We start from the raw sequence: 57,671 nt of genomic DNA on the forward strand, positions 1-57,671 counted from the left end.
CTAGCCCGGATTATTCACCAGGGCCTGGCGAGAAGCCGCGAAGGGGCCGTGCGCAGACCCAGGGGGCACGATCTGGCTCGTTGCCCCTATCTGTCAGGTGAGCGGAAGTCAGGTTGGCAAAGGGGCGCCAAATCCGTGGGGTTGGATTTCAGCGACTGGCGCGCAGCACCGGGCGCACCTCGGCCGTGTCGGCCAGGTGGCCGTGCGCAGGAGCAGCGGGGTGTGCACCGCGCGTCAGCTCACGAGGGCGCCCAGCTCAGCGAGCCGGCCAGGGCCATGAAGACGGCAGCCAGCGGGAAGGACGTCGGCAGGCGCACCCACAGCCGACGCGCCGAGCGCGTCACGTGGGCTGCCACCTTCAACAGACTCAGCCGCAGCGTGTCCATCTGCACCGTGGCCAGGGCGGGAGCGTGTCGGCCCGCCTCGGTGCGCAGCGCATGCATCAGCACGTAGGCCGCCGCGTGCAGTAGCAGTCGCAGGAAGTTGGCCCAGAAGCTGGAGCAACTCAGCCGGTCGGCCAGCAGCGCGTTCTTCAGGTCCTTTATGTAGTTCTCGCACTGCCCGCGCTCGCAGTAGGCGTCGTAGAGCAGCTCGGGCGGGAAGCCGTGCAGCGAGGTGACGACGAAGCGCGGGTTTTCTCCCTTGGCGCTCACCTCGGCCTTCATCACCACGTGGCGCTCATGGGGCCAGGACTCGGCCGCGTAAGAGAAGGAGCCGAAGTGGCGTACGTAGGGCCGGCCCGCCGCGTACTGCTCGTTGGCGGCGGCCATGACAGCCTCACCCCGGCGCTGGAGGACGGGATTGCGCGCCAGCCCCAGCAGGTAGTCGATGTCGCCCCACTGCGCGTTGAGCTCTTCGAGCACTCGCAGCACCCGCGGCATGGCGAAGCCCGAGTCGCCGCGTACGACGACGCGCACCTCGGGGAAGCGCTGCTTGAGAGCGACGATGAGCCGGCGCAGCACTCCGGCGGCTCCTCGTGCGGCGTGGGCGGTGCCCGGCCGCAGAATGGCGGTGACGAGCTGGCCCGTGGTGCCGTCGAATACCAGCAGCGGGTGGTACATGTGCTGGTCGTAAAAGCCGTGGAAGAGCGAGAGTTGCTGCTGGCCGTGCGTGGGGTCGTCCGTGCTGTCGATGTCGAGCACCACCACCTCGGGGGGCGAGGTGAAGGAATCGAGGTAGTGCTGCTCCAGCACGGCAAGCACCTTGCGCACGCTGCGCCCGTCCACTGCATTCTCCAGGCGGCAGAGCGTGGGCTGCGAGGACAGGGGCGAGCCGCTGTGCGGCACCAGGTCGCACGCCATCTGGAGAACCGGGTCATGGCGCAGCGCGTGGGCGTCGTTGCAGTCCTCGTAGCCCAGGGCCATCTGGTAGACACGCTGCCGCACCTGCTCCAGCCGCGTATGCACCACGCGCGAGGGGTCGCGTGCATCGGGGATGCAGCCGGCCAGCTTGCTGGTGAGGCCCAGGCGCTCATCCATCTGCCGCAGCAGCAGCGCTCCCCCATCGCTGGACGTGTCCGGCGCGTCGCTCGTGAGGTGGACCGGAAAAGTGGGATGAAAGTGGAGAACGGCTGGAGTACGGTGTGTCATGCGGGCGGGCGTTTCTGATGCGGCCTGAGTCTTGAGCAAACCCAAGCTAAATCAGGGCGTTACGCCCGCAACCGCTCTCCTTCTCCTCTGTCCCGGTGAATAATCCGGGCTAGCCGGGAAGACCCTCACCCCGGCCCTGCTGGCGATCCTCGCGGGCGGTCATGAGCTGCCGGTAGGGGATGACACGCACCAGCTCCGCGAGCGTGGTCTGTCCGGAGGCGATCTTCTCCATCGCGTCCTCCACGAGCGTGCGGAAGCCGTGCGCCCGCGCGTGGCGGCGGAGCTGCGCGCTGTGCGCCCCCTGGGCGATCAGATCCTGCAGCCCCGAGTCCACCACCAGCAGCTCGTAGATGCCGGTGCGCCCACGGTAGCCGGTGTGACGGCACTCCTCGCACCCGACGCCCGTCTGGGGCTGGATGCCCTCCAGCAGCGGACCGAGCAGCTCCTTCTGCTTCTTCGTGGGCTCGGCGGGCGCCACGCACTTCGGACAGTTGCGGCGCACGAGCCGCTGGGCCAGCACCGCGAGCAGTGAGTCCGCGATGTCGGTGTCATCCAGCTCCAGCCCCCGGAGCCGGCCCACGGCACCCACCGCATCCGCGGTGTGGAGCGTGCCGAGCACCACGTGCCCGGTGGCCGCCGCGTTGAGCGCCATGCTGCCCGTCTCCAGGTCGCGGATCTCCCCCACCAGCATCACGTTGGGATCCTGCCGCAGCAGCGCCCGCAGCAGCAGCGCGTGCGACATCTGCGAGGTGACCTCCTTCTGGTTCACCTTGGGGACGTAGTACTCGATGGGGTCCTCGGCGGTGATGATCTTCTTGCGCCCATCGTTGAGCTGCGCGAGCGCCCCGTAGAGGGTGGTCGTCTTCCCGCTGCCGGTGGGGCCGGTGACGAGGATGAGGCCCTCGGGGTTGGAGAGCAGGTTGAGGAACACCCGCTCCGTGTCCGCGCTCATCCCCAGCTTGCTCACGGGGACGAGCCCCGCGCTCGAGTCGAGCACGCGGATGACCACGTCCTCGCCCCCCGGGCTCGGCACCACGCTCACCCGGAAGTCGATGACCTGGTGCTCCTCGCCCTGGACGAGCACGGCGCGGATGCGGCCATCCTGGGGCCGGCGCCGCTCGGTGATGTCCATCCCGGCGAGGATCTTGATGCGGCTGACCACCTCCTGCACGGACTCCGGATCCATGTGCGTGAAGGCCTGATGCAGGATGCCGTCGATGCGGTAGCGCAGGTCCACGTCGTCGCGGTAGCTCTCGATGTGGATGTCCGAGGCCTTGCGCTCGAGGGCCCCGGCGAGGATGTCATCCACCAGCTCCACGGGCGTGGGCGGAATCTTCGAGGGCAGGCGCTTGCGGATGACCAGGTCCGATTTCGTCTGGGGCCCCGCGCCGAAGCCCGTCTTCAGGGCCGTCTCGAGCTCGTAGCGGTTGAGCTTCACCGGCTGGATGGCCCGCTGCAGGAAGTCGGAGATGCGGAAGCGCAGGGCCTGGTTGTCCGGCTCCGTCATGCCGATGGTGACGGGCGCATCGGCCGCCTGCGCGTCGATCTTCCCCAGCACCACCACGGAGTGGCGGCGGCAGAACGGCTCCGGCAGCAGCCGCATGGAGTGCCGATCGAGGGTGTACTGCGAGAGCTCGGAGAAGGTATCGGACCCCTGGGCCATGGGGCCGGGCATAGCACGCCCGGGGGCCTGCTCAGGACTCCAGCCGCACGATGCGTGGGATGTCTCCTCGCACCCGGACCGAGGGAGGGTGCGGCGTGTCCCGCCCTCCCACGCGCATGGGCAGGCCATGGCGGGGGCCCAGGGTGATGCCCCGCACCTGGCACGACACGCGGGCCTCCGGGGCGAGCGACAGCCGGAAGCGCTGCAGCAGTGTCGCCAGCACGAGGCGCACCTCCTGCGCGGCGAACGTGGCGCCCAGGCACATGCGCGGCCCGGCACCGAACGGCAGGTACTCGTAGAGCGAGGGCTGGAGGTGCTGCCAGCGCTCGGGGAGGAAGCGGTCCGGCTCGGGGTAGAGGTCCGGAGTCCGGTGGGTGATGAACGGGCTGAGCATGACGCCCGTTCCCTTCGGCAGCGCGAGGGGGCCGAGCTGGAAGCCATCCGTGGCGAAGCGGACGAAGAGGAGGGGAGTGGCCGGCAGCAGGCGCATGCTCTCCTTCACCACGGCGTCGAGCAGCGGCAGCCGGGAGAGCTGCTCCACGGAGGGCGCGGCGCCGCGGAGCGTGCCGGACAGCTCGTCCTCCAGGTCCGCGAGCACGCGCGGGTGTTGCGAGAGGAGGAAGAGCGTCCAGCTCAGCGTGTGCGAGGTGGTCTCGTGGCCGGCGACGTAGATGACGGAGGCCTGTCCGAGCAGCTCCTCGTCCGTGAGGGCCGCGCCATCCTCGTCATGGGCCCGCAGGAGCATGGAGAGCACGTCGCGGCCCTCGGGCAGCGTGCGCTTGTGGCGGATGAGCTCGAGCAGGCGCGCGTGCAGCGCATTCGCGGTACGCACGAAGCGGGCGTACGGCGTGCCCGGCAGCGCCCGGGGCAGCATCATCACCGCGGGCGAGGTGAGCCCCTCCAGGAAGTCCATGCCCAGGTGCCCCAGGTCGTGCGCCTGCCGCTCGTCCTCGATGCCGAACAGACAGCGCAGGGCGATCTGCAGGGTGAGCTCGGTCATCTCCCCGGACACGTCGATCGTGCGGCCCGGCGTCCAGCGCGAGAGGGCCCGCTCGGTGAGGGCCACCATGTCGTCGCGGTAGCCCTCGACGCGGCCCTTCTGGAAGGGCGGCATCATCAACTTGCGCTGCCGGCGGTGGAGCTCGCCGTTCATCGACGTCAGGCCCGAGAGCAGCTGGCGCGCCGTCTCCGGCACGGGGAAGAAGGCCTTGTCGTTGTGGTGGAAGAGGTTGCGGTCGGAGAGGACCTGCTGGTTGTACGCGGGCCCGAAGAGGCAGAGCACCGAGAGGTCTCCGTCCGTGAGGGAGCAGACCTCGCCGTAGTCGCGGTGCAGCCGCAGCGACTGGCCGATGGGATCGGAGAAGAAGCGCAGGAAGTTGCCCTTCGCTCCCAGGAGCGGCAGGGGGCGGGGACCCCGGAGGGCCACCCCGGTGAGCGCGGCAGGCTGCGTCATGTCTCGTTTCCAGAGGATGAGAGGAGAGGAGGATAGGGCGAAAGGGACCGGGATGGGCGGGTCCGCTATCGTTTCCCCGAGGGGCGCCGGGCCGGAGGGCTCCGCATACCGAGGGGGTTTCACACATGAAGATGTGTCGCGTACTGCTCTCCACCGCGCTGGCGGTGGTGCTGGGGGGCTGCCCTACACCTCCGCCGAAGCCGAACCCACCCGAGGAACAGGGGCCCTTCCTGTCCGACACACCGCTCTGGATGCTGGAGGCGCCCGCGTCGCTCCGGCAGTCGTGCTTCGGCAGCTCCATCGCGCTCGGGGACGTGAACGGGGATGGGAAGAAGGACCTGGTGGTCGCGGCGCCTCCGTGCTCGTCGATGACGGGCAAGGGCTCGCTGGTCCTCTACGCCGGCAATGGCTCCTCGTTCTCCTCCGAGCCCATCATCGCCGAGCTGGACTGGGAGAACCCCAACCCGTCCGCCAGTGGGCGCGCCAGTGTGGTGTCCATCGGCGACGTGAACGGGGACGGCTTCGCCGACATCCTCGTCCGCGCGCAGGCCGCGGGGACGCTCGTCTTCGCGGGCAAGGCGGAGCTCGGGGCGGTGTTCCAGGCGCCCCTGTTCCGTGTGCCGTTCCTCGGCGTCCACTACGCGGCGTTCCTCAGTGACTTGAATGGGGATGGGCTCGATGACCTCGTCAGCACCCAGGCCTCCACGCGGCAGACCCGCCTCTACCGCGCCACGCCCGCGGCGGACGCTCCGTTCACCCTGGTGAGGACGTTCACGGAGCGGGCAGGGCGGACCCTCCGCACGGGGGACCTCGATGGCGATGGGACGGGGGAATTGCTGCTCGTGACGGCGGCGGGCTCCCAGCTCTACCCCGGCTGCAAGGTGGAGGAGCCCGGGGTCTGCGAGGGCGGGCTGCGTGTCTCGCCCACCTGGACGGCTCCCGAGTCCCTGCTGGGGTTGTTCCCGGACCAGAACGGGGATGGCCACCCCGAGGCCGTGCTGGGCTACCAGGGCAAGGTGGCGGTGCATCTCTTCCAGCCGGAAGGCGGCATCTCCCCAGCGCCCATCTGGAGCATCTTCGCGGACCCGGCGTATCCCGGCCTCAATCTGACGTCGGGCTTCATGCAGGTGGGGGACCTGGACAAGAACGGCCAGGAGACGGAGTTCGTGCTGAGCGCGTTCGGGCGGCTGTATGCGTTCTTCCCCCAGCAGGCGCTCTCCGCCGAGCTGCGTCCGGACTGGGCCTGGCCGAGGAGCAACTCGGTGGGCCCGCTGTTCCCGGGGCACGTGAGCTTCGCGACCGCCGCGGCGGGAGACCTCGACGGGGATGGTTACGCCGACCTCCTCGCGGGCCTGGCCCCGCCGGTGGACCAGTTGACGCCGACGATGCCGCTGCGGCCCGGACGGGTGGTGGCCTACGCGGGAGGCAAGATTCCCTCCCAGCAGGAGCCCACGCCCTTCCTGCGGCTGCCCGCCGCGTGCGGACTGTCGAGCAATGGGGGCAAGCCGGACGTGACGGTGGACGCGGATGTCCTCTCCCGCTCGGTGTACATCGAGCAGCGCAACTTCCCGGAGACGGCCTGCGAGGTGGTGGAGCGCTGCGTGGGTGCGCCCGGAGACCGCCGCCTGCTGCGCTTCAGCGTGGCCATTCCCAACCTGGGCTCGGGCTCCGTGGTCATCCCGCCCCCCAATGTGCGGCCGGACCTCTACGAGTTCGACGCGTGCCACCAGCATGACCACCTCGTCGGGTTCGCCAGCTATGAGCTGGTGGACTCGGGCAACGCGGTGGTGACCGTGGGCCGCAAGCAGGGCTTCTTCCTGGTGGACCTGGTGCCCTACTGCGGAGACGCGCCGGCCCCGTTCATCGACCCCGATGGCGCCCAGGGCATCTCGCCGGGCTGGGCCGACGTGTACGCGGGGGACTACCCGTGCCAGTGGCTGGACATCACGGATGTGCCCGATGGCACGTACGCGCTGCGCATCGGCGTGGACAAGAACAACCTCGTCGACGAGGAGGACGTGCATCCCAACTCCGTCGACGTGAGGGTGAAGCTCTCTGGCACCACCGTGGAGATCGTCCCGTAGGAACGGCCGGTGCTCCGGGGCATGCACCCCCCGGAGCACCCGGGACCGCTGCGAGCGCTACCGGCTACGGCGCCGTCGTGCAGCCGCAGCCGCAGTCATCGAAGAAGGCGGACTGGCCCTCGGGGCAGGTGAAACGGATGACCGCGCACTGAGCGGGGTCGCGGGAGACGTAGGTGTAGCCGGGCTCCTTGCCGGTGCAGCTCTTCTTCTCCTCCGAGGCCTGGCAGATGCCACCGCAGTCGGCGCCACCCTGGTTGGGGTCACAACTGTCGTTGGGATCGTCGACGCAGGTGAGGCCCTCGGCGCAGGGGATGGCGGCGATGCCCCCGCAGAATTCACCTGCCTGCGCTTCCGTCAGGGCGGCCGTTTGTGAGGCGGCATCGGCCGTGGGACTGCAGCCCGAACCCAGAAGGGCGATACCCACGACCAGGACACAGCAGGGAATAATACGAAGGGACATGTGAACTCTCCTTTGCGAGACAGAAATCGGCACGGAGAGTGCGATTTGGGGGAGGCGGGCGAGCATGCCCTTCGTGGGCAGGTGGGAGGGGGTTGTCTGTCGAGTCGGTGAATTTTCCTCGGGCGGCGCTTCGAGGTAGATGGGGCGCGGATATGGCCAGCCGGACGATGAAGCTGAAGCAGAGCACGGGCACCACGGGGAAGGTGAAGCAGGCGACCACGGGCAAGTCGCGCCAGGTGGCGGCGAAGGCGCCCGCGAGTGGCGGCTGGCTGCGCCGGGTGCTGATGGCGGCGTTCCTGGGGCTGGTGGTGTTCGCGTCCTACGAGTACGCGCGCCTGCCCTCGGCGGAGCCGTTGCTGAAGCAGAACCCGAAGCTGACGGCGCTGATGGAGCAGCGCGCGGAGGAGGCGCGGGATGCGGGCCAGAAGCCGAGGCGCCGCCAGCACTGGGTGGGACTGTCGAGCGTGTCCCGGCATGCGATCGACGCGGTGCTGCTGTCGGAGGACGCGAGCTTCTACCTGCACGAGGGCGTGGACACGAAGGAGCTGGAGAACGCACTGGAGGACGCGGTGCGCAAGGGCAAGCTGGGGCGGGGCGCGTCGACGATCACCCAGCAGCTGGCGAAGAACCTCTGGCTGTCCACGGACCGGAGCCTGCTGCGCAAGGGCAAGGAGCTGATCCTGGCGCACCGGCTGGAGGAGGCGCTGCCGAAGAACCGCATCCTCACGCTGTACATGAACGTGGTGGAGTGGGGGAACGGGGTGTACGGAATCGAGGCGGCGGCGCGGGAGCACTTCGGGGTGGCGGCCGCGGAGCTGACGCCAGCGCAGGGCGCCATCCTGGCGTCGATGCTGCCGGCGCCGCGCAAGCGGTCCCCGTCCTCGGGCTCGAGGGCGCTGAAGAAGCGGGCGCACTGGACCATCGATCAGATGGAAGTGGTGAAGCGGCTCAACGCGGAGCAGGCGAGGGCGGCGCACGCGGAGATCGATCAAATCCTCGGCGGAAAGAAGCCGGAGGAGTCCGAGGACGAAGCGGAAGGCTGACCCGTGCCCGATGCGGCTACACTGTGGATCATGCGCACCCGCCGCGTCGTGAGTCTCGGACTCCTGTTCATCACCCTGGTGCTGGTGGGGTCCTTCCTGGCGCCCGCGGCGGCGGAGCCTTCGCCGGAGCGGGTGGTCGCGATCGTGCCACTGGGCAAGGTGCGGCAGGAGTTCCTGGACAAGGTTCAGCAGGAGTTCCAGTCGCGCATGAAGGTGCGGATCCGCATCGATCCAGCGAGAGAGCTCCCTCAGGAGGCCTGGTACGCCCCGAGGAGCCGGTGGCGGGCGGATCGCATCCTGGAGTGGCTGGACGAGAACCCACCCGAGGGGGCGTGGAGGGTGGTGGCGGTGACGGAGGCGGAGATCTCCGCCACGAAGGGGAACATCCTCGACTGGGGGATCGCCGGGCTGGGGAGCATCGGCGGGCCGAGCTGCCTGGTGTCCGCGCACATCTACAAGAAGCACAGCAAGACGAAGGAGGCGCTGCTGCGCCGGTTGGGAGACCTGGCGGTGCACGAGTTCGGGCACACGCTGGGGTTCCCGCACTGCGAGGAGACGGGCTGCGTGATGGCGGACGCGAAGGGCAAGGCCATCTCGTCCGCGGACTCGAGCTCGGGGCACTACTGCGCGAAGTGCCTCGGGACGCTGTCCGCCGAGGACCGCGCGCTGGTGAAGTAGCGGCTCCCGCGCGGCCCGGTGTCAGGGCTCCGCCAGCCCCTGGGCCATCAGCGCCAGCCGGGTGACGATCTGCTCCTCCGAGGGCGGGATGACGGCGCTGACCGAGTGCAGCAGGTTGATGCGCAGGCCGTTGCTCCTGAGCCAGGCGATCAGCTCCTCGGCGTTGATGGGATCGGGCCGGACGAGGAACTTCCGGGCGATGGGCACCCGGGACAGGTACAGCGCCTCGAGCGAGGACAGCTCGCCCTCGGGGCCGTCGTAGACAGGCTCCGTGTGTTTGAACCAGGGCTTGATGTCCTCGAGGAGCCATTGGACCCGGGTGGTCTTGAAGCGCTCGAGCTTCAGGAACTCCTCCAGGTGGTTGCGCTCCAAGAGGATGCAGTCATCGCCCGCGCACCACGCCTCGATGCTGAGGTGGTGGGCCAGGAGGCGGTGCTGGCGCCGGCAATACTCGCGATGGGGATCCATGGACATGTCCGTGCTCTCCTCGTCCTGAGCGGCGTACCACTCCGGCCGGCTCCCGGCAGCCGGAATCCGGCCGGGTCTCACGCCCTGGGAGGTGGGGAACGTGGCGCAGTGGACGCATCGGGCCGGTCCGCCCCGTCCTCCTGCAGCCGGGCCTGGGTCTGGGGCCGGTTGTCCTGCTCGAAGAGCGAGCGCAGCTCCTCCCGGAACTGCTGCGACGTCTGGATGAGCTTCTCCTCGTCCTGGTACACCGCGTACTGCTTCTGGAGCATCTGCTCGTCGTAGGTGCGGAAGCGCTCGATGAGCTGCTGGGCCCGCTCCTCCTCGAAGCCGAGCCCCTGGAGCACGAGGCCGGCCATCTCCAGGCTCGACAGCAGCGTCTCCCGGTTGAGGATCTTCACGCCCTCGTCCAGCAGCCGGTAGGCATGCGCGCGGTTGCGGGCCCGGGCATAGACGGGCAACCCCGGGAAGTGGGCGCGCAGGAGCTGGGCCGTGCGCACCGAGGCGTCCATGTCGTCGATGGCCAGCACGAAGAGCTTCGCCTTGCCCGCGCCCGCGGCGCGCAGCAGATCCAGCCGCGAGGCGTCCCCGTAGTAGATCTTGTTGCCGTAGCGGCGCAGGAAGTCGACCTGCTCGGGGCTCACCTCCAGCGCGGTGAAGCCGATGTCCAGCATGTTGAGCACGCGTCCGATGATCTGCCCGTACCGGCCGAAGCCGGCGATGATCACCGGCTGCTGTTCCGCGTCCTCCATGGGGTCATACTCCGCGGGCACGGTGCGCCGCAGCAGGCGCTCGACCACGCGGTCATGCAGCACCAGCAGGATCGGCGTGGCGGCCATGGACAGGGACACCACCACCACGAGCTGCTCGGTGAGCGCGCGGTCCATCACCCCGGCGGAGGCGGCGGCCCCGAAGAGCACGAAGCCGAACTCGCCGCCCTGGGCGAGCGCCAGCGCCATGATGCGCCGCCCCTGCAGCATCAGCCCCATGGGCCGCCCGAGCCAGAAGAGCACGGCGCCCTTGAGCACCATCACCCCCACCACACACGCGGTGATGAACAGCGGCCGCTGGGTGACGAGCCCCAGGTTCATGGACATGCCCACCGCGATGAAGAAGAGCCCGAGCAGCAGGCCCTTGAAGGGCTCGATGTCCGCCTCCAGCTCGTGACGGTACTCGGAGTCCGCGAGCAGCACGCCCGCGAGGAACGTGCCCAGCGCCATGGAGATGCCGGCGAAGTTCATCAACAGCGCCACGCCCACCACCACCAGGAGCGTGGCGGCGGTGAAGAGCTCCTGCAACTGGGTGGAGGCGATGAGCCGGAAGGCGGGACGCACCAGGAAGCGTCCGCTCAGCACCACCACGGCCAGCACGGCCGCCACCTTGAGCACGGACAGCAGGACACCCGGGCCACCGCCGCCTCCCGAGTCCCCGGCTCCCCCGGCGAGCAGGGGGATGAGCGCGAGCAGGGGGATGACGGCGAGATCCTGGAACAGGAGGATGGCGAAGCTCTCGCGGCCGTGGCGGGCGGTGAGCTGCTGGCGCTCGCCGAGCAGCTGGAGGGCGATGGCCGTCGACGACAGGGACAGGCCGAGCCCGGCGATGAGGGCGGCCTTCAGGGACAGGCCGATCCACACGCCCGCGCCCGTGAGCACCCCGGCGCTGAGCACCACCTGCGCCAGGCCGAGCCCGAAGACGGAGCGCCGCAGCGCCCACAGGCGGGTGGGTTGGAGCTCGAGGCCGACGATGAACAGGAACAGCACGACGCCGAACTCGGCGAAGTGCAGGACGTCCTCGGGTTTCCCGATGAACCCCAGGCCCGAGGGGCCGATGAGGGCACCCGCGGCCAGATACCCGAGGATGGAGCCGAGCCCCAACCGCTTGAAGAGGGGCACCGCGATGACCGCGGCGATGAGGAAGACGGCGACTTCGTTGAGGATGCTCATCCGTGGTGCTCCAGGGCCGCGACCTCCCAACTCTAGTGGAGCGTCTTGTTCCCTGGGGAGCGTTCCCACGCGGACGGTTCATCCGGTTTCACTTTCGAGGCCACGAAGGGCCTCCGTGGCCGACTTCCCAGCCATGAGCGGGTTGCCCGTGGTGCTGATGGCTTGGGGATCCTGTCCGGCGTAGAGCGCCTCGAGGCGCGCGACGTGCACCTCCCACCGGAAGCGTTGCTCGACGAGCGCCCGGCCGTTCGCGCCCAACCATCGCCGCAGGCCCTCATCCAACAGCAGCCGCTCCACGGCGAAGGCGAACTCCTCCGGCGTATCGCCGATGAGGAGCTCCCGTTCCGGGCGGGCCTGGACACCCTGGTTGGCCACCGCCGTCGAGACCACCGGCGTCCCCGTGGCCATGGCCTCCAGGACCTTGTTCTGGATTCCGGAGCCGGACTGCATGGGGCAGATCGCCACCGTGGCCCTCCCGAGCCGCTCCTCCATCTTCGGGACCCGTCCGAGCACATGCACGTTGCTGCCGGGCCCGGCGAGCGTGCGGATGTTCGCCGGGGGATCCGCCCCGACGACCTCGAGCTGGAGCCGTGGCCACCGGGGCCGGAGCAACGGCCAGACCTCGCGCACGAACCAGCACACCGCCTCCTGGTTGGGCGGATAGGCCATGTTCCCCGTGAAGATGAGCGTTTCCGGAGCCCGGTCCTCGAGACCGCGGAACTGGTACTTCTCGACGTCCACCCCGTTGGGGTTCACCAGGATGTGCGGGCCTCCGAGCAGCTGCCGATCGATGGGCGAGGAGATGACCAACGAAGGGAACCGCTGGACGACGGCCCTCTCATAGTCGCGCACCCGCCGGTACTCCAGGTCGTACGCGAGGCGCATCAGGCCTCGCGCCTCGTTCCTCCGGGACAGCAGGTTCAGGCTCATGGAGTCGATCAGATCCACCACGATCGTCTTCTTCCCCACGAGATCCCAGACATAGGGGAGCATGCGGATGAGCGAGACGTGGAGGGCATCGAACCGCCCTCCGGCCAGCACCGTGGACAACGTCCTCTCGAAGCGGGAGGAGCGGTGGTACTCCACCTGCAGCGGCCGAGGCGTGAACAGGCCCGTGGCGAGGTTCACCGCGGCCTTCCACCGCGGCAGCGGGACGACGTGGACCTGCTCACACAACCTGGAGAGCGGCTCGAGTTGCTCGGGATTCACGGGCGAATCGTTCAGGCTGACGAGCGTGATCTCGTGCCGGCGGCTCAGTCCCTCGAGTTGGTGGAAGACACGCAGGGCGTCGCCCTTGATGAGCGGATACGGAAAGCGCGGCGTGATGAGGCAGATTCGCACGGCAATCCTCCTTCAATGAAACAGCACCCACATGCCAATCCGGATCGGCACCTCGGCTTCGACGCTTCCCAGGACGGCCCGGCAGTCGCGCACCTCGCCGTAGCCGGGCGAGTACCTGGCCGGCGCGATGCTGGGCTCGAGTGCGTGGGAGAAGAGGACGACGGCGCGGAGCGCGTCTGGTGGCCCGAGCTCGGCGGCCACCGGGCCGATGGAGTCCGGCGGTACTCCGACGAGGGCCACGCGCTGCCGTTCCTCGGGAGTGAGGGGCCGGAGCCGGACCTGCTCGTCTGGCAGGTGCAGCCGGAGCACCAGGTGGTGGCGCCCCCTGCCCTCGATGGCATCCATCACGGACAGCACGCGCTCGTCCTTGTGAAGGACGAAGGTCCTCTCCACCTGGACCGGGGCGGGAAGCGCCGCGTAGCTGGAGTGCCTCGCCACCAGGCGCTCCGTCCGCGGGCCCGGCTCGAAGCAGCGGACCTCGCAGCCGCCGCGATCCGGCAGGCTGAACAGCCGGCTGGCCTGGAAGGGTGATTGCTCCAGCCCATCGACCTCGAGCGTGTTGTGCGCCGCCGTCGAACGGAAGGCGTTTCGCAGCGAGGGCTCGCGCGTGTAGGTCGCGGTCCCCGCATCCACGATGACCGGATGGCCCGCCAGATGGAGCTCGAAGGACAGCCGGTCGTTGTGATTGTGGCCGCCCAGCCCGCGCTGCCCGACCGGCCCCGCGCTCACCGTGACCACGGCTCCCGCCCCCCGGAGCACGTGCAACCCGCTCCCCGGGGAGCTGAAGCTTTGGGGCTCCGCCCGTGCCCGCAGCCGGGAGAAGCATTGGTGGCCGTGCTCGCCGAGCAGCCAGACCGCCTCATCCGGAAGCTCGGCGCCCTGCGCCTTGAGCTCGGAGTCCCCGAAGAGCACCGCACCCAGAAGGGGCAGGTACCCGTGCTCCAGGCTGGGCCGATCACACAGGGGGAAGACGCGCCCCGAATCGTTGTCCCCGATCTGCGGCGCCAGCCCCCGCTCCGAGCAGTAGTCGCGGCTCACCTCGAACATCCGCCGCAGGCGGTGCGCGAAACGTGTGCCGAGCGCCAGGCCACATCCATGCGCCACCACATATGCCAGCGTGAACAGCTCGACGGACAGCCGATGGTAGGGCACCGAGCCCTCGAACGACACCCCGTCCGGGTGCACCTGGAGCTCCATCTGCCGCTGGAGCCCGTGCAGCGCACGCGCCACCTGCTCCTGGGCTCCGGGCAAGGCCGGGTAGAGCGCGCCGACCACCAGGAGCCCGACGTAGTCGGAGATCAGGTGGTTGTTGGGGACGAGCCAGTGGTCTTCCAGATGGTGCTCCACGAAGCGGGCATGCTGCTCGAGGGCCCCCAGGGCTCGTCTGAGGAAGGCCGGCTCGCGGACCGCCGGGGCATCCGCGAACATCCGCAGGGCCTGGGCGAGGTTGGCCGCTCGCAGGGCCACCTCCATCGCGCAGGCCCACTGGATGCCGTGGCCGGCCGGGTTCGCGTCGAGGAAGTCGGTCACCTGGCCGGTGAATTGCGCGGCGTAGCGCTCCCGCTGGGCCGCGTCCTCCGCCACCCAGTATCCCTGGCCGAGCGCGAGGAGCTGGTCCAGCCGTCCCAGGGCCCAGGGGTACTTCGGATCCATGCCCTCGCGGATGACCTGGAGCTGGGAGACGGGTTGCCGAGGGTAGCGCTCCCCGCTCAGTGGATCCCACGACCAGTCGATGGCGCCCGGCTCTCCGAACCGCACCTCCGTCCCGAACACGTTGAAGGTGCGCCGCGCGGCGGCCTCGGCGCGCTCGAGCGCTCTGTGAATGGCTCCGGGAGTGGCCCGGAGGGCCGTGAGCGTGTCCTCGCGCTGACGGGTGTCGCACCAGCAGGACGACACGGCGGATACAGCCGCGCGCACCTGCTCATCGCTCCAGGCCGCGATGGAGGGGTGGAGGCGTGGCTCCACGCCCGCGTGCTCCGGCCCCAGCACGTTTCGAATGGCCCGGAAGACCCTCCGGCTGGCGATGCGCGTCAGCTCGCTCCCCGGCGAGCGTCTCGCGACTTCCATGTAGTGGTTGAACATGAGCCCCCCCTTCGTCCGTCCCCCACGTCACTGGGGGCGCTGACCCAACCGCAGCATCGTCTCTCCCACGTGCCGGCGGATCTCCTCGACGCGTGCGTGCCAGCTCTCGTGGAAGATCCGCTGCGCGCGCTCACGGCTCGGCCCGGCCCCCTCCCTCAGGCACGCGGTGACCTGGCGGACATACTCCTCGGGTTCCCTGGCCAGCTTGCACAGGCCCACCTTCTCCACCTCCGGCAGCGGGGTGGACACGCACGGCAGGCCCGCGGCGAGGTATTCACGCACCTTGAGCGGGTTGGAGTTGAGCGTCAGCACGTTCCATTTGAAAGGCATCAGCGCCACGTCGAATGCCTTGCAGTAGCCAGGCAGCTCGGCGTACGGCTTGCGGCCCAGGAAGTGGATGTTCGGGATTGCCCGGAGCCGTGAGACGTCCACGTCCGGAGCAACCTTGCCGATGATGACGACGGAGCCCTCGGGGTACGCCCGGGCACATGCCTCGAAGACGTCGAGGTCCACCCAGTCCGCCACCAGCCCGAAGAAGCCGAGGATGGGCCCGGGCAGCTTCGCGATGTCCGGGGGGACGGCCGTGTCTGGCTCGCACGCCTTCACGAAGTGCTCGAAGTCGACTCCATGCCGCACGAGCACGGTGTTCGGGTTCACCTTCGCCTTGCTGTCGCGCAGGAGCTCGGCGGAGGTGATGCACAGGTGCGCCTTGTGCAGCAGCCGCTCCTCGAGCTCGGCGATGTGACGGCCATTCGTATCCGAGAAGGCCGAGAACTCATCCACGCAGTGGTAGACCACCAGCTCCTCGCCCAGCGTCCCCGAGACCGGAGCCGAGGCGGGCAGATAGGACCAGGAGATGACCCGCTGGAACCCGAGCGTGGCCATGGCCCGTTTGATCTGGAGCGTGAGCAGGGCGCGGTTGGTGGCGCGCACCAGCTCCGAGCCGTACAGCGGAATGGCGAGCGGGGAGAGGACATGGAAGTTGGGTTCGATGCGCTGGAGGCCCTGGGCGAACCTCGAGAGCTTCTTCCAGATGCGCCGGGCATCGTGCGCATTGGCCCGGGGCGCGCGGTTGCCGATGCTGTTGACCCAGAGGATCCGGTTCTCCCGGGCGAGAAGCCGCATGATGTGCATCTTCGACAACGGGTCACCATCCCAGTCGGTCGAGAAGACGATGATGTCCCGCCCCCGCAGGGCCTGCTTCGCGAGGTCCACCTCTTCGACACGCCTCATTTCCATCCTCCTCGAGCCCGAGGCGGACACGGGCTCTCGCCGGTCCGGCATCAGTGGGCGGCAGGGTGCGCATCATCCGGTGGGGGAGAGAACCCTGGCGCGGGGGTTGGCCCGCCGCCATCTGGAAGACAATCGCCGGGAGCGTTCACTGGCCGCGGTGGAGTCTGGCTGGCAGTGCATGTCGTTCGTCACTGGATGACGTTTCATACTCCCCAGCGGAGTGGTGCGCTTCGCGGCCCACCGTGCCCAACCTCATCACAAGAGGGGGACCCCACTCTCAACAGGCGGGGGGGCAGATGATGAGACTGCGTATCGCACTGCTGATGAACCTGGCTCCGCGGAAGCGTGGCTCGTTGGAGGATTGGATTCTCGCTTTCTGCCGGGAGGCCGCACGGCGCGGCCACCAGGCAGATGTCTGGCTGCGCCAGCCCATGCTGGAGTCCTTCGCCGTGGAGCTGAAGGCGAGCGGCGCGCGGGTGGATGACCTGGAGGACTTCGAACGGTCCGGGCTGTGGGCCATGACCCGGCGCCTGGCCGGGTATGACGTCATCCACCTCAACTTCATCTGGCCCCGCGGCCGCAGCGCGCTGGCGGCCTACGCGGCCTGGCCGGCCCAGGTGTTGTTCACCGCCCACTCGGACTTCGTCGAAGAGGAGGAGGGACTCCTCCAACGCGGCTTCCACTGGGCGATCAACCATGCCCTGATGCTCCGGGTGAACAGCCTGGCCGGTGTCTCCGAGCACGTCCGTGTCAAGGAGGGCCGGCGCCTGGGGCTCCCTCCCCACCGCTCCCGCACCATCTTCAATGGCGTGGACACCCGGCGCTTTCTTCCCCGCACGCGAGCGGGCGGGCGGGTGGAGCTCATCACCATCGCCAACCTCGTGAAGAGCAAGGGCGTGCACCACCTGCTGCGGGCCCTCGGGCGGCTGCGCTCGCCCAGGGTGCGCCTGCGTGTCGTCGGAGACGGCCCGGAGCTGCAATCCCTGCGCGAGCTCTCGGTGGAGCTCGGCATCCAACACCAGACGGAGTTCCTCGGGCTGCGCAACGACGTGCATGATCTGCTCGGCGCGTCGGACATCTGCATCCAGCCCACGCTGCTGGAGGCATTCGGCCTGACCATCGCGGAAGCCATGGCCTGTGGCTGCGCCGTGGTGGCCTCGCGGGCCGGCGGAATCCCCGAGGTCATCCAGCACGGCAGCACCGGCCTCCTGGTGGAGCCGGGGGACGAAGCCGGCCTCGCCGCCGCGATCGACCGCCTGGTGCGTGAACCGGAGTTGCGGCGCCGGCTCGGTGAGTCGGCGCGGCGGCGTGCCCGCGAGCACTACAGGCTGTCCCGCACCGTGCGGCAGCACGTGGACTGGTGCGAGGACGCGGCCGGGCTCGTCCTCCACCCGCCGGGCCACCTCACCGCCGTCCCGGAGCTCCCGGTCGCGGCTCCCGAGCCGGCTGCCACTCCTCGAACCGGTCCCCTTGCTCCCTGACTGTCTTTGCTTTCCCTCTGAAACCCTTTCTCCAAAGGATGGAACCCGGAAGCTCCATGCGAGGAAGCCGTCTGCCCAATCTCCAACCGCTGTACAGGGCACCTGTGAGCGAATGGGCGTGGGGGCGTGGCCTTCGTATTGCTCCCAGGCCAGGATATGAAGACTCGCATTCTCCGGAAATGGGGCTTGTTGTTCATCTGTCTCATGGCATGTGGTGGCGGTGGAGGGCAGGGCGGCGCTCCACCCGGCGGGTCGGTTTCCTCCGGGGAAGCACCGCCCCTCGCGGAAGCACCTCCCGTCCATCCGCCGCAATCCACGCCGGACGGAGCGCCGCCGCCGCGCCCGCCGGTGGTGCAACCCGGGCCGTTCCAGCTGCCGCCGCTCCAGGTGGACCTGCCTTCCTATGACATCACCATCGCCCCGGAGCTCCTGGCGGAGCTCGATCGGCGCCCTGGCCTGGAGGCCCAGGCGGCCACCTTCTCCTTCCAGGGCAGGAGCCAGCCGGTGGGGCTGCGCCTGCGCGGCTCGAGCGCCCGCTCCTTCCCGAAGCGCAGCTGGCGCATCGAGTTCCCCGATGGCGTGAAGTTCGACGGCCGGCGCAAGCACAACCTGATCGCCGAGTACCAGGACAGCACCTTGATGGTGGAGAAGCTCGGCTATGATCTGCTGCAGGCGCTCGGCGTCCCGGCCCCGCATGCGCGCTATGTCCGCTTGACCCTCAATGGCGTGTACCAGGGGGTGTACCTGGACCTCGAGCGCGTCGACAAGAACTTCCTCGACCGCCACGGTTTCGACGACGACGACGCCAGCATCTACCGGTGTGGTGCCAGGGATTGCGAGCTGAAGCCCTGGCGCATGCCCTACCAGACGGAGTGGGACAAGAAGACGAACGAGGACGTGGGTTCGGAAGACATCCTCGCCCTGGAGGACGCCATCTGCCACACCCCGGAGCCCGGCCTGGTGCGCATGCTGGAAGAGCGCATGGAGCTGGAGCGCTACCTGCGCTACCTCGTCACGGACGCGCTGATCAGCAACTACGTCATCCAGGACTCGCGCAGCTACTTCATCCACGACCGGGTGACGGGGCGCTGGAGCTACGTGCCCTGGGATGTGAACAACTCGGTGGCCACGTGGTGGCCCACCTACGGGCTGGGGATGGAGCCCATCGTCGACCACCCCATCTTCAACTTCAGCCTCGCCGATCCGTGGATCACCCGGCTGTATGAGCTGCGCAAGACCTTCACGCCGGGCCTGTTGCCCACCTTCTCCAACCTCAACACGCGCATCGCCTTCAACCCGGAGCTGCGCGAGCGCACCCTGCGGCTCATGGAGCGCGCGCTCGACGAGGTGTTCAACCCGGAGGTGCTCCACCCCCGGCTCGAGCAGATGCACGCCCTGCTGCTGCCCCACCTGATGCAGGATCCCTACATCAGCCAGCCGGACAAATACCGGCAGGACGGGCTGGCCCAGTTCCAGGCCGGGTTGCCGTACATGAAGCGCTATGTCACCCAGCGCCACGCCCACATCCGCCAGCAGATCGCCGCGTACCGCGCCCGCTCCCTGGGCCTGGCCCTCTCGGCGTTCGATCCGCGCGAGGGCTGGGTGGAGCTGCACAACTACAGCCCGGCCCCCGTGTCCACCCGGGGCATGGTCCTCACCAAGGATCTGCGGAGGGCGCTGACGCCCAACGTCCCCGAGCGCACGCTGGCCCCTGGAGAGACGGTGCGTTTCACCGCGGCCGAGCTGGGCATCACCACCCCGCCTCCCGCGGCCACCGTCACCCCGGGCGGGCCGGTGGGCTTCCCCGCTCGCGGGGAGATCGGACTCTTCAACGGGAAGTCCATCGTCGGGGTGATCGACCTGCTCTACTACGGAGAGCTCCCAGGGGGCCGCTTCTACGCGCGCAACGCGCAGGAGCCGGCCCGCTGGGAGATCCGTTGAGCAGACGCCCCGTGGGGCTGCCTACTCGCGGCGGCGGCGCCGGGTGAGCACCCAGGCCAGCGGGGCCGCCAGCACGAGCCAGGCTCCCGCGCCAGTGGCCGAGCAACCCGCCTGGGGCGAGGGCTCCAACCCCAGGTCCGGCACGGCCTCGGAGGGGGCACCCGGCGTGGCGCCGGACGGCGGAGGCGTCTGCGTCCCGGGCTCCGTCCCAGGCGCGGGCTCACCGGCGGGGGGCTCACCCGCGGTGGCCTCCGCGGTGACCGTCAGGCTGTGGGTGAGCACCTGGCCGCCGGCGGTGGAGGTGAGGGTGACGGTATAGGAGCCGGGCCTGTCATAGACGTGGGAGACCGTCTCGCCCTCGGCCCTCTGCCCGTCCCCGAAGTCCCACTCGAGGGTGGCCCCCTCCTGGGAGGTCTGGGCGTTCAGCAGCACCTCGAGCGGATGGGAACCCCGGTTGAGTCCGGCGCTGAGCACCGGCTGCCGCGGGCGCGGGGCGAGCACCTTGGTGAGCCGGAAGGTGTCGAGCACCGCACCCGTCTGGCTCACCATCTGCCCCGTCAGCGTCCCATCCTCGATGGTGACATCGAGGTAGCCCGACGAGCGGTTGCTGCGCATGGCGCTCCAGCTCGGCTGTGTGGGGACAAAGGCCTTGGTGTGGGAGCCCGTGCCCACGACGAGGTAGGTGACGCCGCCGGCGGCCGCGGTGTTGCCCTTCATGGGGTGGGTGCGCTCGTAGGTATGGTCATGCCCGGTGAGCACCATGTCCACGCCATACTGCTCGAGCACGGGCGCGTACATCTCACGGAGCTTCACCTCGGAGCCGTGCTCCGCCGCGCTGGAATAGGGCGGGTGATGGAAGAAGACGATCTTCCAGGGCTGCCGGGTGGAAGCGAGATCCGAGATGAGCCAGGCCCGTTGCGCGGCCTGATCACAGCGGCCCTTGGCGACACCCAGCGCGAGCAGGCAGCTGCTGTCCAGGGAGATGACGTGCGCGGGGCCCCAGTCGAACGAGTAGTAGCGCTCGGTGCCGGCGGGGTTGTTGGACGGCAGATAGAAGTTGTCCACGTACGGCTGGGCCTTGTCCGTCAGGTACTCGTGGTTGCCGGGCGTGGTGTAGATGGGCACGGCGGCGAGGAGGGGCGCCAGGGGCTGGAAGAGCTTCGTCTGGTGCTCCGCGTCGGTGCCGTTGTCATAGGCCCCGTCCCCCAGGCCCAGGAAGAAATCGGGCTTGCGGTTGAGGATGGTGCGGCCAACGTTCACCTCGGACGTCGCGCCCGTGCCGAAGTCGCCCACGGCCGCGAAGCGCACGCGCCCCGAGCCGGGAGGGGTGGCGGTGGTGAAGCGCACGGGCTGCGTCGTCGCGCCGCAGGCCTCGACCGAATAGCTGTGCTCCGTGCCGGCCCGCAGTCCCTCCAGCTTCACCACATGAAGGCGCCCCGAGGTGGGTGCGGTGGCGATGCGGGAGGTGTCGGTGCCCTGGCCGAAGCGGACGCGGGGGACACAGTCCGTGTCCGTCCGGAAGGCGACCAGCGCGCTCGTGGGTGTCACGGATTGCAGGTAGGGAGTCCGGGTCAGCCGCGCGGCCTCGCTCACGCCTGCGAATGCCAGCAGGGCCGTCAAGGCCGCCAGCAGGGAAAGGCTTTTATGGGGCATGCAAAGCTCCAGGGTTCACGTTCTGATGAGTGAGCAGAACGCATCAACCCCGTTTTCATTCGCGGCCCCATTCCGGGCTCGCGATGATCGAGCCTTTCCCGCCCGGCCATCTCAGGGCTGGGCCCCCCGCTCGGTGGCGGCTGCCCGCTCAGGGGCCCGGGGTGCCGCTCCCAGCCGAGCCCTCCTGTGGCGGCACGCCATCGGCCCGCAGCGCCCGCACCACCTCATCGGCCATGACGCGGTGGCCGGCGGCATTGGGGTGGACGCCATCCTCATCCAGGCCGTCGATGAAACGGTGCACGCTGTCCGGCGCGTGCATCACCGCCTCGAAGTCGATGACATCCGGTTGCCGGTGGGTGCGTATCCAGGCGTTCATCGCCAACCGGCTCACCTTCACCGCCTCGTATGTGCCGCCGGCGGCGAGCTCCTTGGGCAGCAGGGTGCCGACCCAGGTGCGGCAGAAGGGTTTCAGCCGCTCCGTCAGCTCGGCCATCTGCGCCTGGAGCTCGCTGTCCGGAGCGCTCGTCAGATCATTGGTGCCCAGCAGGACGATGCAGTCGGTGATGCCCGTCAGCATGAGCACCTCTCCGTCGAGCAACCGCAGCGCATCGTAGAAGCCCTGGCCGGAGACACCGGCATTGACGATGGGCACCCCGAGCTGGGAACCGGCCCGGAAGGCCCAGGTGTCCCGGAGGTCATCGTGGCCGCCGATGTAGCCCTCGGTGATGCTGTCGCCCAGGGCGACGAAGGCCCGCGAGGGAGGACCCTCGACCTCCACGGTGGCCAGGCCCACGGGCACCGCCCAGGGCAGGCCCCCCAGCGGGCCCGGCGTGCTGGCCCACGAGCCCGGGCGCATGAAGCCGCCGGGGAGCAGCTCGATGGAGCTCGCGGCCAGCTGGCCCTCCACCTCGAAGGACACCGCCAGCTCGTCACCCAGGCGGATGGGGAAGGACACGGGTTCCGAGACCACGCGCGTCCTCGCCGTCACGGAGACACCGGGCGAGCCGGAGAACGTCACGGGCACCGGCTCCGAGGCCAGCGAGCCCTCGCCGCCGGCCCGGGCAAGGGTGACCCGCCGCAACACCAGGGCGCCGTCTCCCGAGCGGAAGGCGAGCCGCACCCGCTGACCCCCCCTGCTCACCGGCACGCGCAGGCGGAACGTGGTGGTACTGCTCACGGCGTGGGACCAGCGCAGCGCGAGGTGGAAGCCCGGTTGGAACACGGGGTGCTCCGGCGGCGGAGGCTCCGGCGGGGGTGGCTCCGGCTCCTGCCCGCTGCTCACGGGGGCCTCCTCGAGGCCCTCCGGGGGCAGGGTGGGGACGCATCGGGTCACGAGGAGTGTCCCCAGACACAGCAGCACCGCACTGATTCGCCCTGTTCCCATCCGCCGCGCCTCCCTCCCTGTCACGGAGCCCCTCGTCCGGACCCGGCCCGTTCGCCGCAGAGCTCAGCCCTGAGGGCTCACCGCATTGGCCGGTACCCCTTGCGTCCCCACCTGGGCCGGCACGCCGCTGACGCCGAACGCGGGCCGTACCGCGGCCTCGGGGACGGGGACGGGGCGCGGCCGCACCGGGACGCCCCTGCGCTCGGAGGCCACCTGCTCCATGCAGTCCACGTGCTCGCTGATGCAGCGCGAGAGCGTGAAGGCGCGCTCCACCTTGCGCCGGCCCTCGGCTCCGAGCCGCGCGCGCAGCGCCGGATCGAACGCCAGGGTGTCGATGGCCTTCGCGAGCGTGGCCGCATCGCCCTTCGGGACGAGCAGGCCATTCACCCCATCATCGATGATCTCCGGGATGCCGCCGCTGCGCGTCGCGATGACGCCGCACCCACTGACCATCCCCTCGGTGACGGCGAGCCCGAAGGCCTCTTCCAGGGTGGGCGTGTGCACGCACACCTCCGCGTCGCGCAGCAGCAGGTGCACGTCGTCGCGCATCCCGAGGAACTCCACCCGCTTCTCCAGCTTCAGCTCACGCACGAGCGCCTTGTAGGGCTCCTCCATCCGGCCATACCCCACCACGCGCAGCGTGCAGTCCTGGGCGCGCGTGAGCGTCATGGCCCGCAGCAGCACGTCGATGCCCTTCTCGGGGATGAGCTGCGACACGCAGATCATGCGCAGCGCGCCAGTCGGATTGGGTGTCTTCTCCGTCGTGAACCGGCTGGGGTCCACGCCATTGTGGATGACGCGCGTGCGCCGGGCCTCCAGGCCGAAGCGCTCGACGTCGCGCCCGCGCACGTACTCGGACACGCCGACCAGCTCGTTCACGCGGCGGAGCGTCACCTGATCGAGCGCCCGGGAGAGAAACCTGCGCAGCGGCGCCACGGGCGTGTGGATGTCCCCGCAGTGTTCCACGAAGACGAGCGGGGCGGGCCAGGCGGCGTAGCAACTGAACGCCACCTGCGAGCGCGGTGGCAGCATGTTCGCGTAGATGAGGTCGTAACTGGCGAGCCGCCGCGCGGCCGCCACGGGTGCCGCCCTGAGCGACTCGATGGAGCCGAAGCCGACGCCCAGCCGGTCCAACTCCTGCTGTAACACGGGGTGCACGGGCAGGAGGGTGAACAGGTCCAGCGTGTGGCCCCGGCGGAGCGCCTCGGCGCAGACTCCGAGGACCCACTGCTCCAATGACCCGAGCTTCTTGGGCGGGGTCCCGACGATGAATGCAATCCGCATGGCTTCGTGTCCTCCAACGGCTGACTGCTTCAGGTTGCGCGGGAGGCAGGCACCCGCGAGGAAGGTCTCGAGTGCTTCAGCGCCTGAGCGAGGCGAGCAGGGCGAGGGGCCGCAGCCCGAACACCTGGAGGAGCGGCACCAGGGCGCCGGTGAACAGGACGCCCGCGGCGGCGACGTGCAACAGCGCGCCTTCGCGTCCGCCCAGCGTCTCGAGCAGGGGGCCCAGCCGGGGGGTGGTGGCGAGCACCGCCCCCACGCAGAGCCCCGTGGCGCCGCACAGCCGGGCGAGCTCCTTCACGGGAAGCCAGTCGCGCAGCGCGGGCGGCGGCCCTCCAGCGGCGAGCGCGCGCGGCAACTGCCGCAAGAGCAGCGCCTTGCCCACCACCTCCGCCAGGAGCCAGGCCAGGATGCCGCCGAGCATCCCCAGCCAGGGCACCAGCACCGCGAGCAGCGGCACCGTGACGGCCGCCTTGCCCAGGTAGGAGAAGAAGATGGTGCGTGTCTGGCCGCGCGCGCGCAGCAGCCCGTCCATCGGCAGGCACGCGAGCATGATGCCCAGCACGCTCACCCGGAAGATGGGGACCGCGGCGTCGAACCTGGCGCCGAACAGCGCGCGCACCACCCACGGTGCGCTGAGGACGAGGAAGGCGCTCGCCGGGATGAAGACCATGGCGAGCTTGCGCGCGGCCTCCCGGAAGAGTCCGGCCGCCTGTTCGCCGAGCCCCTGCTTGTCCAACTGGCCCACGCGCACCATGAGGACTTCGCTCGTGGGCGAGTAGAGCAGATCCACCAGCGGCACCTGGAAGCAGCCCACCGCGTACACGGCGTAGAGCGCGGGCGTCACGCCCAGTGCGACGGCGTATTGGTGCGCGACCTGTTGGGGAATGCTGATCATCATCGCCGCGCCGAACGGCAGCGCGTAGGCGAGCTGCGCGCGCAGGCCGGTCCACGAGGGCCGCCCGCCCTCCGCCGAGAGCACCATCCAGAGCGTCACGCAGAAGCGCGTCAGGGTCAGGGCCGCGAGCGCCGCCAGGGCCCCCTTCATCCCCAAGCCCAGGAGGAACGGCACGACGAGCGCCACGCTCTTGAGCACCTCGTAGCTCACGTACACGAGCGCCGACGCCCGGGTGCGGCCCTGGCTGGTCAGGGTCGTCTCCAGCAGCCCGCCGGCCAGGGAGAAGAGGACGAAGAAGGCGAGCTCGCGGCGGAACAGCAGCAGTGCCGGGTTGGGGAACCGCTCCGCGGCGAAGGGGAGCGCCACCCAGAGGAGCACCGCCCCCACGAGCCCCATGGTCAGGTTGAAGAGCTGCGTCTGCAGGAGGACGGCCCGGGGCCCCTGGGCCCGCGGCACGAAGTAGTAGAGGCTCTGCGCCATCCCCAGCGGCAGGATGCTCAGGATCGGACCGCACAGCAGGAAGATCTGCTTGTAGGTGCCGTACTCCTCGAGCGACAGCGTGCGCGCGAGGTACAGCGGGGTGACCACGGTGATGACGGCCGCCGTCATGCGCGCGAGCACGAGCGGCAGGGCCTGTCGCGTGGCGCTCGTGCCGCGCTGCTGCCGCGTTGCCGCCTCCGCCGCTGTCCCCTCCGCCGCCATGTCACAGTCCTCCCCACGTGTCGCCCCGGGCGAGACGTCCGGGCTGGGGCGCTTCCCCTCCCGTAAGGGGCGCGTGGGGCTCGAGTGGCGCGGGGGAGCGCGCGCCCCCGCTGGACGTGCCCTCCACCGGCACCGGGGAGGCGCGGGCCAGCCGCTCCCCGCAGGAGGCCAGCGCGAAGAGCACGTAGAAGTGGACGGACACCAGGAAGCCCGCGAAGAGGCAGGACACCAGGTAGCCCACCACCGACGCCGTGAGCGCCCGGGCCTGCCAGCCCTGCTCCTTCTCCCGCGCGGCCTGCCACAGGGGCCCGAGCACCGCGCCGATGAAGGCCAGGAAGAGCCCCAGCCCCACGAATCCCAGGTCCGAGATGACCTGGAGGAAGACATTGTGCGCGGCGTACACCCGGCCGCTCGCGTTCTGGGGCCCATAGAGCTGCCACGCGAAGGGGAAGGTGCCCGCCCCCACGCCCAGCAGCGGGTGCTCCAGGCTCACCCGCGAGGCCACCGTCCAGGCCTCCACGCGGCTCATCGCCGAGGCATCCTGCTCATAGGTGGACACCGTGCGGGTCCGCTCCCAGAAGCTCCGCGGAGAGAGCACCAGCATGGCCGCGGCCACGCCCACGACGAGGAGCGTGCGGCCCAGGCGGCGCTCCAACACCAGCCATGTCGCCGCGGAAGCCACGAGCCCCAGGAAGCCGCCGCGCGAGTAGCTCAACACCATGGCGGTGATGGCCATCGCGGCGGCCACGCCACAGGCCAGGCGCACCACCCACAGGGTCTGCCGCCGGACGAAGAAGGCCACCGCCAGGGGAACCACGATGCCCACGCTCATCGCCATGCGGTTGGGATCCGCGTACACGCCCAGCCACCGCGCGCGGTAGCCCTCCACCATGTCCACCCCCGCGTGGTGCCAGGCGATGACCCCGCGGGAGGTGACGAGCGAGGACAGGATGAGGGCGAGCAGGGCCCACCGCAGGCGCCGCTCCGTCGTCACGAGGTTGACGACCGTCAAATAGACGAGCACCCACTTGAGGAGCTCCACCGCCGTGGAGCGCGTGACGTCCGGGTACAGCGACCAGCGCACGGAGACGAAGACCAGGCCACAGAAGCACATGAGGAGCACGCCCCGCTGGCCATCCGCCCACAGCGGCTGCCTGCGCCCCACGCGTCCCAGGAGGAACAGGCCCGTGGCCACGGCCGACGTCAGCAGCGCCGGCCGCCACTGCGCGGCCCCGGGAATCCACTCACCCGGGCTGAGATAGATGCAGACCAGGAACGCGAGCAGGAATCCGAATGCCCAGCGGTCCCGGCCCTCTCTCGGCTTGCGTCCCATGCTCATCCCCCCACGCCCATCCACCGAGCCAAGGCCTGCTCGTTTCCGCGGTGACCCCAGGGTGCGCACCTGGGGGCGTGGGGACCATTGCCTCCCAGCGCACCATCTGGAGGGCAATGAAGCATCGGCTGCTGGATGAGACCCCGGGCCCGCGGGGCATGCCAGCCAGCGGCCACTCCCCCCGCTCCTGGGCCTTCACCCGCCGGAATCAACCGCGTCCGCGCGGTGTCCCAGACCACTCACTCTTTCCCACGAGGGATTGTCCCCATGCGCATTGCATCCACCCTGTCCCCTCTGCTCGCCGCCGCGCTGCTGGCCTCCGCGTGTGGAGGAGGAGCCGCCCCGGGAACGAGCGGCGCGATCGGCTCGGACGCCATCCAGCCAGACGGGCCCCCGGGCGTTCCCACCTCCTCCTCGAGCGCCGGGCCCACGGCTCCGATCGTCCCAGCCCACCCCGTACGCGAGTGGGTGGTGAGCACCACGGGCAACGACGCGGCGGCGGGTACGGCCGCGGCCCCGCTGCGCACCATCTCCCGGGCCGTCTCCCTGGCCGGGCCGGGCGAGCTCATCCGCGTGCGCGCCGGCACCTACGCCGAGCGCGTCCTCCTCATGGGCTCCGTCCGCGATGGCACCGCCTCGGCTCCCATCACCCTGCTGGGCGAGGGCAAGCCCCGCATCGTCCTGGGCTCCCAGTCCGGCGCCCTCATGGTGGTGGGGCGCAGCCATTGGACCATCCGGGGCTTCGACATCGACGTCGAGAACCGTCCGGCCATCGGGGTGGCGTTCTCCGGCAACGTCCAGGGCACGCTGCTCGCCGACTCGGAGATCCACCATGCGAAGTATGGCGCGGGGGTGAGCTTCCACGATGGAGCCAATGGCGCCACGCTCGAGAACAATGACATCCACCACCACGTCCTCGCGGGCCAGGACTCCCACGGAGTGATGATCCAGCCCACGGCGCGCAACATCACCGTGCGCAACAATGTCATCCACGACAACTCGGGGGACTCCATCCAGTGCTACAGCGAGGATGGAAGGATGCCCAGCGCGCCAGCGGATGGCATCCTCATCGAGGGCAATGACCTGTACGGCAACTTCGAGCAGGGGCTGGACATCAAGACGTGCTCCAACGTCACCGTGCGCCGCAACAAGATGCACCACTCCCAGGGTAACGGCGCCATGGTGGTGCACATGTCGGCGAAGAACATCCTCATCGAGGAGAATGACTTCTACGAGTCGGGGCTGGCCATCGGCGTGGGCGGCAACCGCTACGGGCCGCCGCCCTCGGGCATCGTCATCCGCCGCAACCTCATCCGGGACATGAGCACGGCCCGGGGGGCGGGGGGCGGGCTGCAGCTGGCCAACTCCCAGGGGACGCAGGTGTACAACAACACCTTCACCCGGCTGCAGACGGCGGCGCTCGTCCTCGGCAGCGGGGATGGCGGCCCGACGCAGGACCTGGTGGTGAAGAACAACATCATCGACGCGGCCTCCGCGGTGAGCCTGGGCGGCCAGGCACCGGGGCTGAAGATGGACTCCAACCTCTACCAGCCGGGCGCCACCTTCCGGAGCGGAGGCTCCAGCTGGACTCTGTCCCAATGGCAGGCCCAGGGTTTCGACGGCCACTCGCTCGAGGGCAATGCCCAGCTCGACTCCACCACGCTGGCGCCCGGGCCGTTGGCCGTGGATGCCGGAGAGCGCGTGGAGCTCGGCCCCACGTGCGGTAGGGGGCCGGACATCGGCGCCGTGGAAACGGACTGTTGATACGGCCTTTCGGGCAGCGAGCTTCCTGACAACAGCTCGAGTCCTTGATGGGGGTGCGGGGAAGGCACCCTCCTTGGGTTTCAAAGGAATAGGTGGGGGGGTCCCCCTGTCGAGAGCACCGCACGAAACAGAAAGGTGTTCTCAATGAAACAGTTCAGCAAGTCCTCCCTATTTGCCGCTGCTCTTGTGTCCTGTCTGGTGACTGCCTGTGGAGCGCCCGCCGGGCGGGACGATGGAGCCCAGGAATTCATCGACGGCCCGGCCACGGAAGTTCCCCCTCCCATCGACTCGTCCGGCGCTCCCGATCCACGGACGGGCGAGCTGCCCACGGATGAGCCCCAGGCCGGCGAAGTGCCCTCCGAGCCCTCGCAGGGCCAGATTCCCGCCGGCCAGGATGGGAACACGGGGTCCTCCCCGTTGCCCAGCACCCCTTCTGCTCCTCCCGTCACCCCTGCCGCGTACAAGCGCGAGTGGGTGGTGAGCACCACGGGCAAGGACACGTCGGCCGGTACGGCCGCGGCCCCGCTGCGCACCATCTCCCGGGCCATCACCCTGGCCGGGCCGGGCGAGCTCATCCGCGTACGCGCCGGCACCTACGCCGAGCGCGTCCTCCTCATGGGCTCCGTCCGCGATGGCACCGCCTCGGCTCCCATCACCCTGCTGGGCGAGGGCAAGCCCCGCATCGTCCTGGGCTCCCAGTCCGGTGCCCTCATGGTGGTGACGCGCAGCCATTGGATCATCCGGGGCTTCAACATCGACGTCGAGAACCGTCCGGCGCTCGGGGTGGCGTTCTCAGGCAATGTCCAGGGCACGCTGCTCGCCGACTCGGAGATCCACCACGCGAAGTATGGCGCGGGGGTGAGCTTCCACAATGGAGCCAATGGCGCCACGCTCGAGAACAATGACATCCACCACCACGTCCTCGCGGGCGAGGACTCCCACGGGGTGATGATCCAGCCCACGGCGCGCAACATCACCGTGCGCAACAATGTCATCCACGACAACTCGGGGGACTCCATCCAGTGCTACAGCGAGGATGGAAGTATGCCCAGCGCGCCAGCGGATGGCATCCTCATCGAGGGCAATGACCTGTACGGCAACTTCGAGCAGGGGCTGGACATCAAGACGTGCACCAACGTCACCGTGCGCCGCAACAAGATGCACCACTCCAAGGGCAACGGCGCCATGGTGGTGCACATGTCGGCGAAGAACATCCTCATCGAGGAGAATGACTTCTACGAATCGGGTCTGGCCATCGGCGTGGGCGGCAACCGCTACGGTCCGCTGCCCTCGGGCATCGTCATCCGCCGCAACCTCATCCGGGACATGAGCACGGCCCGGGGGACGGGGGGCGGGCTGCAGCTGGCCAACTCCCAGGGGACGCAGGTGTACAACAACACCTTCACCCGGCTGCAGACGGCGGCGCTCATCCTCGGCAGCGGGGATGGCGGCCCGACGCAGGACCTGGTGGTGAAGAACAACATCATCGACGCGGCCTCCGCGGTGAAGCTGGGCAGCCAGGCGCCGGGGCTGAAGATGAGCTCCAACCTCTACCGGCCGGGCGCTACCTTCCTGAAGGGCGGCTCCGCCTTGAAGCTGGCGCAGTGGCGCGGCCAGGGCTTCGACGGCAACTCGCTCGAGGGCAATGCCCAGCTCGACCCCACCACGCTGGTGCCCGGGCCGTTGGCCGTGGACCGGGGTGAGAACCTGGGTCTCAAGTTCTGCGGGGCCGGGCCGGACATCGGCGCCGTGGAGACGGGCTGCTAGTCCCCGCTGAAACGGCGGTTCCCCGCTGAAATCGGGCACCCGCTCCCCACGAAGGGGGGCGGGTGCTCGTTCATCACATGACGCTCTCCTCGTCCTGGCGGCGGTGATTCCTCGTGGGGCATACGGCCCTACCCTCTTCCCCGCCTGCTGGGCTTCGAGTCCCAGCTCCCAACGAGGAGAGCGGTATGCACGCGGAGCGTGGTGGAGTCTTCAGGGGAGGGGTGTTGCTGTTGGCCGCGCTGCTCTGGTGGGGATGCCGTGACACTCCCACCCGCCCGAAGTCGGAGGAGCCGCGCCCCGAGACCCCTGGAGGGGAGTGCACTTCCAACTGCAACCCGCCCCCGCAGCCGCTCGATCGCCAGCCGCGGCCCAACCCCATCCTGGCGGAGAACCAGCTCCCGGGAGATCCCCAGTGGCAGAGTGGATTCGCCGCCGACGAGGGGGAGCTCGAGTTCTACACCTCCACCGAGTCCGTGGAAGCGGGCGAGAGCCTCGGCGTCAAGGTCTCCACCCCCACGGAGCGCACCCTCACGGCCACGCTGTACCGGATGGGATATTACGGGGGGGCCAAGGCTCGAAAGGTGTGGAGTGGGGGACCCTGGCGGACGGGGGCGCAGGCGGCGTGCCCGCGCGACGTGGCGAGCGGGCGCATCGAATGTGATTGGAAGGACACCTTCTCCATTCCCATCGATTCCTCGTGGGTCTCCGGCCTCTACGTGCTGAAGCTCACCCGGGAGGATGGGGGCATGCGGTACACGCCCTTCGTCATCCGCGACAAGCGCGCGGCGGAGCTCCTCTACACGCCGAACTTCACCACCTATCAGGCGTACAACACCTGGGGTGGCACGAGCCTCTACTACGATGCCTCCGGGACGACACCGTTTGGCCGTGCACGCGAGGTGTCCTTCAACCGCCCCTACAATGCCGGCAACGGCGCCGGGAAGACGTTCTTCCTCGAGCTCGGCTTCATCCAGCTCCTGGAGCAGCATGGCTATGACGTGACGTATGGGACGCAGCTCGACTTCTTGCGCTTCTCCAACTTCCTGGAGGGGATTGGCGCCTTCATCGGCGCGGCCCAGGACGAGTACTGGCCGGAGCAGGAGAGGGATCAGCTGGACGCCGCGCTCGCGGGCGGGAAGATGAGCCTGGCCTACTTCGGCGGGAATGGCGGGTACTGGCGCGTCCGCTTCCAGCCAGACTCGAAGGGACGTCCGCTGCGCAACATGGCCTGCTACAAGAACGAGCAGAAGCTGGACCCGCAGCCGGGCACCACGGTGCGCTTCCGGGATCCCCCCAACGAGCGCCCGGAGAGCCAGCTCTTCGGGGTGATGTACGAGGGCTGGCAGATCGTCATGTTCCCCCTGGTGGTGGCGGACGACGCGCACTGGCTCTTCGAGGGGACGGGGCTGCGGCGGGGGACGCCGCTGACAGGGCTCGTGGGGTATGAGTACGACAGGCATTTCCCCGAGCTGCCGGGCGCGCCCTCGGGGCTCAACGTCAGCATGAAGAGCCCGGTGGTGAGCGCGGAGGGCGTCCCGTCCTACAGCACGACGGTGGATCGCACCCTGCCCTCGGGGCGGCTGGTCTTCTCCGCGGGCACCATCTACTGGGGGCTCGCCATGAGCCCGGATCCGGAGCTGAGGGATGCCCGCGTCGAGCGCATGACGCTCAACGTACTCGAGCGGGCGCTCGCCCACCGGCGCCCCCCGCGCACGCTGCCCGCGGTGACGGGGCCGGGGCCCGTGAGCTACCCACCGGCCGGCCAGTGGGCCCGAAGCGTGGAGGCCTTCGCCGGGCAGGCCGGTGCACCGGGATTCCAGGATGGCCCCGCGGCGCAGGCCCGCTTCCAGGCGCCCACCGGGCTGGCGGTCACCCCGGCGGGGGAGGTGGTGGTGGCTGACACCGGGAACCATCGCATCCGGCTCATCCAGGCGGATGCGGCACACACGGTCATCACGCTGGCGGGCAACGGGCAGCCCGGCTTCCGGGATGGCCCTGGGGAGCAGGCCATGTTCCGTTCTCCCACGTCGGTGGCGGTGGGGCCGGCGGGGGAGATCTACGTGGCGGACTCCGACAACCACGTCATCCGCCAGCTCCAGCGTGGCGCCACCGGCTGGACGGTGAGCACCGTGGCGGGGCGGGCCTCGCAGGGAGGCTTCGCCGACGGCGCGGGCTCGCAGGCGAAGTTCTTCCGGCCGCTGGCGCTCGCCACGGACGCGGCGGGCAACCTCTACATCGTGGACGAGATGAACAACCGGCTGCGGATGCTCCGCGCCGGCACGCAGGAGGTGGTGACGCTCGCCGGCAGTGGTGGCGCGGGCAGGCAGGACTCGGCGCTGGGCAAGGAGGCCAGCTTCTTCTATCCCACGGCGTTGGCGGCCGGGGAGGACGTCCTGTACATGCTGGATGCGGCCAGCCAGCTGGTGCGCCGCATCTCCCTGAAGCCCCCCTACGCGGTGGACACCCTTGCCGGCAGACAGCGCGGAGGGGTGTTTGGCTTCGCGGATGGCGCGGGGAGCGACGCCCGGTTCCGCGCGCAGCTGGGCATGACGGTGGCCGCCGACGGGGGCGTGGTGGTGGCGGATTCGGGGAACTTCCGCATCCGCAAGCTGCTGCCCGGCGCCCAGGCCAACTCCTGGCGGGTCGTCACCCTCGCCGGCTCGGGCCTGGCGGGGACGCGGCTCGGTCCAGGTGACGTGGCGGAGCTCGCCGCTCCCACGGGGCTCGCCACCGGTGCCGGCGGGCGCATCTACGTGAGCGACTCGTACAACCACGCCATCCGGGTCATCCTCCCGTAGCAGCCACTCGCGAGGGCATGCGGCCTCGGGAGGGCCCGGCCGGGAGCGGGGCCATGAGCCCTCGGGCTGGCGGCGTCTCTCCCGCTCGTGGACAGGCGGGTGCGCGCTGGACAATCTCTCCGGGAAGGAGGCGCGTCATGCCATCATACTCCGAGTTCTCCATGTACATCGCCGCGCATGAGGACGACTGGCAACTCTTCATGGGAGTCAATGCCTACAACGACATCCACAACTCTTCTGGGAAGGTGCTCTTCATCTTCACCACCGCGGGGGATGCGACTAGCGGAAACACCTACTACCAGGCCCGGGAGAACGGCGCCCGGAGCTCCATCAAGTTCGCGGCGGACGCGGCGTCTTCATCGCCCGCCACGCCGGTGTCCGGCACCCGGACCTTCAACGGCCGGAGCATCGCCTACTGGCAGTACAAGAACACGGTCAGCTACTTCCTGCGCCTGCCGGATGGCTTCCCGGATGGCAGCCGCACGGGCAGCCTGCAGCAACTCTACGAGCGGAGGGTGCCGAGGACCACGGCGCTCGACGGTTCGGCTACCTACGAGGGCTGGCAATCCCTGGTCACGACGCTGGATCAACTCATCCGTTTCGAGCTCGGCGGCATCTCCGTCCTCTGGCTCAACACGGCGGACACGGACAGGGCGAGGAATCCGAACGATCACTCGGATCACTACCACTCCACCCTGGCGGCCCAGCAGGCCGTGGCCTCCCTGCGCTGCAACATGGCCCTGTACGTCGACTATGCCTCCTCGGGGATGACGCCCAACGTCTCCACCGCCGAGCTCATCGACAAGTCCGGGACGCTCGCGGCGTACACCAAGGTGATGGATGACGCGGGCTTCACGGACAGGGACTCGTGGGATGACGGGCACGTCGCGTGGTTGAGCAGGAACTACTTCCGCACCGTCACCGTGTGAGCCGCCTCGGGAACTCCGTCCTCGCGGAGGGTCGGGAGAGCCCCCGTGCCAGGGGCTCTCGCTGCTTGAATGCAGCGGCCACATGACGCAGGCTGTCCGCCGCTCTTCCCTTCGACAGGACCTGCCCGCGATGCTGTCCGTACTCCTGGCCGTGCTGCTCTCCCAGGCTCCGACCACGCCCTCCCGTCAGCAGGGCGTTCCCATCGGCCAGGGCAAGACGCTGCCCACCGTGCGCCTCACCGCCCCCTCCGGCGGCTGGACCGTGGACCGCATGCTGCTCGTCGAGGGCACCGTCAGCGACACCACCATCGACCCGGTGGTCATCTCCATCAACGGCGACCGCTACCTGATGCGCACCTTCAGCGGGCGCTTCAAGCGCAAGTTCCCCGCCGCCAGCGGCAAGAACGTCGTCACCCTCATGGCCACCAATCAGGCCGGCACCGCGCGCGCCCAGGCCACCAGCTACGCGCAGATTCCCCCCGTGCCGCTCAAGGCCATCCTCACCAGCGACACCCAGGGCGTCTACACGGACCTCCACATCTACGAGCCCACCCAGGACAGCGTCTCCACCCCCAAGGCGGGCGAGGGCCCGGTGCTCGACTTGAAGAAGATGGCCCACGTCTACTGGGCCGACACCGACAGCCCCAGCGGCGGCACCTTCTACCTCAACGAGCAGGGCGGCTCCTTCGACGATCCCGCCTACGGGCCCTACCTCTACGTCCACCGCGCGCCCCCCAAGGGCCTCTACCTCATCGCCACCAACTACTGGCCTGGCGGAGACAAGGCCCACACCGTGGCCACCCTCAACGTCGTCCTCTACGAGGGCACTCCCCAGGAGCTGCGCCGCATGGTGCGCATCCCGCTCGCCACCCCCGGCACCACGCGCGTGCTCGCCTGGATCAACGTGCTCGGCGACGGCAAGGCCGAGGTGTACGTGCCCTCGCAGGACCCCGCTCCCAAGGGCCCCGCGTGGCCTCGCAACCTGGACGCGGCCGTCAAGACGCTCACCAGTGGCGGCGTGGACTCGGAAGGCTGAGGCTCCCGGCTCGCCATGAGTGCGCTGTTCCTGCTCCTGACGCTCGCGGCCACGCCCGCTCCCGCCGAGGCCCTCGAGACGCTGCTGCGGCGCGAGGTGGCCCAGGTGGCGCTCGCCCAGGTGCGCCGCATGGACCCGGCCTGGCACCCCGACCAGCGCGACTGCGCCGGCCTGGTGCGCTTCGCCTTCCGGGGCGCGTACCGGCGCTTCCGCCCCGAGCGGCTCGCCTCGCCCCTGTGGCTCGACGACAAGGGCCGGCCCGGTGACTTCGCCGATGCCGAGACGCTGCTGGCGCACAGCTTCGTGCCGCTCGGCCGCGACGAGGCCACGCGCGAGTCGCTGCGCACCGGCGACCTCTTGGCCTTCCGCCAGGAGCGCGATGCCGGCCCCCTCTTCCACCTGATGCTCGTGGTGCGCCCCGAGGACAAGGCGCACGCCCCCACGCGCATCGTCTACCACCCGGGCGACAAGGGGGCCGCGGTGCGCACCGGCGTCCTCCAGTCGCTCGTCACCGAGGCTCCGCTGGAGTGGCGCCCGGTGCCCCAGAACACCGCCTTCCTCGGCTTCTTCCGCTTCAAGGAGTGGATGCGATGAACCCTCCCTCTCCCGCGCCGGGTGCACCGCCCCCGGCCCCCTCGGGTCCTCCCAAGGCCCTCCTCGTGGGCATCGGCGTCGCCGTGCTCGTCGTGGTGGCCGTGGCCGCCTTCTTCATCGGCCGTGGCACCTCGGGGGGTCCGGCGAAGGGGCCGGATGGCCAGGTCTCCTCCGGGCCCTCGGGCACGTCCGGCTCCGGCCAGGGCTCGGTGCTGCAGGCCCTGCCTCCCGCGCCCGGCAAGCCGGGACAGATGCAGGTGCCCACCGAGCCCGTGCGTCCGGCCTTCTGGGTGGACGTCTATGCGCCGGGCAAGGTGCGTGAAGCGCTCGCGGGCAACGCGTGGGTGAAGGAGCAGATCCAGAAGCCGCTCGGCAAGGGCTTCGTGGGCGGGTGGGCCGCGTTCCTCGACACCCGGGGCGAGGACCTGGGGGGCGGCTTCCAGGGCGCCGTGTTCGACGTCATGGCCGGACAGCTCCTGGCCGCGCCGTTCCGCATGGTGTGGTTCTCCGGGGAGAACCGCGCGGGCACGCCCGCCCTCATCGTCCCCGAGCCGGGCAACGCCACCATGGCGGCCTTCGACTCGATGAGCCAGGTGGTGCGCCGCAACGAACTGGTGGCCGCGGCGTGTCCGGGCGGGGAGGGCGAGGCGCCCTCGGAGGGCTTCACGTTGCAGCGCTGGCTCATCGCCGAGCAGTCGCTGTGGGCCGCGCGCACGGACGACAAGCTGGTGTTCGGCCGGCACCCGGCGGTGGTGCTCCAGGGCCTGTGCGAGGGGCACCTGGACCTCGAGGCGCCCCAGGGCGTGGACGTGGAGCTGGGCTTCGCTCCCGAGCCGCTCGGCCGCGAGGCGCAGCTGCTCACGCACATCATGGGCGTGGCCAACGGCATCCGGCTGCAGTTCGCCGTGGACGGCAAGCGGCTCGTGGGCCGGGGCATCTCCGGGCCCGTGGCGGACGAGCCCCGGCTGGACAGCGCGCCGCTCTCGGACGAGCTGCTGAAGCTCATCCCCGAGGAGACGCCGGTGCTGCTCGCGCTCCAGCTCAAGCTGCCCGAGCAGTTGGACAAGGACACGCTCAAGGCCTTCTGGTCCGGCAAGGGCGCCGCGGTGCCGCTGCGCACGCGTCAGGTGGCGATGGTGTGGACGCCTCGGGGAGATTCCTCGCTGCCCACCGAGGTGGCGCTGCTGTGGGGCCGGCCCGAGGACGCGGCCGCGCTGGGGCAGCTCTTCTCCGGGCCCAACACGATGGAGTCCGCCACGCTGTGCGGACACCACGTGCTGGCCTCCACGCCGGACGTGCTCGCGCGGCTGCGCAAGGCGTGCGAGGGAAAGGGGCCCAACCTGCTCAACGCGGCGGCGCCGGTGGTGCAGGGGCTGCGCGCGCCGGGCTCGGTGTCCTTCGGCGTCAACACCGGGCGGCTGCTCGGCATGTTGATGGCGGATGGGTACTGGTCGCAGGTGACGCAGGCGGATTCGAGCAAGCCGCGGCCGAGCGCGGCCCCTCCGGAGATCGAGGCGGCGCGGCGTGAGCTGGAGACGCTGCCCTACGTGGGGCTGCGCGGCACGGTGGATGGCAACAGGCTGGTTCCGGGAGGGTTTGGTTCATGAGGTACTCCGCTCGCATCGCGGTGCTGGCCGCGCTGGTGTGCGCTGGCGTGGCGGCGGCCAGGCCGCTCTACATCACCGTTCCCCGTGCCTACGGCAGCAGTGAGCCCGTGGCCGTGGATGTGGCCTTCGAGAACAAGGGGCCCGTGGAGCTGCGGGTGCTCAAGCCCGCGGACACGGACGCCTTCATCCGCGCGCAGGGGGACCTCCGGCGCGCCTGGCAGGCTCCGCCCACCACGGCGAACCCCGGCAACGCGCTCAGCCGCGGCCTCAACGCGGCGCACTCGCCGGGCTCGTTCCTGCTGTTCGCTCTGAACGAGGACTTCCGCAAGGCCGTGGCGCCGGGCCTGCCCGCGCGTCCGCCTCCGCCGCCGGGCCGTCCGCTCGCCCGCGTGTCCGAGGGTGCCGAGAAGCTCGTGGGCGTGCCCGCCGGTTTCTCCGTGGTGCGCAGCCAGTGGTTGAACCTGGACCTCGGCGGCTCCGAGCGCGAGTTCAGCGTCCCGGGCTTCGACACCTCGTACTACAGCGGTGGCTTCGAGGAGCGCCGCGTGACGCTCCCGCCGCTGCCGGTGGGCACGTACATCCTCCAGCTCGTCCAGGGCCGCGTGGAGGGACAGGTGGTGCTCGTCGTCACGGATCTCACCGTGCAGCTCAAGCAGACGGACGGGCAGGTGCTGGTGCGTGTGGCGGGGAGGGATCAGAAGCCGCGCGCCGGTGCGCAGGTGCAGGTGTATCTGGGCTCGGGCAAGGGGCCCGCGGGCACCACGGACGACAAGGGCGAGGTGACGCTGGCCGTGCAGGAGCCGCGCCTCATCGCCACGGCGACGGCGGGTGGGGACACGGCCATCGTGGACACGGACTTCTACTCGTCGCTGGCGGTGGCGCCGGACGTGTTCATCTACAGCGATCGGCCCATCTACAAGCCGGGCGATGAGGTGAGGTTCCGCGGCCTGGTGCGCCAGCCGGACAGCTTCCTCGCGCGCCTCTTCACGCCGCGCCGGCGCGACGTGGCGGTGAAGCTCGTGTCGGCCGAGGGCCGCGAGATTCGCACGAGCGCGAAGGTGGACGAGTTCGGCGGCTTCAACGGCACGCTGAAGGTACCGGCGGACCTGGGCACGGGCGTGCTGCGCGTGATGGCCGAGCTGGACACGCAGCCGTACCAGGGCGAGGCGCGCGTGCAGGACTACGTGAAGCCCACCTTCTACCTGGAGCTGCAGCCGGAGAAGGAGACGGTGGTGCCGGGCGAGACGCTGCGGGCCACCGTGAGGGCGCGGCGGTACGCGGGTGGAGTGCCTCCGGGAGCGAAGTACGAGGTGTTCCTCTACCGCTCGCTGCTGGATGCGCCGGCCTGGGTGGATGACGCGGGGCTGGGCGGGCAGGGGAGCGCGGTGACGTACGGGAGCGCCTCGACGTCGGAGGGCCGGTTGAGCGTCCCGGAGCGCCTGTTCTCCACGGTGGCCGAGCGCGGCGCGGAAGAGGACCCGTGGGCGAGCGCCGCGACGTTCGACGCCAACGGTGATGGGCAGATCGAGATCGCGGTGCCCGCGCTCAAGCCGGGCGAGGAGCGGCTGCCGTACCGCTACACGCTCACCGTGCGCGCGCGGGATGATCAACAGACGTTCGCCAACGCGAGCGCCGCCTTCTTCCTCTCGAAGGTGGAGGTGCTGGGCAGCACGCGCTACTCGGCGGCGGTGGTGAAGAAGGGCACCGAGGCCACGCTGGGCATCCGCGCCACCACGCTCTCCGGCAAGCCCTACGGCGCCACGCCGGGCGAGGTGGAGTTCGTGCTGCGCAAGGCGGATGGCGGCGAGAAGAGCCTCGGCAAGAAGGGCTTCACCACGGCGGCGGATGGCACGTACCGCGAGAAGGTGCCCACCTCGGACGCGGGCGCGGTGGTGGCGCGCGTCACGGTGAAGGACAAGGGCGGCGAGGCCTGGACGGGGGAGGATCAGCTGCTCGTCATTGGCGAGGCCTCGGAGCCGGTGGCGCAGGTGCCCAACCTGACGCTGGCGTCGCTCTCGGGGACGCTGGAGCCGGGAGACACGGCGCAGCTCGTGGCGCTGCTGCCGGACAGCTGGGGCCCGGGGGGCTCGGACGAGGGCCCGGTGTGGGTGACGCTCACGGGCTCGGGGGTGTACGGCACGCAGCTGGTGCAGCAGAAGGGCCGCACGCTGGTGCACGCCTTCGAGGTGGAGAAGCGCTTCGGCAGCGCGGTGTATGCCTCGGTGGCGTACCCGACGGCCTCGGGCCGCTGGGAGGAGCGCACGGTGGGCTTCCGTGTCATCCCCTCGGAGCGGACGCTCTCCGTCTCGTTGCAGCCCCGGCGGGCCGAGGCCACGCCGCTCACCGAGCAGGTCATCGACGTGCGGGTGGTGGACCACGAGGGCCAGGGCGTGGTGGCGCAGCTGTCGGTGGGCGTGGTGGACAAGGCCGTCTACGCCATCCAGAACGAGTTCCGCCCGAAGGTGCTGGACTTCTTCTACCCGGTGGGCCGCAACAACGTGGCCACCTTCTTCTCGGCCGAGTTCCAGGGCTACGGCTATGGCGAGGCCCTGGCGCGGAAGATGGCGGGGCTGCCGGACCATGCCTTCGCCTCCATCAAGCCGCCCACGCGGCAGGCGAAGGACCTGGATCGGGACACGGCGTACTGGAGCCCCACGGTGGTCACGGACCGGGACGGGCGGGCGACGCTGCGCTTCAAGCTGCCGTCCAACCAGACGCTGTGGGTGGTGACGGGCGTGGCGGCGGACACCGCGGGCCGCTTCGGCGAGTCCACGGCCGAGTTCGCCACGCGCGGAGGGCTCAACCTGTACGCCGCGCTGCCGCAGTTCCTCCGCCAGGGCGATGAGGCCCTCGCGTCGGTGCGCCTGTCCGCAGGCGAGCTGTCCAAGGGCAGCCAGTTGCTGGACGTGCGGCTCGCGGCGGCGGGGGTGCTCGAGTCCTCCGAGGCGACGCAGAAGGTGGAGCTGGGCCAGGGCGGCGAGCAGGTGCTGCCCATCACGCTGAAGACGAAGGGCCCGGGCTTGGCCGAGCTGGCGGTGGAGGTGACGGGAGGCAAGGAGCCGCTGCGAGACAGGCGCACGGTGGCGGTGCGGCCGGCGGTGCTGGAGGAGCCGGTGAAGGTGTCTCAGTGGGGCGGCGGCTCGCTGGCCCTGCCCGCGGCGCGGAGCGCGACGCTGTCCGAGGTGCAGCTGGTGTTGCAGCCCTCGCTGGTGGACGCGGCGCTGTCCAACGTGCGCGAGCTGCTCACGTACCCGTACGGGTGCCTGGAGCAGCTGGTGTCCACCACGGTGCCCAACGTGGCGCTGTACCAGACGTTGAAGAAGGCGGGCGCGCTGGAGTCGCTCGACACGGACAGCCAGTCGCTGCTGGCCGAGGCGCGCAGCCGCTCGGTGCAGGGGACGGCGCGCATCCTGGAGATGTCCGTGCGCGGGGGCGGCTTCACCTGGTTCAGCGGCTACAGCACGCCGGATGTGCCCATGACGCTCATCGCCCTGGACGGGCTGGCGTACGCGGTGGAGGCGGGGCTGGTGGACCGGAATGATCCGCGCATCACCGAGAGCATGCGCTGGCTGGAGGCCCAGGAGGGGCTGCCCTTCGAGTGGGACGCCACGCGGGCCTGGGTGCTGGCGCGGCTGGACGGGGAGCGGCAGGCGGCCCGGGTGCGCGCGCTGGTGCAGGCCGCGCAGCCGGGAGACCTGTACCCGCTGGCGCTGGCGGTGCTGGCCGCGGAGAAGTCGGGCGTGATGAAGGAGCCCGCGTTGAAGGACCGCATCGACGAGCTGGTGGCCCGGAGCAACGAGGGCTTCGTCTCGCTGGCGAACCTGCCCGCGCCGAGCGAGGCCCTGTGGCGCTATCCGCTGCGCCGGGTGGGCCTCACCGCCGTGCTCGGGCACGCGGCGTCCTTCGGGAAGATGGACGTGGACAAGGCGCGCCGGAGGCTGCTGGAGGCGCTGACGGAGCCGGGGCTGTCCACGTTCGACCGGAGCACGGCGCTGCTGCACTCGATGTGGCTGATCGAGCGCGACGCGAAGGAGTTCCGCAAGCTGGCGCCGCCGGAGGTGAAGGGAGCGAAGGGCCCGGTGCGCTTCACGCCACGAGGCATGGGGCTGGTGGCGACGCTGGAGCCGGGGACGCGCTCGGTGGACGTGGCGGACTTCGCGGGCGTGGCGACGCTGCGGGCCACGGCGGCCACGCCACTGGCGGAGGTGAAGCCGGTGGCCGAGGGCATGAGCCTCCAGCGCGCCTACTACGTGCTGCGCGAGGGCGGGCGGGTGAAGCTCGAGCCGGGCGTCAGCGTCAGCCAGGGCGAAGAGGTGTACGTGGAGCTGACGCTGGATGCGCGCGGTGAGAACCGGAACCGCTCGGCGTACTACGTGGTGGAGGACGCGGTGCCGGCGGGCTTCGTGCCGCTGGTGGAGGACAAGGAGTTCCGCGGTCCGCCGCACGCGCTGCCGTTGGCGCCCGAGGCCCTCAAGCGCCGCTCGCTGAGCCCCGAGCGGGCCACGTTCTTCTTCGAGGAGCCGGCGTGGTGGAGCGACAGTCCGCGCACGGTGGGGTACGTGATGCGGGCGCAGTTCGCGGGCACGTTCTCCGCGCCGCCGGCCTTCATCGAGGACATGTACGTGACGAGCATCCGCGGACGCACGGGAGCGGACGTGCTGAAGGTGGCGCCGTCGCAGAGCAGCACGGGCGACGTGGGCCCGGGCGGGTGGTGAAGCGGTGATGGGGTGGGCCGCCGTGACGGTCGCCGTGCTGGCGGCCACCCCTGTCTTCCTCACGAGGGGAGACGTGACGCCCGAGGCGGAGCTGCGCGCCGAGGCCGAGTCCACGTGGAAGGCGCTGGAGGCGCGCTACGTGGCCGAGGCCGGGGGCACTCCGGGTCGGGCGCCGGTGAACATCTGGCTGCGCCGGGGCGAGGGGATGTTGCCCTCGCGCAACGGGCAGGGGCGGCCGGGAATGGTGGAGCTGCGGCAGGGCACGCCCGGGGTGCTGGACGAGCGGTTGCGCGTGGCGCTGCGGCACGAGCTGGCGCACCAACTGCTGTGGTGGGCGTGCCCGGCCTCGGCGGAGGACCGGCTGTTCCACGAGGCCTTCGCGCTGGCGGTGAGCGGAGAGCTGGCCGAGTGGCGGGAGGCGCCCTACCAGTCGCTGGCGAGCGCCTCGGCGGAGCTGGCGCGCAACCCGGACGTGGACACGCCGCGAGCCCGGCGGGCCCTGGCGCGCGTGCTGAACGAGGACACGGGCTTTCCGAAGGCCCTGACGCGCCGGTTGCGGCAATGCCAGGACGGGGCCCGCTGGGCGGTGCCGCTGTCGGTGGACGAGCTGGCCGGGGTGGCGGTGCAGGCAGCGGCCTCGGCCACGGTGGTGCTCAGCCGCCACTCGGGAGAGCTGCTGTTCTCCGAGGGGGACATCCGTACGGCGATGCCCTTCGGCTCGACGCTGAAGCCCTTCGTTGTGGCTGGGAGCGCGGCACCGCCGCCGGTGCTGTCTCCGCGAGCGGAGGTACCCGAGTGGGTGTGCGGCGAGCGGCTGCCCGGGAAGGTGGATGCGAAGACGGCGCTGGTGCGCTCGTGTAACGGGTACTTCCTGGACTGGGAGGGGCAGGGGAGCGCGCCGAGGGCCTTCGGTCCCTGGGGCGCGGTGCTGACCGCGGTGGGCCTGTCGGGCGAGCCCCTGGACATGGCGGACGCCATCGGACTGCGCGCGACGCTGCGCCTCTCTCCGTGGGGGCTGGCCCAGGCGTACCGGCTGCTGGCCGAAGCGCGGCCGGATCTGATGGAGGTGCTCGCGGGCAGCGCGGCACGTGGGACGCTGTCCGAGCTGCCGGCATCGAAGGCCTACGCGGGCGTGGCGGCGAAGACGGGGACGGTGCGGGACGCGCGGAGCCGGCCGCTGCTCGGGTGGATCGTCGCGGTGGACGAGGACCTGGTGGCGGTGGTGGCGCGGCCGGGGAAGATGCCGCGCGCCTTCGCGGACGAGGTGCCCGAGGTACTGGCGAAGGTGCGCAAGAAGCGGAGCGGGCTGGAGGCCGCGCGGGTGCAGGTGCTGGGACTGGTGCAGCCGGAAGTCATCGAGGCCCGGTGCCAGGGCGCCGGTTTCTTCCTGGAGCAGGGCACGCCGAGAGCGGTCCCCGAGGGCTTCACGAAGCTGGAGCCGCTCGCGGCGAAGGGGGCGGCGGTGTGCCTCGGGAGCCCGTGGCGCGTGCGTTTCCCGGACGCGCCCACCGGCCGCGACTACGCTGGTATCTTCACGAAATCTCCGCCGCCGCCCTACAAGCCGCCCGCTGGAGTGCCCATCAACCCGAATGCCCTCAAGGCGCGGAGGGGCTCGGACTTCCTGTTCCGCACCACACGGCTGCAATACACGGCGGGAGTGGTGGCAGCGGAGGACGCATCGTTGAAGGGCGAGGCGAGGGTGGCACTGGCGCGAGTGGTGGCGCACAACGAGCGATACGCCCACAGCCGCCACCCGAGCCGGCCGGTCTGCGACACCACGCACTGCCAGACGTTCCTCGGGACCGTGCGCGTGCAGCCGGAGGAGGAGCGAGCGCTCGCGGCACAGCCTTTGCGTTGGCGCGAGTGGCTGCCGTTCTCACAAGGAGGCCAGGAGCCGTGGAGTGAGACACGTCCACGCGGGCAGGTGGAATCGCTCCTGGGCCAGGGAGTGACGGCGGTGCGCTTCGCGGAAGGACGCGTGCACTACCTGCGCACGGGACGGGAGGGGGGCGCGATGTTCGACGTCGCTGAATCGCAGCCGTGCGAGCTTCTGCGTTCCGCGCTGAAGCTCCCCGCCTGTCCGCGCACCGCGCACTTCGGAGACAGGGAGGTCTATTTCGAGGGACGGGGCCAGGGTCACGGAGAGGGGCTCGACGTGGAGGCAGCGAAGGCGAGCGGCCTCGATGCCGGGCGAATCCTCGAGCGCGCCTACGCCAGGTGAGGCAACCCGTTCGGCGGGCGAGCCACGGAACCGGGGCAGGCTCACAGGCCGTTTTCATCCCTCGTGGAGACAACGTTTGAGACTCTGAATAGAGTACAAGAGATCCTCTCGGACAGGGTCGTTTATAGGAAGCTCATTTCCGGGTTGGGCAAAGAATGTCTCAGCGCTCTGTAGAATGGATTTGCAGAGTTCTGTGGACCCGGCTTCGCTAAGTTCTGTCGTTCCGCAACGAACTGAGAGATGCCCACGCTTGGACTTCTTGAACCAAACGGAGAAAGAGGAGTCCGCTCCGACGAACTTGTACTCAGACTGAGCTCCGTTCAATAGCGTCTCCAATCCATAGAGAAGTTCCTTGATGGCGACGGCCAGCATCATTGCCTGATCTGGGGTCTTCCCACGCGACGTGCAGGTTCCTTTTTCTCCCGTGAAAGTCATGTGACCAAGATCAAATCCTGATCGCTCTGAGGTCATCTGCTCGTCGACCCATTCACACTGGAATGCGACCATTTCATCCGCCTCCCTTGATAGGAAACATGGTGATGACCCGATTCGCATCATCCGAGTCCACCACAACTTGAACCAGCTCTCTCCTCCCATTGATTTTTATCTTCATCTGGAAGGATTGGATACGGTCGCCGGGCCGTGAGATGCGAGTTCCATGTTCGACAATCTCCTCGGCTGCCTTCGCCAGTTGCTGGCGGGTTGTTCCCGGCGCAAAGAGATCACCCGGGCCCTTCGGGTGATTGCCTGAAATGTGCCTGGCCTCAATATGCTGCCAGCCCTCCTTCAAATTTCCATCCTCAATCCGGGGGGGCGTTCTCTGGGGTGACCTCGAGTTCTTCGCCGAGGTCTCGCCGACTTTCTGGAGGATGATGGCCGTCCCCGGCCCACCCCGCAGAACAGTGGCCACCTTGCCGACGGGCACCACCACGCGTTCCACCATCAGCAGGCCCTCGGCCGAGAGGGACAGCACCGGCACGGTGGCCTCCAGCCCGCCCAACGTCCGCGTCAACGTGCTGGTGGTGCCCCCAGCCGTGCCAAACGTGACAATGAGATTGGTCAGCAGCTTGGATGTCGCCTTCACCTGCTCGCCTCGAGTCATGTACCGGAAACGCTCGAGGTACTCGGGCGAGGAGGCGATGAGGGCCGCGACTCCCGCCGGGAGGTGTCGCAGCGAAGCGATGCTGTCCGACGGGTGGGAGAGCAGTTGGCCCATGGCGTGGTACAGATCGACGAAAGCCTCCTCCGCGCCATCCAGCGAGCGGCCGATGTAGTCGGCGTCGTCGTACACCTCGGCCAGCCCGGGTCCTTCCATGTCGGGGCGCAGTTGCGCATCCGCCTGCCGGAAGACCCACCCGCTGGCGGTGTAGAAGCGGCCCAGCTCGAAGGAGCCAGCGCGAAAGGCTTCCTCCTTCCACTCCACCGGCCCCACCTTCTGCTGCGTGCGTCCGTTGAGCGTCCAGGCCAGGTAGCCATCCGGCCGCAGCACGGCCACGCTCTTGAAGCGCTCCACGCGGCGCAGCAGCTTCTCGCGGGAGACATCCCCTTCCTCCAGCACCTCACGCAGCAGGTGACAGACGGCCATTCGTGGCGGGAACGAGCCTGGCGTCACGGGCTTGTTCATCAGCACCGTCAGCACCCGGGCCGCCTCCTGGGGCGTGAGGGGCACGCCTCGCGGGGGTAAGTCGTTGAAGTTGTCCAGACCCGAGAGCAGCAGCAGTTCCTCGAAGGCGTCCACCCGCACCGCACCGCTGGCCACCGCGCGCACGGCCATCTCCGCCGGGCTCACCATGGCCACCTCCGTGCCCCGAGTGTGGTCACCCCGCAGCTCACCTGCCAATGAGGGGCCGTGCACACCAAGGGGGGTGTTCTCCAGGAATGCGCCGCGCCCCACGGGAGATGTCACCGTGGCGCAGCCCGTGGCCAGCAGGACGCCGCAAAATAGCAAGGCCGCCCGGTTGCGCGCCGTCTCAGCGGGCATGGTCCACTCCCAGGTTCACGGAAGCGAAGGCGCCCGGGCCCGGCCCTTCCGCCCCGCCGCCCGGTAACAGCACCAGTCCGGAGGCCTCCACGCGCGTGAGGTAGTGCCATCTCCCCGCCAGTGAGGCAGGGAGCGGTGGCTTCATCGCACCGGCAGGCGGGTCATCAGGCCGTTCCGCCTGGGAGGGCAGCAGCAACACCAGCAGTGTTGGCGTCATGAGGGCCTCCGGTGGAGACATCCCATGATACGCACTTGGAAGACGCGCCCTGGTACTTGCTTGTGAACCGGGAGGTCTCGTTCGAGGAGCGGGGCCAGGGACACGGCGAGGGCCTGGACGTGGAGGTGGCGAAGGCGAGCGGCCTCGATGCCGGGCGGATCCTCGAGCGCGCCTACGCCAGGTGAGGCAACCCGTTCAGCTGCGCCACCCACTGGAGGATGTCCGCGGGCTGGTGGGCGATGGAGTCCGGGCCCGCGCGCGTGAGGACGTCGAGGGCCTCGAACCCCCACGACACGGACAGCACGCGCAGCTTCGTCTTCCTGCAGGCCACCACGTCCCGCTCCTCATCCCCGACGTACAGCACCTGCTCGGGAGTCAGCCCGTACGTCTTCAGGTACCGGGAGATGACCTTGTCCTTGCCGAACAGGTTGCTGGAGCAGTGCACGCGCTGGACAACAGCCTCCATGCCGTTCCTGGCCAGGAACCGCTGGATGTTCTCGGCATCGTTCGTCGAGATGATGCCGACCGCGAGGCCGTGGCGGTGGAGCGTCTGGAGCACGGGGAGCATGCCGTCGAAGGCCACCAACGAGCCCATGACGTTCTTGTAGCTCCGGGCGACCTCCACCATCACCGAGGGCAGCTTGTAGAGCGGGACGCCCATCTTGCGGCACCTCTCCGGGATGGAGAGCCTGCTCAAGACGGGGATGTCCGCTTCGACCATCGGGTGGAACCGATGCTTCTGCGCCACCTGGTTGTACGCGGCGATGACCACGGACCTCGAGTTGGCGATGGTGCCGTCGAAGTCGAACACCACGTGGGTGATCACGACGCGGGCCTCAGTGCGGCGGCTTGAACGTCCCGGGCCGGGACGCCGCGGCCTGCTGCACGGCCTGCTCGAAGTCTTCCCGGCTGGTGTACGTGTTGATGCCGCCCAGCTTGAGGCTGGCCAGCGACACGCCCATCAGCACCACCTTCGAGCCGAACAGCACGCTCAGCGAGTTGAGCTTCGGCGCGAGCGGGATGGCGCGCTCCGTCATGATGGTCCGCGCCTCGGTGGCGTAGAGCTCCATCTCCTCCCAGTCGTGGAAGACGTCCGTCTTCGTCTGGGTGGAGACGATTCCCTCGATGCTCATCATGGCGAGGTGGGCCAGGTGGGCGTCGTACATCGCTCCCTGGAACCGCGTCACGATGACGTGGGGGGCGGGCTGCCATAGCCGCAGCTCCCCGTTCGGGGTGGTCCAGGTCTTGGTTCCATTCACGACCGAGTGCGCGAGCATGCGGGGCGAGTTACGGCAGCCGACGGCCGGAAGCAAGGACTGACGCTTCCCAGCCGCCGATGTGTGCTGGGGTAGGGGGTCCAACGTCGAGCATAGGTCATTGGCGCGCGGAGTGCTCCCCCTCTCGAGGAAGAGGTCGTCTCGTGGCACGGAGAGGCTCCGAGCGGAGCCTCCCAGGCGGCGAACAAGGCGGGCAGCTCCCCGGTGCGCGGAGGGGAAGACCCTCACCCTGGCCCTCTCAGAGGGAGAGGGGATGTCGGGAGTGCTGTGAATGGGTGCTGCCCCCTGTAGGGTTGACGCTCCATGAGCCACTCTGACGCGGCTGCCTGGCAGCTCCCCTGGCGCGGGCTGGGCCTCAGCAGCAACCTCGACGCGGCGGACCAGCCGCACCCCTACCGGCTGCTCGCCGAGTCGCCCGGCCTCTTCGACTACGTCGAGTACAGCGCCCCCCTGTCGCTCGACGAGACGCGTCGGCACGCCTCGCTCTTCCCCGAGATGTGGGAGCGCCGCGCCGACGTGCCGGTGCTCTTCCACCCCGTGCACCTCAACCTCTACGGCCCCGAGCTGGAGCCCGTGAAGGCACTCGCGGACCTGGACGCGCACGCGCGAGCCGTGGGCAGCGCCTGGGTGGGCAACGACATCGGCTGGTGGCACGCGGGCGGGCAGCCCTTCCCGGGCTACCTCTACTTCACGCCTCCCTTCACCGAGGCCGGCGTCCGCGACAGCGTGGCCCACGCGCTCCACGTCCAGTCGCACCTGTCCGTGCCGCTCGCGCTGGAGAACCCCGCCGCCTTCGCGAAGCGCGGCGAGCTGCACGTGCTGGACTTCATGGCCCGCGTGCACGCGCGCACCGGTCTGCCGCTGCTGATCGATCTGGGACACCTGCTCAGCTACCAGCTCGCCGCCGGGCTGCCGTTGGAGACGGGGCTCGACGGCTTCCCGTTGGACAAGGTGATCGAAATCCACCTCGCGGGCGGTGTCATCACGCGGCGCAACGGGCGGGGCTACTACGTGGATGACCACACCCAGCCCGTGCGCGAGGAGCTCTTCGGCCTGCTGGAGTCGCTGTTGCCGCGCTGCCCCTCGCTGCGCGCCGTCACCTTCGAGGGAGACGGACACCCCTCCGAGGTGGCCGCCCTCACGCTGCGCCGCCTGCGCAAGCTGGTGCCCGCCGCGCGGAAGCCACCGCTCGCGCTCACGCCGGTGAAGGAGCCCGCGCCGGCCCTCACCCGCGAGAGCGAGCCGTGGTCCCTCTACGACATCGGCTACGGCGTGAAGGTGGAGACGGGGAGCGACGGGGAGGGCGCCCGGGCGGAGACGGACTTCCGCCTCGCGGTGGTGGCGGAGACGCTGGACCGGGACTGGCCGGTATCGCGGCTGTTGCTCGCGGGCACGCGGGAGGGGTTGCGCGCCTTCACCGCCTCCAAGGAGTTCCGCGAGCTCTTCGAGGGCCTGGGCCGCTCGCCGGGGCATGCCTTCGCGTCCTGGGCGCGGCGCCAGTTGCGCGAGCATCCGGACGAGGGCGCCGCGGCGGCGGTCACGTTCGAGACCTTCCTGCCCAACGCCTTCATGACGCGGCCCGCACCGGCGCCCGGCCCGGGGCAGGTGGGGCTGGCCGAGGACGTGCGCGTGGGCTCCTTCCCGGTGGAGCTCACGGAGCTCGTCTTCGCCGCGAAGTCCCTGCGCCGTCACCTCACGGGGCGGGCGTGGGCGTGCGAGGTGCTGGACGTGAGTGGCCTCGAGTCGCTCGCGCAGGTGGCGCGGCGTCCGGCTCCGGGCCCGTGGACCTTCGTCGTACGGCGCAGGGGCAGGGGACTGGAGGTGCTCCCGGTGGCGCCCTCGCTGTTGCAGGCGGTGCGCTCGCTCGCGCAGGCGCCCCGGGCGGTGGAGGAGCTTCCCGCCGCGGTGCTGGCGGAGGGCAGGGCCCTGGGCGTGTTGCGCCGGGGCTGAGCCGCGCGGGTTGGCTCAGGGGCAGGGGCCGCAGTCCTTGCCGCAGTTGTCGAACGTCTCGCCCGTGCCGCACTTCTCCGTCACCTGACAGACGCCATCCCCGCACGTGTAGATGTCCGAGCGGAGCAGCCGCGTGGTGATGGCCGGGTAGGTGATGCCGTCGTAGGTGCAGGACACGTAGAAGCGCCGCGAGGCATCCAGGGTGCAGAACCTCGCGCAGTCCAGTTCGACGCGCAGGAGGGGAGCACACGGCTGCGCCTCCGTGTCGCTCCTGCTGGAGAGGGCGCAGGCGCGTGCGGTGCTCTCCCGCTCGTTGAGCGGGCGCCCGTCGTTGCCGGCGTAGACGCCCTCGGCGTTGAAGACGTTGCCGAAGAAGCAGGCCTCCTTCTCCGAGAACAGCGACAGCTCCCCGTCCGAGGTGGGGATGGCCACGCCCGTGGCGCTCAGGCCCTGCACGGAGATGCGGATGTGGAGCTCGTACTTGTCCACGTGGGCCGCCAGACACGCCGAGATGATGCGTTGCTCGGTCAGCGTGACGGGCGCGCCGTTGCTCCAGTCCGGCGCGAGGCCCAGTGTCCCCGTCCAGCTCCAGCTCCGGCCCGTGGTGGCGGACGTATAGGTGCGGCTCACTCCGGCCGGCACGGCGCAGCGGACCACGTACTTCATCACCGTGTCGTGCAGCTCCGGGTTCGTCTGGAACCAGGCGTCGAACCGGGCCGTGGCCAGTCCGTCGAGGGACAGGCCGTTGAGCGGGAGCCCGTTGAGCGACAGCCCATTGAGGGACAGGCCGTTGAGCGACAGGCCATTGGTGGTGTTCAGGTCCTTGACCGCGTGGGCCCGCCAGGCGAGCGGCTCGGGCCCGGGTTCCGTTTCCATCGGTTCACAGCCGCTCGCGGCCAGCAGCACCACCACGAGCCCCAGTCGACGGACACCTGCGACGAAGTCACCGGTTGGCATGGGCTTCCCCCCAACGGTTGCGATGGGTCCGGGCCTGGGCCCGGGGAGCCTCGAAGGCGTGGTCGCGAGGAAGGTGCGCTCCGATTGGAGAATGGGCTTATGGTTGGAATCAGTAAAGGTGATGGATTCGAGTTCGAGGGAGAGGTGTCGGGGGTCCGACACAAGGCCCGAGGCCGGATTTGTCCGGTTTCAGACGCAGTCTTGCGCGTGCCCACCTTGCTGCGGTAGTTGCGGCTCATGTCGTCACCCCTCGTCGTTGGCATCGCCGGTGGTACCGCTTCCGGCAAGACGACGGTCGCCCGGAAGGTCCGCGATGCACTCGCCGACTGCCGCGTGGCCTTCATCGATCAGGACTCGTATTACCGGGACCTGTCGGACCTGACGCTGGCCGAGCGCCGGGAGGTCAACTTCGACCACCCGGACGCCTTCGACACGGACCTGCTCGTCGAGCACCTGCGCGAGCTGAAGGCGGGCCGGCCCATCCAGAAGCCGGTCTACGACTTCGTGACCTCCACCCGGCAGAAGCACACCGTGCGCGTGGATCCGGGGGACATGATCCTCATCGAGGGCATCCTCGTGCTGCACATGAAGCCGGTGCGCGACGAGATGAACGTGCGCATCTACGTGGACACCGACGATGATCTGCGCATCCTGCGCCGGCTCGAGCGCGACATCCACGAGCGCGGGCGCGACTTCGATCACGTGGTGAGCCAGTACCTGCGCCACGTGCGCCCCATGCACATGGGCTTCGTCGAGCCCTCCAAGCACCACGCGGACATCATCGTCCCCCACGGTGGCAACAACGACATCGCCATCGGGATGCTCGTGGGCGCGCTGCGCGGCCGGCTGGTCCATCCCCCCGTGCAGCGGTAGCGCTCAGCTCCGGCGGCGCAGGAAGTCCCGCATGGGGCCGTGCAGCCGCCGGGCCTGGGTGAGCAGGCTCGCGTGGGTGCTCGGCGCGGGCAACTCGTGGTAGTGCGCCCGCACGCCCGCCGCGCTGAGCAGGTGGTACGTGTCGCGCACCCGGGATGGCGGTGCCAGCGCGTCCTCCGCCGCCGCCACCAGCAGCACCGGCGCCCGCACCCGCGCCAGGCTCTCGGAGACGTCTCCTCCCGCGTAGGCCGTGCACAGCAGCGCCCACGTGTTCGCGTCGAAGCCCTCCGCGAAGGCGTCCGCCTCGGCCTCCAGCGCCTGCTCGGCGGAGGGCCCGTGCACCAGGCGCAGGTACTCCAGGTACTGCTTGCGCAGCGTCCGCTTCGGCCCGTGGCCCGGCGCGTACTGGCCCTCGTGGAAGTCCGGATCCAACCGCAGCAGGTGGCGCGTGAGGCCGAGCCGCTCGCGCAGGGCCTCGGGCAGGGTGCGCGCGGCGCCCAGCACCACCACCGCCGCCGGCAGCTCCGGGAAGAGCGCCGCGAGCCGCAGGGCCACCATCCCTCCGAGCCCCACGCCCACCAGGGCCCGCACGTGCTCCACCTTCATGCCGCGGAGCATGGCCGCCACCGCGCGCGCCATGTCCGTCACCGTCACCGTGGGCAGCGCCGCGCCGTAGGGCACTCCCGCCCGCGCGTCCACCGTCACCGGCGAGGTCGAGCCAAAGGGGCTGCCGAGCAGGTTGGGCACCACCACGTGCTGCGTGCACGTGTCCAGCGGCCGACCCTCGCCGGCGAGCTCCGTGCCCCAGCCCGAGGGCCGGAAGGCCGCCTGCTCCACGGGCTCCAGGGCCCGGTGCGAGTGGGTGAGGTCGTGCAGCAGCACCGCAACATTGTCGCCGGAGCGCTCACCGTAGGCGGACCAGGCGAGCTGGGCCCCGCCCAGAAGGCCGCCCTCCTCTAGAGGAAGAGCAACCGGTAACGCCACGCTGCCGGTGGTCTGGTACACGCGAAGGAGGTCTCATATCACTACGGCCGTCATTTCCAGAGACAGGAGCATCTCCGCGTGAAGCGTTATTTCGGAGTCATCGTCATCATCGCCGGTGTCCTCATCGGTGCGCTGATGACGTACCGCGCCTCGAGTGCCAAGGCGCTGCAGGCCCAGCGTGAGGCGGAGTTCGCCCGCATCCAGAGTGCCTACCTGGAGCGCGTGGGCTGGATGCGCACCAACCCGGACGAGGCCGCGTACCGGCAGGAGCTCGCGCCCTTCTTCAAGACGTACTTCGAGCAGATCAGCGCGCACCAGAACCGCTTCAAGCTGAGCAAGGACTTCGACTCGTACCTCGTCGAGCTCGAGAAGCGCGGCGAGAAGGAGGATCGCGCCGCGGACCGCAAGGCCTACTACGAGTACACGCGCAAGGTGTTCGATCAGATGCGCGAGGGCCGCTACAAGCCGGAGTGGACGGCCACGGACAAGGGCATGCGCCTGGACGTGATCGGCTCGGAGCGGGTGACGGTGCTCAACAGGCCGCAGGTGCGGCTGAAGCTGGCGCTCTGGGGCGCGCACCGCGAGGAGCGCACGGACGGCAAGGTGAAGAAGATGGTCACCAGCGCCTCGTTCAAGACGCAGTGGAAGCTCACCGACGAGCGGGGGAAGCTCATCGGCGAGATGACGGGCGATGACCCGTCCATGAAGATCGACTACCCCGAGCGCTTCATCGCCGAGTTCCCGCCGCAGATGGTGCTGGGCCACTACGACATGGATCTGGTGCCCAGCGAGGTGAAGAAGATGGAGATCACCTTCAACGTGGGCTCGCGCGCGGCGTCGGGCGGCGATGTCACGGCCACCTACGTGTGGAAGCTGGACGTGCCCTCCGAGTGGCGGCTGGGCGCGGGTGAGAAGTGGGAGGGCGCCGAGGTCACCGAGCGCTCCGAGGAGGAGATCGATCCCTCGAAGGCGCAGAAGAAGTAGCCCGGCTGGGACGCTCGGGCGGGTGGCACCGCGGCTTGTTCGGGGTGCCACTCGCCGCCTCCGCTCTTGATTCAGCGCGCTACGGTGCTACTCCTCGCGTGAGGAGGACGCGGCATGCTCGAAGGGCTGAAGCTGGAGGGAGTGGGGCCGAGCCCTCGGATGTCGTTCTCGTTCGCCCCGCGTCTCAACCTGCTGACCGGGGACAATGGCCTCGGCAAGACGTTCGTGCTCGATCTGGCGTGGTGGGCGCTGACTTCTCAAAAATGGGAGTCGCTTACCGCCTTGCCCAGGAAGGACTGGCCGGGAAAGCCCAGGGTCGAGGCCTCGATCGTCAGGGATGACGGCGTTCGTCATCGCTTCTCTCAAACCATTCCGCCTTATCCGATCGATCCGGGTGGCTTCGCAGCCCATCAGGCATTGACCCTCTACGCGCGTGTGGATGGAAGTTTCTCCGTGTGGGATCCCATCCGGAACAACCCACACTGGCAGTCGCGCGTGCAGACGCCATTGCCGGAATATGCGTTCTCACGCGAGGAACTCTGGGACGGCCTGGAGCGGAATGGCCGCGTCGTGTGTAACGGGCTCATCCGCGATTGGGTGTCTTGGCAGCTCAAGAGGTCGGAGTCCTTCGATCGTCTGCGACGTGTCCTACGGGTGCTCTCCTCGGATGATCAGGAGCCTCTGACTCCGGGAGAACCCACGCGCATCGGCATCGACGACGTGCGGGATATTCCCACGCTGGAACTGCCCTACGGCACCGTTCCGCTCACCCACGCATCCGCCGCGGTCAAACGGATCGTGGGGCTGGCCTACCTGCTCGTCTGGGCCTGGGAGGAACACCAACGAGCCGCCGAGCTTTTTCGGGAGGAGACGTCCAAATCCCTCGTGCTGCTCGTGGACGAAGTGGAGGCACACCTTCACCCCCGTTGGCAGCGGCTCATCCTGCCGTCCCTGCTGTCCGTGGCCGGTGAGCTGCGTCCCGACGTCAAGGTGCAGATCCTCGCGGTCACCCACGCGCCGATGTTGCTGGCCTCCGTCGAGCCCCACTTCGACCCGGAGCAGGACGCGCTCTTCATGTTCGACCTCGTCGGAGGCGAGGTGAAGGTCACGCGCGCCGACTGGCGGCCTCGGGGCGATGCCAACGCCTGGCTCACGTCGGAAGTCTTCGACCTCAAGGAACCCCGCTCCGTGGAGGCTGAGGAAGCCATCACCCGCGCGAAGGCCGCCCTCAAGGACCCGCAGCTGCCCATCGAGAAGGTGCGGGAGATCCACAACGAGCTCTACCGGCTGCTCAAGGACACGGATCCCTTCTGGCCTCGCTGGCTGGCCCGTGCGGAGGCCGCGGGGATCGAGCCGTGATCCACGTCGAGCCCCAGCCCGAGCCGCCGGATTTCGACTCCAAGGTCCGTCAGCCGGGCCAGTCCGATCTCGCTTCACCGGACGGTGAACTGCGTCCGCATTGGCAACACTGCGCACTGCAGCTCTGGCACGCCTATCGTGGCGTCTGTGCCTACTCGAGTCTCTACATCCCGCGAGGGACGGGCGCGCGCTCCGTCGATCATCTCCTGCCGAAGTCGAAGCATCGCGATCTGACGTACGAGTGGTCCAACTACCGGCTCGCCTGCCTCCGGATGAATGCACGCAAGAACGCACTGGAGCGCGTGCTCGATCCGTTCGAGGTCCAGGATGGTTGGTTTGCGCTCGAGCTCTCCACGCTTCAGGTCATTCCGGCGGAAGGGCTACCTGAAGACCTGCATCAGCGCGTCGAGGAGACCATTGAGCTGTTGGACCTGAATGACGACGAATTCATCCAGGCCCGGGCCGCCTACTACGAGCTCTTCCAGAGCCGCGAGGTGCAGTTCAGCTACATCCAGAGACACTTCCCTTTCCTGGCCAGGGAGCTCATCCGGCAGGGCATCGTGCGCGAGAGCACCTGAGCCGGACATCTCGGCGCTGCGTCATCCCAGCCGCTCGGACTCCGCGATGAGCTGCCGCACCAGCTCCGCCGCCGGAAGGCCGCGGGAGAGCGCGGCGGCCTGACCCGACCAGAGCGTCATGAAGCGGGGGTCCCCCCGGGCCGCCGCGGCGCTTCGCAGTGCTCCCGTGGCCGCGTGCTGGAGCGGGAAGGGGAGGAGGGTGCCCTCTTCCCGGAATGCCTCCGACAGCGCGTTGGCGAGGCCCCGGGCCGGACGGCCGGACAGGGAGCGGGTGATGACCGTCGAGTCATCCCGGGCCTCCCGGAGCGCGGCCTTGTAGGCGGCCGTGGCGCCCGATTCGGGGCAGGTGAGGAACGCCGTGCCCAGCTGCACGCCGCTCGCCCCGAGCACGCGCGCGGCGGCGATCCCCCTCCCGTCCATGATGCCTCCGCTCGCGATGACCGGGAGGCGCACGGCATCGGCGACCTGGGGCACCAGGGCCATGGTGCCCACCATCCCCGCCTCGAAGGGCTCCGCGAACGTGCCCCGGTGTCCGCCCGCCTCGCTGCCCTGCGCGACCACGGCGTCGACTCCCGCCGCCTCCAGCAGCTTCGCCTCCCGCACGTTCGTCGCCGTCCCGAGGAGCACCACGCCTCGCGCCTTCAGCCGATCGAGTGCCGCGTGCGGTGGAATCCCCAGCGTGAAGCTGAAGATCGGCGCTCCGCTCTCCACCACGGCGTCCACCTGCTCCTCGAAGGGCGGGAACGGCGAGGTGGGGGGCCGCGGCGGCTCGAGCCCGAGCTCCTGGTGGTAGCGCGCCAGCTCGGCCAGCATCCGGCTCGGGTCCGCCGGGGCGGGCGCGGGTTGGGGCGCGAAGAGGTTGATCTGGTAGGGCCGATCGGTCAGCTCGCGCACCCGCCGCGCGAGCCGCACGATGTCCGCGGGCTTCATGTAGGGCGCGCCGATGGAGCCCAGCCCGCCCGCGTTCGACACGGCGGCGACCAGCTCCGGCGTCGTGACGCCCGCCATCGGCGCCTGGATGAGGGGGTGCTCGATCCCGAGCCGCGCCGCGAACTGGCGCCATGCGTGGGTGACGCTCATGACCTGCCTCCAGACTCTCAACTACTCACGACCGCGAAGTGGGAGACGAGCCGGTAGGCCGAGATCGTGCCGAGCTCGTCCAGGAAGTAGAGGTTGAGCTGGGCATCGGCCTGGAGCGCCATCAGGCCCGCGCCGGCCCGCACCTCCGCGAGCACGTTGCCGCTGTCCGGATCCACCGCGCGCACGCGCTCGCCCGGCACCAGCACCACCCCCCGCGAGATGATGGGCTGCAGCGCCTTGGTGAGTTGCTCGCCCGCCGCGCCCACGCGCCAGTCCACCTCGCCCTCGTCGTTCACCCGCGTGGCCGCGCCCAACGCCGACGTCACCAGCACTCCGCCCGGCAGCCTCGCCAGCGCGAAGGGCCCCGGCCCCAGGTGCAGGGTCCGTTGCCACCGTGTCTGGCCGTTCGCATCCAGGCACAGCAGCACGCCTTCGCCCTCCAGCTCCCCGGCCACGTACAGCCGCTTCCCGCTCGGCAGCGGCGCCGAGGGCAGGGCGAGTGACATCTCGTACGTCCACGCCGCCTCGCCCGTGTGCGCGTCCGAGAGCAGCAGCGCGAAGTGCGAGCCCTGTCCCAGGGTGGCCACGAAGCGCCGTCCCCAGGGCACCGGGGCGCCCAGGAAGGGCAGGGAAGCGCTCACCCGGAAGCGCACCTGGCCATCCGAGAGATCCAACCCGTACAGGTACCCCGAGTCCGTCGCCAGCAGCGCCCGGTGGGCGTGGAGGCTCAGGTGGCTGCGCCGCGTGCGCGGAGGCGTCAGGCGCCACATCTCCCGGCCCGTCACCTCGTTGTAGGCCAGGGCGATCCGATCATCCGACAGCGTGAGCAGCAGCCCGTCCTGCCGCAGCAACTGGGGGCCGATGCGCAGCCCATCGTGATCATGCAGCCAGCGTGCGCCCGCGCCCCGGCCCAGGAAGCCGCAGACGCGCACGGCGCTCGCCGCCAGGCTGTAGCCGTCCGTCGAGGCCGCCACGCCGTGCGTCGCCGCCCGCCGCCAGATCTGCTTGCCCGACTTGCGCTCGAAGGCGCACGCCATTTGCGGCGCCGAGTACACCGGCCCCTGGCGTCCCAGCATCAGCCGCCCCTGGTCCGCGTCCGCCAGCTTGCGCTGCACCCACAAGTCATCGAAGCGCAGACGGCGCAGGCGTCCCGGCACCTTCAACGGGCGCGAGGCGGCCGTGGACAGGGCCGTCCGGGCCATCGCCATCCCACTCTCCTCGGGAGGCTGCACCGGCCCGCGCAGGTGCGAGAGCCCCTCCCGGCAGCGCTCGGCCAGCTCCACCAGGTACGGG

42 protein-coding genes (1 of these 42 running past the window's edge) are annotated in these 57,671 nt (G+C 69.8%); 20 read left to right on the forward strand and 22 right to left on the reverse strand.

Going from position 1 to position 57,671, the window contains the following annotated elements; translation table 11 throughout:
* Positions 1-239: 239 nt before the first annotated feature.
* The 3 genes from VFZ09_RS05110 to VFZ09_RS05120 form a co-directional block, all read right to left on the reverse strand.
* Positions 240-1,589, reverse strand: a complete 1,350-nt coding sequence (locus VFZ09_RS05110; RefSeq protein ID WP_329726343.1) for an IS1380 family transposase — start codon at positions 1,587-1,589, stop codon at positions 240-242.
* A gap of 109 nt (positions 1,590-1,698) precedes the next feature.
* On the reverse strand, positions 1,699-3,252 hold the full coding sequence (locus tag VFZ09_RS05115; protein ID WP_329726344.1) for a GspE/PulE family protein: 1,554 nt from the start codon (positions 3,250-3,252) through the stop codon (positions 1,699-1,701).
* Between the two features lie 31 nt (positions 3,253-3,283).
* Positions 3,284-4,705, reverse strand: a complete 1,422-nt coding sequence (locus tag VFZ09_RS05120) for a cytochrome P450 (protein WP_329726345.1) — start codon at positions 4,703-4,705, stop codon at positions 3,284-3,286.
* A gap of 125 nt (positions 4,706-4,830) precedes the next feature.
* Here VFZ09_RS05120 and VFZ09_RS05125 point away from each other — a divergent pair, with 125 nt between their 5' ends.
* Positions 4,831-6,789, forward strand: a complete 1,959-nt coding sequence (locus VFZ09_RS05125; protein WP_329726346.1) for a lysyl oxidase family protein — start codon at positions 4,831-4,833, stop codon at positions 6,787-6,789.
* Between the two features lie 64 nt (positions 6,790-6,853).
* Here VFZ09_RS05125 and VFZ09_RS05130 read toward each other — a convergent pair whose 3' ends face one another.
* On the reverse strand, positions 6,854-7,249 hold the full coding sequence (locus VFZ09_RS05130; RefSeq protein WP_329726347.1) for a hypothetical protein: 396 nt from the start codon (positions 7,247-7,249) through the stop codon (positions 6,854-6,856).
* A gap of 167 nt (positions 7,250-7,416) precedes the next feature.
* Between VFZ09_RS05130 and mtgA the strand changes: the two genes are divergently transcribed.
* Entirely contained in the window at positions 7,417-8,292 is an 876-nt protein-coding gene (gene mtgA, locus VFZ09_RS05135) for a monofunctional biosynthetic peptidoglycan transglycosylase (RefSeq protein ID WP_329726348.1), read from the forward strand.
* A gap of 3 nt (positions 8,293-8,295) precedes the next feature.
* On the forward strand, positions 8,296-8,970 hold the full coding sequence (locus VFZ09_RS05140; protein ID WP_329726349.1) for an archaemetzincin: 675 nt from the start codon (positions 8,296-8,298) through the stop codon (positions 8,968-8,970).
* Positions 8,971-8,991: 21 nt separating this feature from the next.
* Here the strand turns inward: VFZ09_RS05140 and VFZ09_RS05145 are convergent, their stop codons facing one another.
* The 5 genes from VFZ09_RS05145 to VFZ09_RS05165 form a co-directional block, all read right to left on the reverse strand.
* Positions 8,992-9,444 carry a hypothetical protein gene (locus VFZ09_RS05145; protein ID WP_329726350.1) on the reverse strand — a complete coding sequence of 151 codons (453 nt, stop codon included), beginning with the start codon at positions 9,442-9,444 and terminating at the stop codon, positions 8,992-8,994.
* Positions 9,445-9,515: 71 nt separating this feature from the next.
* Complete coding sequence (locus tag VFZ09_RS05150) at positions 9,516-11,378, reverse strand: monovalent cation:proton antiporter-2 (CPA2) family protein (protein WP_329726351.1); 1,863 nt, start codon at positions 11,376-11,378, stop codon at positions 9,516-9,518.
* Positions 11,379-11,456: 78 nt separating this feature from the next.
* Positions 11,457-12,719 carry a glycosyltransferase gene (locus tag VFZ09_RS05155; RefSeq protein ID WP_329726352.1) on the reverse strand — a complete coding sequence of 421 codons (1,263 nt, stop codon included), beginning with the start codon at positions 12,717-12,719 and terminating at the stop codon, positions 11,457-11,459.
* Positions 12,720-12,731: 12 nt separating this feature from the next.
* On the reverse strand, positions 12,732-14,801 hold the full coding sequence (locus tag VFZ09_RS05160) for an alginate lyase family protein (RefSeq protein WP_329726353.1): 2,070 nt from the start codon (positions 14,799-14,801) through the stop codon (positions 12,732-12,734).
* Between the two features lie 27 nt (positions 14,802-14,828).
* A complete protein-coding gene (locus tag VFZ09_RS05165) occupies positions 14,829-16,034 on the reverse strand; it encodes a glycosyltransferase (protein ID WP_329726354.1) in 1,206 nt (401 codons plus the stop codon).
* Positions 16,035-16,330: 296 nt separating this feature from the next.
* Between VFZ09_RS05165 and VFZ09_RS05170 the strand changes: the two genes are divergently transcribed.
* Complete coding sequence (locus tag VFZ09_RS05170) at positions 16,331-17,515, forward strand: glycosyltransferase family 4 protein (protein ID WP_329726355.1); 1,185 nt, start codon at positions 16,331-16,333, stop codon at positions 17,513-17,515.
* A 186-nt stretch (positions 17,516-17,701) separates the two neighbouring features.
* On the forward strand, positions 17,702-19,456 hold the full coding sequence (locus VFZ09_RS05175) for a CotH kinase family protein (RefSeq protein ID WP_329726356.1): 1,755 nt from the start codon (positions 17,702-17,704) through the stop codon (positions 19,454-19,456).
* Between the two features lie 21 nt (positions 19,457-19,477).
* Here the strand turns inward: VFZ09_RS05175 and VFZ09_RS05180 are convergent, their stop codons facing one another.
* From VFZ09_RS05180 to VFZ09_RS05200, 5 genes are all read right to left on the reverse strand, one after another.
* Positions 19,478-21,109: a metallophosphoesterase gene (locus VFZ09_RS05180; RefSeq protein ID WP_329726357.1), complete on the reverse strand. Its 1,632-nt coding sequence runs from the start codon at positions 21,107-21,109 to the stop codon at positions 19,478-19,480.
* 148 nt (positions 21,110-21,257) lie between these two features.
* Positions 21,258-22,442 carry an SGNH/GDSL hydrolase family protein gene (locus VFZ09_RS05185; RefSeq protein WP_329726358.1) on the reverse strand — a complete coding sequence of 395 codons (1,185 nt, stop codon included), beginning with the start codon at positions 22,440-22,442 and terminating at the stop codon, positions 21,258-21,260.
* Between the two features lie 114 nt (positions 22,443-22,556).
* Positions 22,557-23,777 (reverse strand): glycosyltransferase family 4 protein, encoded by a 1,221-nt coding sequence (locus VFZ09_RS05190; protein WP_329726359.1) that lies wholly within the window; start codon positions 23,775-23,777, stop codon positions 22,557-22,559.
* A gap of 76 nt (positions 23,778-23,853) precedes the next feature.
* Positions 23,854-25,374, reverse strand: a complete 1,521-nt coding sequence (locus VFZ09_RS05195; protein ID WP_329726360.1) for a lipopolysaccharide biosynthesis protein — start codon at positions 25,372-25,374, stop codon at positions 23,854-23,856.
* Position 25,375: 1 nt separating this feature from the next.
* Entirely contained in the window at positions 25,376-26,713 is a 1,338-nt protein-coding gene (locus VFZ09_RS05200) for an O-antigen ligase family protein (RefSeq protein WP_329726361.1), read from the reverse strand.
* Positions 26,714-26,974: 261 nt separating this feature from the next.
* Here VFZ09_RS05200 and VFZ09_RS05205 point away from each other — a divergent pair, with 261 nt between their 5' ends.
* The 9 genes from VFZ09_RS05205 to VFZ09_RS05245 all read left to right on the forward strand — a co-directional run bounded on the left by VFZ09_RS05205 (position 26,975) and on the right by VFZ09_RS05245 (position 44,138).
* The gene (locus tag VFZ09_RS05205) at positions 26,975-28,471 is read left to right on the forward strand and encodes a right-handed parallel beta-helix repeat-containing protein (RefSeq protein WP_329726362.1); all 1,497 of its coding nucleotides are present in this window, start codon (positions 26,975-26,977) and stop codon (positions 28,469-28,471) included.
* Between the two features lie 198 nt (positions 28,472-28,669).
* Positions 28,670-30,238: a right-handed parallel beta-helix repeat-containing protein gene (locus tag VFZ09_RS05210; protein ID WP_329726363.1), complete on the forward strand. Its 1,569-nt coding sequence runs from the start codon at positions 28,670-28,672 to the stop codon at positions 30,236-30,238.
* Positions 30,239-30,423: 185 nt separating this feature from the next.
* The gene (locus tag VFZ09_RS05215) at positions 30,424-33,036 is read left to right on the forward strand and encodes a N,N-dimethylformamidase beta subunit family domain-containing protein (protein WP_329726364.1); all 2,613 of its coding nucleotides are present in this window, start codon (positions 30,424-30,426) and stop codon (positions 33,034-33,036) included.
* A 137-nt stretch (positions 33,037-33,173) separates the two neighbouring features.
* The gene (locus VFZ09_RS05220) at positions 33,174-33,965 is read left to right on the forward strand and encodes a hypothetical protein (RefSeq protein WP_329726365.1); all 792 of its coding nucleotides are present in this window, start codon (positions 33,174-33,176) and stop codon (positions 33,963-33,965) included.
* A 130-nt stretch (positions 33,966-34,095) separates the two neighbouring features.
* A complete protein-coding gene (locus VFZ09_RS05225; protein WP_329726366.1) occupies positions 34,096-35,001 on the forward strand; it encodes a DUF2135 domain-containing protein in 906 nt (301 codons plus the stop codon).
* 15 nt (positions 35,002-35,016) lie between these two features.
* Positions 35,017-35,595 (forward strand): DUF1175 family protein, encoded by a 579-nt coding sequence (locus VFZ09_RS05230; RefSeq protein WP_329726367.1) that lies wholly within the window; start codon positions 35,017-35,019, stop codon positions 35,593-35,595.
* Positions 35,592-37,202 carry a hypothetical protein gene (locus VFZ09_RS05235; RefSeq protein ID WP_329726368.1) on the forward strand — a complete coding sequence of 537 codons (1,611 nt, stop codon included), beginning with the start codon at positions 35,592-35,594 and terminating at the stop codon, positions 37,200-37,202. Before VFZ09_RS05230 ends, VFZ09_RS05235 begins: the two co-directional genes overlap by 4 nt.
* Positions 37,199-41,917 (forward strand): MG2 domain-containing protein, encoded by a 4,719-nt coding sequence (locus VFZ09_RS05240; RefSeq protein WP_329726369.1) that lies wholly within the window; start codon positions 37,199-37,201, stop codon positions 41,915-41,917. Before VFZ09_RS05235 ends, VFZ09_RS05240 begins: the two co-directional genes overlap by 4 nt.
* A 7-nt stretch (positions 41,918-41,924) precedes the next feature.
* A complete protein-coding gene (locus VFZ09_RS05245) occupies positions 41,925-44,138 on the forward strand; it encodes a SpoIID/LytB domain-containing protein (protein WP_329726370.1) in 2,214 nt (737 codons plus the stop codon).
* 508 nt (positions 44,139-44,646) lie between these two features.
* On the opposite strand, the gene VFZ09_RS05250 is transcribed toward VFZ09_RS05245, so the two are convergent.
* Positions 44,647-46,119 (reverse strand): hypothetical protein, encoded by a 1,473-nt coding sequence (locus VFZ09_RS05250; RefSeq protein WP_329726371.1) that lies wholly within the window; start codon positions 46,117-46,119, stop codon positions 44,647-44,649.
* Complete coding sequence (locus VFZ09_RS05255) at positions 46,109-46,336, reverse strand: hypothetical protein (RefSeq protein WP_329726372.1); 228 nt, start codon at positions 46,334-46,336, stop codon at positions 46,109-46,111. Before VFZ09_RS05255 ends, VFZ09_RS05250 begins: the two co-directional genes overlap by 11 nt.
* A gap of 56 nt (positions 46,337-46,392) precedes the next feature.
* On the opposite strand from VFZ09_RS05255, the gene VFZ09_RS05260 reads away from it, so the two are divergent.
* Positions 46,393-46,521: a hypothetical protein gene (locus VFZ09_RS05260; RefSeq protein ID WP_329726373.1), complete on the forward strand. Its 129-nt coding sequence runs from the start codon at positions 46,393-46,395 to the stop codon at positions 46,519-46,521.
* On the opposite strand, the gene VFZ09_RS05265 is transcribed toward VFZ09_RS05260, so the two are convergent.
* Complete coding sequence (locus tag VFZ09_RS05265) at positions 46,509-47,162, reverse strand: HAD hydrolase-like protein (protein ID WP_329726374.1); 654 nt, start codon at positions 47,160-47,162, stop codon at positions 46,509-46,511. The genes VFZ09_RS05260 and VFZ09_RS05265 overlap by 13 nt on opposite strands.
* A gap of 10 nt (positions 47,163-47,172) precedes the next feature.
* Positions 47,173-47,649: a hypothetical protein gene (locus tag VFZ09_RS05270; RefSeq protein ID WP_329726375.1), complete on the reverse strand. Its 477-nt coding sequence runs from the start codon at positions 47,647-47,649 to the stop codon at positions 47,173-47,175.
* 267 nt (positions 47,650-47,916) lie between these two features.
* On the opposite strand from VFZ09_RS05270, the gene VFZ09_RS05275 reads away from it, so the two are divergent.
* Entirely contained in the window at positions 47,917-49,563 is a 1,647-nt protein-coding gene (locus tag VFZ09_RS05275) for a DUF692 domain-containing protein (protein ID WP_329726376.1), read from the forward strand.
* 15 nt (positions 49,564-49,578) lie between these two features.
* On the opposite strand, the gene VFZ09_RS05280 is transcribed toward VFZ09_RS05275, so the two are convergent.
* Positions 49,579-50,520: a hypothetical protein gene (locus VFZ09_RS05280; protein WP_329726377.1), complete on the reverse strand. Its 942-nt coding sequence runs from the start codon at positions 50,518-50,520 to the stop codon at positions 49,579-49,581.
* A gap of 237 nt (positions 50,521-50,757) precedes the next feature.
* Here VFZ09_RS05280 and udk point away from each other — a divergent pair, with 237 nt between their 5' ends.
* Positions 50,758-51,393 carry a uridine kinase gene (gene udk / locus VFZ09_RS05285; protein ID WP_329726378.1) on the forward strand — a complete coding sequence of 212 codons (636 nt, stop codon included), beginning with the start codon at positions 50,758-50,760 and terminating at the stop codon, positions 51,391-51,393.
* 3 nt (positions 51,394-51,396) lie between these two features.
* Here udk and VFZ09_RS05290 read toward each other — a convergent pair whose 3' ends face one another.
* On the reverse strand, positions 51,397-52,398 hold the full coding sequence (locus VFZ09_RS05290) for an alpha/beta fold hydrolase (protein WP_329726379.1): 1,002 nt from the start codon (positions 52,396-52,398) through the stop codon (positions 51,397-51,399).
* Between the two features lie 57 nt (positions 52,399-52,455).
* On the opposite strand from VFZ09_RS05290, the gene VFZ09_RS05295 reads away from it, so the two are divergent.
* The 3 genes from VFZ09_RS05295 (at position 52,456) to VFZ09_RS05305 (ending at position 55,298) form a co-directional block, all read left to right on the forward strand.
* Complete coding sequence (locus VFZ09_RS05295) at positions 52,456-53,361, forward strand: hypothetical protein (RefSeq protein WP_329726380.1); 906 nt, start codon at positions 52,456-52,458, stop codon at positions 53,359-53,361.
* Between the two features lie 225 nt (positions 53,362-53,586).
* The gene (locus VFZ09_RS05300; protein ID WP_329726381.1) at positions 53,587-54,720 is read left to right on the forward strand and encodes an AAA family ATPase; all 1,134 of its coding nucleotides are present in this window, start codon (positions 53,587-53,589) and stop codon (positions 54,718-54,720) included.
* A complete protein-coding gene (locus tag VFZ09_RS05305) occupies positions 54,717-55,298 on the forward strand; it encodes a hypothetical protein (protein WP_329726382.1) in 582 nt (193 codons plus the stop codon). Before VFZ09_RS05300 ends, VFZ09_RS05305 begins: the two co-directional genes overlap by 4 nt.
* A 21-nt stretch (positions 55,299-55,319) precedes the next feature.
* Here VFZ09_RS05305 and VFZ09_RS05310 read toward each other — a convergent pair whose 3' ends face one another.
* Together VFZ09_RS05310 and VFZ09_RS05315 are read right to left on the reverse strand one after the other, a co-directional pair.
* Complete coding sequence (locus VFZ09_RS05310; RefSeq protein ID WP_329726383.1) at positions 55,320-56,378, reverse strand: nitronate monooxygenase; 1,059 nt, start codon at positions 56,376-56,378, stop codon at positions 55,320-55,322.
* Between the two features lie 17 nt (positions 56,379-56,395).
* Positions 56,396-57,671 carry the 3' portion of a PQQ-binding-like beta-propeller repeat protein gene (locus tag VFZ09_RS05315; RefSeq protein WP_329726384.1) on the reverse strand. It continues 911 nt past the right edge of the window, so 1,276 of the gene's 2,187 nt are visible here — the last part of the coding sequence; its start codon lies off the right edge, out of view — the gene reads right to left on this strand; it ends in the stop codon at positions 56,396-56,398.

The organism is Archangium sp., from assembly GCF_036277355.1.
Taxonomy (GTDB): domain Bacteria; phylum Myxococcota; class Myxococcia; order Myxococcales; family Myxococcaceae; genus Archangium.

Excerpts from the sequence above, each read along its gene's own strand:
- VFZ09_RS05110 (WP_329726343.1), bottom strand. The coding sequence starts at position 1,589 with ATGACACACCGTACTCCAGCCGTTCTCCACTTTCATCCCACTTTTCCG.
- VFZ09_RS05115 (WP_329726344.1), bottom strand. The coding sequence starts at position 3,252 with ATGGCCCAGGGGTCCGATACCTTCTCCGAGCTCTCGCAGTACACCCTC.
- VFZ09_RS05120 (WP_329726345.1), bottom strand. The coding sequence starts at position 4,705 with ATGACGCAGCCTGCCGCGCTCACCGGGGTGGCCCTCCGGGGTCCCCGC.
- VFZ09_RS05125 (WP_329726346.1), top strand. The coding sequence starts at position 4,831 with ATGAAGATGTGTCGCGTACTGCTCTCCACCGCGCTGGCGGTGGTGCTG.
- VFZ09_RS05130 (WP_329726347.1), bottom strand. The coding sequence starts at position 7,249 with ATGTCCCTTCGTATTATTCCCTGCTGTGTCCTGGTCGTGGGTATCGCC.
- mtgA (WP_329726348.1), top strand. The coding sequence starts at position 7,417 with ATGAAGCTGAAGCAGAGCACGGGCACCACGGGGAAGGTGAAGCAGGCG.
- VFZ09_RS05145 (WP_329726350.1), bottom strand. The coding sequence starts at position 9,444 with ATGTCCATGGATCCCCATCGCGAGTATTGCCGGCGCCAGCACCGCCTC.
- VFZ09_RS05150 (WP_329726351.1), bottom strand. The coding sequence starts at position 11,378 with ATGAGCATCCTCAACGAAGTCGCCGTCTTCCTCATCGCCGCGGTCATC.
- VFZ09_RS05160 (WP_329726353.1), bottom strand. The coding sequence starts at position 14,801 with ATGTTCAACCACTACATGGAAGTCGCGAGACGCTCGCCGGGGAGCGAG.
- VFZ09_RS05165 (WP_329726354.1), bottom strand. The coding sequence starts at position 16,034 with ATGAGGCGTGTCGAAGAGGTGGACCTCGCGAAGCAGGCCCTGCGGGGG.
- VFZ09_RS05170 (WP_329726355.1), top strand. The coding sequence starts at position 16,331 with ATGATGAGACTGCGTATCGCACTGCTGATGAACCTGGCTCCGCGGAAG.
- VFZ09_RS05180 (WP_329726357.1), bottom strand. The coding sequence starts at position 21,109 with ATGCCCCATAAAAGCCTTTCCCTGCTGGCGGCCTTGACGGCCCTGCTG.
- VFZ09_RS05190 (WP_329726359.1), bottom strand. The coding sequence starts at position 23,777 with ATGCGGATTGCATTCATCGTCGGGACCCCGCCCAAGAAGCTCGGGTCA.
- VFZ09_RS05195 (WP_329726360.1), bottom strand. The coding sequence starts at position 25,374 with ATGGCGGCGGAGGGGACAGCGGCGGAGGCGGCAACGCGGCAGCAGCGC.
- VFZ09_RS05200 (WP_329726361.1), bottom strand. The coding sequence starts at position 26,713 with ATGAGCATGGGACGCAAGCCGAGAGAGGGCCGGGACCGCTGGGCATTC.
- VFZ09_RS05205 (WP_329726362.1), top strand. The coding sequence starts at position 26,975 with ATGCGCATTGCATCCACCCTGTCCCCTCTGCTCGCCGCCGCGCTGCTG.
- VFZ09_RS05215 (WP_329726364.1), top strand. The coding sequence starts at position 30,424 with ATGCACGCGGAGCGTGGTGGAGTCTTCAGGGGAGGGGTGTTGCTGTTG.
- VFZ09_RS05220 (WP_329726365.1), top strand. The coding sequence starts at position 33,174 with ATGCCATCATACTCCGAGTTCTCCATGTACATCGCCGCGCATGAGGAC.
- VFZ09_RS05225 (WP_329726366.1), top strand. The coding sequence starts at position 34,096 with ATGCTGTCCGTACTCCTGGCCGTGCTGCTCTCCCAGGCTCCGACCACG.
- VFZ09_RS05230 (WP_329726367.1), top strand. The coding sequence starts at position 35,017 with ATGAGTGCGCTGTTCCTGCTCCTGACGCTCGCGGCCACGCCCGCTCCC.
- VFZ09_RS05235 (WP_329726368.1), top strand. The coding sequence starts at position 35,592 with ATGAACCCTCCCTCTCCCGCGCCGGGTGCACCGCCCCCGGCCCCCTCG.
- VFZ09_RS05240 (WP_329726369.1), top strand. The coding sequence starts at position 37,199 with ATGAGGTACTCCGCTCGCATCGCGGTGCTGGCCGCGCTGGTGTGCGCT.
- VFZ09_RS05245 (WP_329726370.1), top strand. The coding sequence starts at position 41,925 with ATGGGGTGGGCCGCCGTGACGGTCGCCGTGCTGGCGGCCACCCCTGTC.
- VFZ09_RS05250 (WP_329726371.1), bottom strand. The coding sequence starts at position 46,119 with ATGCCCGCTGAGACGGCGCGCAACCGGGCGGCCTTGCTATTTTGCGGC.
- VFZ09_RS05255 (WP_329726372.1), bottom strand. The coding sequence starts at position 46,336 with ATGACGCCAACACTGCTGGTGTTGCTGCTGCCCTCCCAGGCGGAACGG.
- VFZ09_RS05275 (WP_329726376.1), top strand. The coding sequence starts at position 47,917 with ATGAGCCACTCTGACGCGGCTGCCTGGCAGCTCCCCTGGCGCGGGCTG.
- VFZ09_RS05280 (WP_329726377.1), bottom strand. The coding sequence starts at position 50,520 with ATGCCAACCGGTGACTTCGTCGCAGGTGTCCGTCGACTGGGGCTCGTG.
- udk (WP_329726378.1), top strand. The coding sequence starts at position 50,758 with ATGTCGTCACCCCTCGTCGTTGGCATCGCCGGTGGTACCGCTTCCGGC.
- VFZ09_RS05310 (WP_329726383.1), bottom strand. The coding sequence starts at position 56,378 with ATGAGCGTCACCCACGCATGGCGCCAGTTCGCGGCGCGGCTCGGGATC.